Here is a 56,914-nt window from a genome sequence, read left to right as displayed (position 1 = left end):
ATGCCATTCCAATGGCAGACGGTCGCTGAGGCTGGGTATCTCGCCGAAAGGCAAGGTTATTGGGGGTACTTAATGTCAACCCCGATCAATTCACTCATCGAAGGCGGACTCGTTCATCTGTGGTTTATTCCGGCTCTGGTCATTGCCGTAGCGTTAATTGCCTTTCTCGTGCATATCAATATGGTGCAACTGATACTGCCAACTGCAGTATTGCTATACATATACGGGGTCTTTGCTGGCAGTTACGCGACCATTACCGACCTGCCAGCGCCTTTCTTTACTCGTAACGGGCCTTTTTTCAGCACGTTGCTAGTTGTTCTGGGTTATTTCGCACGAGAAGCGCAGTGGCGGTGGTCGCGAAACAATACGGTTCGATGCATTATTCTTGGCATAGCACTGCATTTTGGTGAAGCTTACTGGCTGATGCAACATGACATCGCTTTCAACTCGCACGACTTCCTATTCGGTACCGTTATCTGGGCTGTAGGTGTCTTTATGTGGCTTTTGGCTCACCCTCATTTTGGCGACATGCCTTGGGTCTTCAAACTATCTCCTAGCGTGTTAGGAATATATGTTAGCCATCTGCTTATCATAATTGTCATGATGAATGTCGCTGGATTTATCGGGCTGCAACACCTCGCGAAAGATGTGTTTATTTATCCTGCAACGATTGTTGCAACCATACTGCTTGTGAAAGCAATTGACGCTTCACCGTTGAAAAAATGGCTCCTACGCTAAATGCATTCAGCTCTAGATATAGCTAGCTTTAACTCAAAAGGGTTAGAGCTAGCCAGTTAAAAATGAGATTTCTCTCTCACTGACCAATTTTTGACTTTCTAATCCTTCAGAATTTGCTTTCACTCACAAAAAACATTGTTCATTTCCTTTAAATTGGCTCGACTATTACAACATTGCTCATTAAACGGAGGCTGTATGTGGGCAGGTCAAGGACTCGTTCCTTTTTTAGAGATTAGTCACTGGTTAACTTACGGTTTATATGCCGCTGCGGTTTTATTCGGCGCAGCAAGCATTGCGTCACTCAGAAAATAGTGGCGCACACTATCATTTCCTAACTCCTACTGTTAATTCGAGCTCTCTCACAACTAACTCATTCATTTGTGGCTAATATTTCTCCAACCAGACAAAGGAGAAATGTCTATGCCAATCTATCCAATTGTGGCTTTCTGCTGTTTGTTGTTCTCTAGCGCCACCTTTGCTGCATCAACCAATGAACTGAATCTTGTTAATTCTGGTGTCGGTTACGCGGCTCTGATTATCTTTTCGATCGCTTACATACTGGTTATGTTGGAAGAGTATCTGAAAATGAGAAAATCCAAGCCAGTGCTGCTCGCTGCAGGGTTAATTTGGATTCTGATTGGCTACACCTTTGCTCAGCACAACCAGCCTGAAATCGCCAAATCCGCACTAGAACACAACTTGTTGGAATATGCCGAGTTGCTGCTGTTTTTGCTCGTGGCGATGACTTACATCAACGCAATGGAAGAACGCAAACTCTTCGATGCCTTACAGGCGTGGATGGTTGGTAAAGGTTTTGGATTCAAAAAGTTGTTCTGGCTGACGGGGTTTCTCGCTTTTGTCATTTCACCGATTGCCGATAACTTAACTACAGCCCTTTTGATGTGCGCTGTAGTGATGAAAGTCTCTGGTGATAATCCTAAGTTCGTCAATCTTGCTTGTATCAACATTGTTATCGCAGCCAACGCTGGCGGTGCATTCAGCCCATTTGGAGATATTACAACCCTGATGGTGTGGCAGGCCGGTCATGTCAGCTTTGCTGAGTTCATTCCGTTGTTTGTACCGTCATTGGTGAACTACTTGGTTCCCGCATTTTTGATGTCACTTTTTGTTCCAAACACAAAACCGAATACGATTCACCAACACGTTGAGCTAAAACGCGGGGCAAGGCGTATTGTCGCGTTGTTCATTTTGACGATTGCCACCGCAGTCTCTTTCCATGCTATGCTGCACTTCCCACCCGTTATGGGCATGATGATGGGCTTGGCGTACTTACAGTTTTTCGGATATTTTTTGCGTCAAACTCTTAAACACTCACTCGCAAAAAAAGCAGCTATGGCAATTGCCAATGGCGATGATCAGGCATTGAAGCGCTTAGGCTCAGTGGTTCCGTTTGATGTGTTTCATCGTGTGTCTCGAGCCGAATGGGACACCTTGTTGTTCTTCTACGGTGTTGTGATGTGTGTTGGCGGTTTAAGTTTACTTGGCTACCTCGAACTGGTTTCAAACGTCATGTACACGCAATGGAACCCAGTCTGGGCAAACGTAATGGTTGGTGTCCTATCTGCAATCGTCGATAACATTCCGGTTATGTTTGCTGTACTGACCATGGAACCAAGCATGTCGATGGGCAACTGGCTACTCGTCACATTAACCGCAGGTGTCGGGGGCAGTTTGCTTTCCATTGGCTCCGCGGCAGGCGTCGCTTTAATGGGAGCCGCGCGTGGACAATACACCTTCTTTGGCCACCTAAAGTGGGCTCCCGTCATCGCCTTGGGTTATGCCGCCAGTATTGCGGTACACTTGTGGATGAATAGCGGTTTATTTACTTAAAAACACCTAGAATTAGTCACTTAACTTGCAATGTAACCTAACGGTCGGATGGATGGTTAACGCCATCCATCACTTCAATCGCTCCCAACTCATATGGGTTGACGCCCTCTAAGCAGCCGACATTATAGCCATACTCACTCGGGTCAGAACGACGCTGATGGTGCGTATAAATACCGCACTCGCCACAGAAAAAGTGCTTCGCAGTGTGTGTATTAAATTGATACTGCTTCAAGACGTCTTCGCCTTGCACAATACGAATACCGTTCAAAGGTACAGACGCGACAATCGCGCCACGACGTCGACACATAGAACAGTCACACCGTCTCGGTTTCTCAATACCATTGGGTAACGCCAGTTCCAACTCAACTTTTCCACAGTGACAACTCAGTCGATGTAATGTGTTGATTTGGGTGTTGCCAACTTTCTTAATCATAACTTTTCCTTGTTGTTTTTCTATCTGTGTACATTATGTTAAACAGGTTAATATCATCATAATCTCGTCCAAAAACTCGACATCCATCACTTTTCGCGACATTTTATTGGCCGATTTGTTAGTTGCTATTTTGGCGACTGTCTATCGCGTCCGTGAGACGTGTTATCTCCGGCGCGGTTTTTAAACCAAGGAAATTAATTTATGGACAAAGATCATAGCCTAAGAGAGAACCTCTTGGCTCTGACGCTCGGCAGTGCGTTAGTGTCACTTGGGGTGATATTTTTTAGCAAAGTAGGATTGCTCACTGGCGGTACGGCTGGCTTGGCGATCTTCCTAACCAAAGTGAGTGACTTCAGTTTTGGTCAGATATTTTTCGCTCTTAACCTCCCTTTTTATATTTTATCTGTGATGCGCATGGGTTGGCGCTTCACTATCAATACCTTTATTGCAGTTTCGATTGTCTCTTTTGCGGTCGATCATCTGCATCATGTGATTGAGATTTCACGAATCGAACCTTTCTATGCGGCACTTTTGGGTGGTGGGCTGATTGGAATCGGTATGTTGGTAATTTTCCGTCACAAAATGAGTTTGGGTGGCTTTAACATTCTAGCGTTGTACCTTCAGGAACGTTTTGGAGTTCGAGCGGGTAAAGTTCAAATGGCGTTAGATTGTGCCATCGTGGTGATGTCACTGTTCATTGTAGATGTGCACCTTATCGCTCTATCTGTTCTAGGTGCCATCGCAACGAACTTGATTTTGGCGATGAACCATAAACCAGGACGATACCAAGCAAAAGCGCAAGCAGCATAATCATCGCTGCATAGTCAACAACCCTAAAGCCCCCAGCCAGTCGCTCGGGGCTTTTTCATTCAACGCTAAGATCACGTCAACGAGCTCGTTTTGCAGTGCTGCTGCATCTCTTCATCCAATTTAGCTTTATATTTCTGGCTAAGATGGAAGTGTACTTGCATCAACAAGTCATGTGCGTGGAACAGCTCAAACGCGTCGCTACCATTTTGCTGACAAATAGCCTCACAGCGCTCAGCATGCACTTTGGCTTCTTGCGGTTTATCCGCTTTAAGCAAGCTCATCGCTAAGCGATACTCTGCGCGCTCTTCTTGCATCCAACCCCCTGCCACTTTCCAATAGTCTAGCGCGAGTGTCGCTGCTTCTAACATCTTCGATTTTTCCATGCACGTGCGCTCAGCCAGCGCTTCGTACTGACATGCTAAGTTGTTTGCAGTGATCGCGATAGCGCGCGCTAATGGCCCTTCTGCATCGTTCGGCGTCATTCCTAACGCTGCCTTCACCAACCATTGACTCGCCAGTTCAAGCTGAACAAGTGCAGAAAGTTCATTCGAAATCAAAGCGTAAACTCGGCGTTGTTCTTGCTCTTCCAATAATTCCATATTGTCAGTGCCATCTACGAAATAGCGCACAACGGCAATACTGCGTTGAAATGCCAAACTCTCGGCAACCTTGCGTTCATCAAAGTGCTCTAAACAAGTAAGAAACTGTTCTGGGCACTGGAGATGCCCAATAGCGGTATGCAGCATCAATGCGAATATTCGCTCGATTTGGGTAACGTCTTCCACCTCGCTCAGAGCCGTTTCTAGCTTAGCATAAACTTGTTCGGGATTTTCCTCGTGATGCTGCCAACACTCACTCATGAAGGCATCAAAATCCGTTTTGAAAGGCATGTCCTTATTGTCCTTCTTCTATTCGTATAACGATTATGAAACTCTACACTATCGTTACCCCTGTGTAGCACGCTTAATCCCAATACGAGAATCGCCTCACTTAAAGCAGTGTACCTTGCTCCAACGCGAGCAAACGTTGCTTGCGCTCCACTCCACCTGCATACCCAGTCAGTTTTCCGCTTTTGCCAATAACGCGATGACAAGGCACCACGATAGAAATCGGATTCTTCCCGTTTGCTAACCCAACAGCACGCACAGCTTTAGGGTTACCTATCGCATTCGCGAGATCTTGATAGCTCCACGTTTCCCCATATGGAATGGTCGTTAGTGCCTGCCAAACTTGATTTTGAAAATCAGTGCCTGTCGCTGCAAGGGGCAAATCGAATTCGTTGCGCAGACCAGCAAAGTATTCATCCAGTTGGGTGACAGCTTGGCGCAAGACCGGATGCTGCTCGTCTCGCCCCCCCAGCTCACTCGGCTTAGTGGTGCATGTTTCAAACCAAATGCCAAGTAAGCCCTCAGCGTTCGATTGGATAGTCACCGTTCCTAGTGGACTCGGCATTTCGGTATAAAATGTTTTCATGATTGATTCCATAAGTGAAACGTCGCGTAGCTTCCCCAAGGGGCCGCAGTGTGCGTATTCAGTGATGGGTAACGCTGCATCGCCTTTTTCACCACTAAGTCTTTATCTAGAAAGCAATCGGGTTGAGATTGCCCTCGCAGTTGAGCATAACTGACGGTCCAAGGTCCAATGCCTTTCAAAGCTAGCCACTGCTGGGGGTCAGCTTCTGAGTTGTCCTGCATAAACTGGGCGAAGCGCACTAGCGTCTCTTTACGGCTTTGCGGCATGCGCAAAAAGCTCACGTCGGCGTTCGCAATATCACTGGGAGTCGGGAAAAAACGTTTTTCTGACTCACCACTAAGTGTGGCCACCAATAAGTTAAGTTGACCAATCGCAGCTTTAACCGACACTTGCTGGCCTAAAATCGCTCTAGCCCCTGCTTCCCATGCATTCCATACACCAGGAATACGAATACCTTTACTCGACACGAGCCCAGGCGCGACATACTCCAAATGCTGCTCAACAGTACAAATATCAGCGTCAAGATCGAACATACGACGAATGTCAGACACCAAATTTTGCAGCTTCGTTACGTCTTCAATTTCAAACGCCAGTTCTAAGTATCCTTCACCTTTTGTCGCTTTAAACCAGGCTTTGCTGTCATCCAAAAAAACGTTGCGCTGATAACTCTCATCACTCACCAGCTCAACCCCCTCAACCGCTCGCAAACGATAGAAGTCCAACATGTGCGACCAATTCAACTCACCTCGATAAGGTAAGGCAATTCGATTGCAACCCGCACCATCAAACTCTTTACGGCGTACTTGAGAAGGCGTTAGTTTGAGAAACTTTTGAAAAGCATCGTTAAAGCGGCGCGTACTGTTAAAACCTGACGCAAACCCCACGTCGGTGACCGACATAGAGCTGGAGTGAAGCAACTGTTTGGCGAACATTAGTTGCTGATATTGCGCATACTGCTTGGGTGACATACCTAGATACTGCTCAAACAACATACGTAAGTAACGGTCAGAAATCCCAACACGCTCAGCCAACTCAGACACCGAATGGTGATGCAACTCCCCTCTATCAATTAACGAAATCGCTCGTTGAAAGGTCGTCTCGACACCTTTCCATGCCCAAGATCCAGGCGCGCTGTCAGGTCGACAACGTAAACACGGACGGTACCCTGCTTGAAGGGCTTGCGTCTTATCAGCGAAATACTCAACATTTTCTTCTTTAGGCAAATTTGCCGGGCAAATCGGACGACAAAAGATTCCCGTTGTTTTTACCGCCACATAAAATCGCCCATCAAAACGACTGTCTCGCGCGACTCGCGCCTTGTGACACTGCTCGAAGGTCAGTGAGGTATGGGGGTGAATAAACATAGTGCTTTCCTTGCTCATGCCTTTTGTCATTTATTGTTCATAGGCATCGTTCAATATAGTGTTATTGTAGCTTGCTTAAGCGCCCACAATTAGCCATTTTCGGAACTCAATATTGAGATTTATTGGCATTAGCGTTTTTGTACACTAAAGTTAGATCCAGAACATCACAACAACGTCGGCTAAAGGGAATTGGCATGGACTTACATACTTGCGTAATTGTATTAAGAAACCAAAAGGTTATTACCAGTAAATCCGTAGATCATTCTATTGGAATTATCGAACGAGACTCAGATAACGAGATCTCAGAAATTCAGATTAATGCGACGGATGGACGTAATATTCGAACTTATCACTACAACAATGTAGAGGAGTCATTAGAGAGCTTAATGAACCTCTGACGGTTTTCTTTAACTCACCTTTCTCCCTTGTTAAAAGCGAAAGCAATAGAGCACAGTACATGTGCTCTTTTTTTGTTTAACAGCAAAAATGTTTATCGAAAATAATGACAGACCTTGATTTAAAACAGACAATAATCGGCAAATAAACACCCGAATATAAAAATCAAGACATTGATTTAAATAAATAAAAACCAATCATTCAATTTTTTAGAACGAGTTTATCAAAATCCTCCCGTTATTTTTATGTTCGCCTCTACCTAAACTGTTCTCAACAGCACGGGAGCACACGCTTCCCACTCATTGAAAAGAGTCAGAGGACAGAATCATGAAAGCACTATTACAGAAAATTACCACATCAAACGCAGGTTACAGCGCACTATCACTTCGCGTTCCAATCGGCATTATCTTTATGGCGCACGGCGCACAAAAACTATTTGGCTGGTTTGGTGGCTACGGCCTAGAAGGCACAGGTCAGTGGATGGCATCTATCGGTTTAGGTCCTGGCGTACTCATGGCGTTACTTGCGGGCAGCGCAGAGTTCTTTGGCGGCTTGTTCATTTTACTTGGTCTGCTAACTCGACCAGCAGCGGTTGCTTTGGCGTTCACGATGGTGGTAGCGATATTCTCTGTCCACTTTGAGAATGGCCTGTTCATGGCAAACAACGGTTACGAGTTTGGCTTGGCATTACTGGCAGCGAGCGTTTCTCTGGCGTTCTCTGGCGCAGGTAAAGCAGCGTTAGATAACTTATTAAACAAAAAGCTCTCTTAAGGAGGCCTTATGATTACGGTAAGACATGCAGCAGACCGAGGTCGAGCAAACTTTGGCTGGCTTGATAGCAAACATACGTTTTCTTTTGGTAGCTACTACGATCCTCAACATATGGGCTTTTCTGAGCTGAGAGTCATTAATGACGATGTAGTCAAGCCTGGCGCGGGTTTTGATACACATGGCCACCGTGATATGGAGATCATCAGCTATGTGTTGGAAGGTGTTATCGCACACAAAGACAGTGAAGGTAACGTCAAAACACTACCTGCAGGTGAATTCCAACTCATGTCGGCAGGGAAAGGGATTTACCACAGTGAGTACAATGCATCGAACCAAGATACGCTGCGGTTTCTACAGATTTGGATTCAACCGAACACATTTGGAACCAAACCAGGTTATCAGCAAAAAGATTTTGGTCGCAATCCTGGGTTAACGACTATCGCAACTCCAACTGGAGAAAACGGCACGCTACTTATTAAGCAAGATGCGACTTTGCATCAGTTAATTCTTGAGCCAAGTAGCGAACTAAACTTTGAGATTGAGTCGGGCCGAAATCTATTCATCCATCAAGTGACTGGGAGCCTTAGTGTCGACAATACCACTTTGACGGCTGGCGACGGCGCGAAGGTTGAACACCAGAGTAAGGTTGTTTTGCGCAATACATCAAACGAAAGCACAACAGCCCTGTTGTTTGACTTACCATAACTATCGACTCATCGAGATAAAAACAAAGCCGCCTTGATTTCTCAAGGCGGCTTTTTCGTTTTTCTGACTTTTCATTCAACGCTATTCGTCGGAAGTGCCAGAACCAATTTGCTGAAAACTGTAAGCGGTCAGTGGATCGATCTCTTTGACAATTTCTTCCACTTGCTTAATCGCGTCTACAGACGAGCTAGCTTTACGATAGCTCAAATAGATAGGGCGACACCAATCTTCTACTCCAGACACCTTGTGAAGCTGCCCATTAGCGATAAATGGCTCCACGAGAGAGATTGGTAAGTACGCGGCTCCACCCTTCTCTAAAATAAAGTCCAATGCGATACGCGCTGTTGAAGTGCGTAAATATGGAGCCGGAATCTTAGGGTGACGCTCAGAATGCTCTGAGGAGAAACGCGTCCCCCAGTCAACGTACACATATTTGTTTTCGAAAACGGTATCTAAAGAATCTTTCTCAGTTGATACCAGAACGAGAACAACATCCGCCACTTTTTTACAGTTAAGCTCATCAGCTTTGATCTGATCGAACGCAAATGCCATATCTAACGTGCGCTCTAGCAAGCTACGACTGAGCATCTCACGTCCCATCACTTCTGCCATGAAGCCATAACCACCAAACGAATCTGTGACGACACTTAAACAATTCTGTAAATAAGCGTCCCAAATGTTTGGCGTGCCACCTAACGTTAGTTGCAGCGCTTTGCCATCTTCAAGCGATAATTCTAGCTTCGCTTGTTGCAATGTAGTGACCATTACCTCGGCATAGCTGATTAAGCGCTCACCTGCAGAGGTCAACTTTATGTTATTTCGATCACGAATAAACAATTGCGTATCGAAGTAACTTTCCAATTGTTTGATACGTGCGCTCACAGCGGCTTGGGTAATATAAAGGTTCTCAGCAGCACGTCCGAAGTGACGAACTCTTGCCAGCTCTAAAAATGTTCGAAAGACTTTTACATCCATAAACCATCTCCTGGTTAATATAAAACCAGATTAACAACTAATTAAAATCATGACGACAAAAAAGTTTTGTTTTTCTTTTGTTAGATTTAAGCCTAATTTTCGCCGTAAGTTCACTACATTCATCAATAACGGTTACAGAGGCTGTTGACATGTCTGACACTGAATTCCGTCATGGCAAAAAACGTTTTTACGATAACGTAAAATTCCCACGCGGCTTTGCAAAGTCTGGCGATTTTACTCTTTCAGAAGAGGAAATCCTAACAATTTATGGGGATACAATGCTTGGCTTAGAGTCAGGCGAATTAACACCTGAAAACAGCGAAGAGAAACACTTCATCAAGGTGTTAGAAAACCCGGGCAAAGCAAAAACAAAACTTGAGCGTACGTGGCTAAAGTACACCCAACTTGCTCGTGGTCGCAAGCGCTTCCATACGCTAAATGGTCGTAACAAGCCTGACGCCACAGAAGAATACATTGAAGAGAGTTTGGTTGAAGACGATTAATAACCAATAACCTAGTTCTCGCCTTTTTCTAGCAGTAGGCGAAAGCTCGTTTGACTTTACTGAGCGAGCAAGACAAGCTCATTTCTTCTCCTAAAGCCCAAGGGGGCATTCTCCCAAGGGCTTTTTTAATATTTGGGTGATGACCGTTTACTTGGCGAGCGTCGCAATCTTTTTCAGAAAGCTCTCTTTCAAATGCTCTTGGTCATATTCCAAGTGATAGGTGTTGTGGAAGCCAATTTTTAGCTCAACACCATTCCCTCTCAAGAAAACGTTGTACCCATCGTAGTCAGAAAACGCTTCTACACCTTCATACATTTTACCAAATTCGGTTGGCGTACCGTTGTTCATCACACATTCGTAAGCCTGTAGTACTTTGCTCGGATCTAACTCATTTTTCATACCGAATTCCTCACTGGTTTACACATTTCAATTATGGTTAAAGAATGAGCGCCATGCCATATCTAACCCATAATATTTGAAGTTCGTGTGCGATTTCGCACTCTGTAGGTTGTTAAAAAACAAGGTTAAGTGCGAAGGCAGAACTTAATTTAGATCATAAATTTTATCTATTGATTCGTCAGTTTCATAATGCAATTTCTTTGTAAAAAATCGTCTTATAAAAGCATTTAGATATAAAAATCGTCGACAAAACCAACATTGGTTAAAGAAAAAGCAAAATTTTGACCTAAAACAATAGCAGTTCGCCATTACTTATTTTATAATGCGAATTAATGTTTCAGTACATCGTCAATTCCAATAACTAGGGGCACAAAATGAGACTTATCCCGTTAACTCGAGCAGCACAAGTAGGTAAGTGGGCAGCTGCGCATATCGCTAAGCGTATCAACGACTTTAAACCTACTGCTGAGCGTCCATTCGTTCTGGGTCTACCAACTGGTGGCACTCCTCTAGCAACCTACAAAGCCCTAATCGAGCTTTACCAAGCCGGCGAAGTCAGCTTCAAAAACGTCGTGACTTTTAACATGGATGAGTACATTGGCATCCCTGCGGATCACCCAGAATCTTACCGCTCGTTCATGTACAACAACTTCTTTAATCACATTGATATTCAAGAAGAAAATATCAACCTACTGAACGGTAACACAGACGATCACGACGCAGAATGTAAGCGTTACGAAGACAAAATTAAGTCTTACGGCAAGATCAACCTGTTCATGGGCGGCGTGGGTAACGACGGTCACATCGCGTTCAACGAGCCAGCGTCATCTCTTTCTTCTCGTACTCGCATCAAGACCCTCACTGAAGACACTCGCATTGCGAACTCTCGCTTCTTTGACGGCGACATCAACCAAGTGCCTAAATACGCGCTGACTATCGGTGTTGGTACGCTTCTAGACTCAGAAGAAGTGATGATCTTGGTCACTGGCCATAACAAAGCTCAGGCACTTGAAGCAGCCGTGGAAGGTTGTGTAAACCATCTATGGACAGTTTCTGCACTTCAGCTTCACCCTAAAGCGGTGATCGTATGCGACGAACCAGCTCAACAAGAACTGAAAGTGAAGACAGTGAAGTACTTCTCTGAGCTAGAAGCAGAAAACATCAAAGGCTTTTAACCCATAGGATGGCAGCCTAGAAATACACTAAAAATACAAAACCCGTGTTGAACACGGGTTTTTTCTTATCTGAACAGCGGGCTTAAGTCGTCAATAAGCTTTAATACCAAACTGACGAAGACGCTTAGGAAGCACTTCATCCAACTTGTCTAGTTCACTCGGTTCGACTTCGATAAGATTGAAATGATGCTGCTCATAAACAGTACGAATGGTCTCACGGTCGGCCTGAGCCATCTCCCCATCGTCACTTCCCCAAAATTGCAAATAGACTTTGCCACCTGGCAAGTAAAAATCGCTAGTGACATCTTGGTCAATCGGCAACTGACGCTCATAAGCGTGCACTACACCAGCCAAGTACAGCCAGTTGTCAATGAGCAACTCACCCTTAGAGCGTACGTAATGCCCATCTAATGTTCGGTGCTTGGCTTCAAATTTTTGGCGAAAGCTTGAGTACGATTTATCCGTAGAATGTGACTCCGCGTCTTGCCCTAAAAACTCAATGACAGACTGCTTAAGACGCTTGTTACGCAGCACCACATCGTGCCATACGACAAAGGTATTTTGTGTTTCTTTATCGGTTCTTTGCTGCCCACCAGCGCGCACACCAGCTTCTGTGACACTCCATCCCTCTTCGGATTTGGTCAACCAACCCAGTTCACTCAAAAGCTGGTTCATGCGCTTCGCATTCAATTTCAGCTTTTCACCCAGTTGTGTCGCGCTCAATGTTTTCCCTGAGCTGGGAGTCAGCTCAATATGTAAGTTGGTCGGCCAGACGATGAACTGGCCAAATTTAGGGTGATCCACATACTCACCGCCAAACTTTGCCCCTTCTTCGGTCAAAATCCACTTTTCATCTTGGCGAACGATGTAGCCTGCACGTTTGAGATCGGCAAACAGCAGCTTAGCTTCTACCTTGCGCATTTTCGCTAATGCCGACGTCGATATTTTTTCAGACATGTGGGTACCTCATGCTGCTGCAAAATTGAACACTATGTCGTCATAGTAACGCATTGATTTCACGGCTTGAAGTCAGGCAAACAAGATTTCGTGTTACAAATAGCAAAGCCAGCGTATAGGTGCTGGCTTTGTTATTTCGGTAAAAAAGCGAATGTTATTTAATAAAAGCGATGCATCCTTGCAAAATCACTAAATTCACAATGTCGATGAAGAATGCACCGACAATTGGAACCACCATAAATGCTTGTGGTGATGGACCATATCGACTCACGATGGAGCCCATATTCATGACCGCAGTCGGTGTAGCACCTAACCCAAAACCGCAGTGTCCGCTAGCGATCACCGCCGCATCGTAGTTGCCTCCCATCATGCGGAATGTTACGTAGTAAGTGAACATCGCCAACACTGCCGACTGAATAGCAAGAATAATAAGGAATGGGATCGCAAGATCGAAAATATTCCACAATTTCAAACTCATCAAGGCCATGGCAAGAAATAGAGATAGTGCAACCGTGCCAAGAATATCAACGGTTTCTAAATCAGCCTTGCGCGCCTTCGTCACTTCCATGATGTTAGTGATAACAACACCAATAAACAGCGCATAAACAAAATCGGGAATCATTAACCACTTGATGTCAAAACTGCTTACCCAACTCTCGAGATACTTCGCGCCTGTCACGCAAAGTAGAATGATGGACAAGCTTTCAACGACTCTTTTCGCTGTGACACGATCTTCCTCATGTTCGTTGTACGTCACCAGTTCAGGGAAACTCTGATGACTTTGATTGGTGCGTCCGTATTCCGATTCCAAGTTGTGTTTGTTTAGTAGCTTTTGTGCAACAGGGCTGCCAATAATCCCGCCCATCACCAAGCCAAATGTAGCAGAAGCCATTGCCACCTCTAGAACATTATGCAAACCATACATTTCTTGAAAAGTTTGCGACCACGCAGCTCCAGTTCCATGTCCGCCAGAAAGCGTAATGGATCCGGCGATCAACCCCATGAGTGGATCTAACCCCAACGCTGTTGCTAAGGACACGCCGACCGCATTTTGGATAAGAATGTAGACCGATGCCACAACTAGGAAGATGAAAACCTTCGCACCGCCTTTAATCAGTTGGGTGTAATTTGCCGCTAAGCCAACGGTTGCAAAAAACATCAGCATAAAGACGTTTTGCAGTGGTAAATCAAAGGAGACATCCACACCATTTAAGTGCATCGTCGTGATGACGCAAGCGACCACTAGACCACCAACAATTGGCTCTGGAATATTAAATTTTTTTAAGGTTGGTAACTTGGTATTGATGAACTGCCCTAAAAACAACACGCAAATTGCGACGAGGAACGACTCCTGTGGGCCGATAGATATTACCTGATTCATGAGACCTCTTTACTCTACTCTTTCTCATTCATTGAGCACGAGCTCAACGTGAGATAGGTGCCTAAGCCAGTCAGATTGCCTCTCGAAACTTTTGTTTTCTAGGCCTCTTTGACCATTGATTCTCATCAAGTAAGAAATAGGCAGACCTAAAATTATGCTAATTATCATTCAGTGAGAATATTCATTTAGAACAGGCGATAAGTGTATTGATGGGAAGAGAAAAACAACACTTCTCAACTTATGAGAAGCAATTAATTTCCATATAAAACAAAACCTCAAAACAACGACCACATAGGTGGATATTTAGAGCGAATGAGAGAGGCGGATACACTAGGTTTTAAATTATTACTTTCTCTCTAATGCACTAGGTGTTATACATATATATAACACCATCTCAACCAAGAGATTCACTCATGACTAATTGGCATGATCGCCAACCGATATTTCGACAGTTGGCAGACCAGATCACGCAGCAAATACTGCAAGGTGTCTGGCAAGAAGGCGATGCTCTGCCCTCCGTCCGTAGCATCTCTGCAGATATGAAAATTAACCACCTCACCGTAATGAAAGGCTATCAATTGCTTGTTGATGACGGGCTAGTGGAGAAAAAACGCGGTCAAGGTATGTTTGTCGCTTCAGGAGCAAAGCTCAAATTACTCGCAGACGAGAAGGCACGTTTTCTTCAGCAACAAATTCCGCAGATAGCCGACACAATACAGCGTCTGGATATGTCACTCGACGAATTCATTCAACAACTAAAACCACACTTGAAAGGTGACCAATGAGCGCATTAGTCAGTGTAAACAACGTCTCCAAGCAATATCAGCAACAAGGAGAAGCACTGCATGAAGTGAGTTTCGACCTACATGCAGGACAAGTACTTGGCTTACTCGGCCATAATGGCGCAGGTAAATCAACGCTTATTAATGCCCTACTCGGTGCACATGAATATCAGGGCACTATTCGTATCAACGGATTTGAACCCATTATGCAACGCGACAAGATAATGCAGAGCTTATCCTACATCTCGGATGTCAACGTTCTGCCAGATTGGATGACCGTTGCTCAACTGCTTAACTATACCGAGGGCGTGCATCCAGGGTTCAATCGCGCCCAAGCAGATACGCTACTTCGTCAAACGGACATCAAACCTCGTGCGCGTATCAAATCTTTATCCAAAGGGATGAAGGTGCAATTACACCTCGCGATTGTGATCGCAACCAACACCCAAATCCTCATATTGGATGAACCGACACTCGGGTTAGATCTCGTGTATCGCGAGACGTTTTATCGTCACTTATTGGAATGGTTTCACGACGGCGATCGCGTGTTGATCATCGCCAGTCATGAAGTATCAGAGATTGAGCACTTGCTGACAGATGTTCTGATTCTTAAGCATGGTCGCCCCGTTCTGCAAACCTCGATGGACAGTATCAGTGAAGACTATTTCATTCTTGAAGCCAACGACGAGCACCGCACACAAATTGAAGCGATGAACCCACTCTCGTCACAAAAAGGCCTCGGTTCAACGAAATGGTTACTCAAAGCCCAGTATGCCCAACAAGCAGAAACAATGGGCTCCATCCATGGGGTGAAGTTAGCGGATCTATTTTTAGCATTGCAGAAGGAGGCAGCGTAATGCGTTCAGTTGTCGCGATGTTGCAAAAAGAGTGGTTAGAAAACCCTCTTGTTTTACGTATTCCACTGTTTGTGTTGGCGTGTGGAGTTATTCTCTTTGTGAGTTTAATGAGTAACGACACTCTACAACACAATATGTTTTTCCAAATGAGCTTTGGTGGCGATGTCAGTGACATTCACAAAGAGCTTGGTGATGATGTCAATATGTTGATTACCGGAGGAGCAGGGCTGCTGTCTATCTTGTTAGCCGTTCAGTACTTCCCAAGAACGCTACGCAAAGAACGGGCGGAAGGCAGCATTATGTTTTGGCGCAGTATGCCTGTCAGTGACATAAAAACCCATTTAGTGAAGCTAGGATTTGGCTTATTGGTGATTCCGCTCGTCTGCTCGGTGCTCGTACTCGCTGCAAATTTAATGTTGTGGTTGCTGAACATCTCTACTGATCACCAATTGGCTTTATTGTACCGCCAAGCCTCGTTAGGTTACGTGCTGCTGCATTGGGGAGAGTTTTTAATCAGAATGTTTTTCGCCGGTATTCTGCTGTTACCGCTGGCATTAACTGCGATGGCTATTTCACAAAAAGTGAACTCACCACTGGTCATTTTGTTTATCGCCATTTATGCGCTGCGTTGGATGCCTATCGCACTTTTTGGTTTCTACGGGCTAGATCAGTTTTTCTCCGAAGTGCTTTACCTTCCGCTGCACGCCATTATTACACCAAACCCATTCAATGCCATTCCTCAAGCGGGTTGGTTAAACGTTGGCATTTACGCCTTCATTGGTATTCTTGGTTGGACAGCTAGCCTCAAGTTCAGCCGAACTATCCAATAATTCTTCGTTCAATAAACGACCAAACCAAGTCATAAAAAAACGGTCACAACCAGTGTTGTGACCGTTTTTATTTCGCCTCTAGGAGCTCATCCACTTAACTTTAACCAAGGAATGAAATGTAGCCTTGCAAGATAATTAAGTTGACGATGTCGATAAAGAAAGCGCCCACAATTGGCACCACCATAAATGCTTGTGGCGACGGGCCAAATCGGTTAACGATTGAACCCATGTTCATTACGGCTGTTGGGGTTGCACCCAAGCCAAAACCGCAGTGCCCCCCTGCAATAACCGCAGCATCGTAGTTGCTTCCCATCACTTTGAACGTAACATAGTACGTAAAGATTGCTAAGACGACAGACTGCACAGCTAAAATAACCAAGAATGGAATCGCTAGATCGAAGATATTCCATAACTTCAAGCTCATCAGAGCCATCGCTAAGAACAGAGATAGCGATACCGTACCTAACATATCGACCGTTTCGGCATCTAACTTACGAATCTTGGTCACTTCCAAGAAATTCGTAATGATCACACCAATGAATAGCGCATATACGAAGTCTGGAATCATCAGCCATGAGATTTCATACGTGCTTACCCATTGCTCGACATACTTGGCCCCAGTAACACAGATCAGTAGGAAGAAGAGTTTCTCCACCACTTTTTTCGCCGTTACTTTATCTTCTTCGTATTCATTGTAAGTCACCAACTCCGGGAATTTCTCGTGAGTTTTGGCATCTCGACCACCACGACCATACTCAGACTCTATGCTGTTCTTTTCGACTAGGCGCTGCGCTACAGGGCTACCAATGATACCGCCGATGATCAAACCAAAAGTCGCTGATGCCATTGCAATTTCTAAGACGTTATCCAATCCATACACGTCTTGAAAGGTTTGTGACCACGCAGCACCTGTACCATGACCACCAGACAGAGTAATCGAGCCAGCAATTAACCCCATCAAAGGATCTAAACCGAGCGCCGCCGCAAGTGAAACGCCAACGCCGTTTTGTATGATGATGTAAAACGATGCGACAGCTAAGAAGATAAAAACCTTCGCACCTCCTTTCATCAACTGAGTGTAATTTGCGGCCAAACCAACTGTCGCAAAAAACATTAACATAAACGTATTTTGTAATGGCAAGTCGAACTCTAAATCGATGCCGTTGAAATGAAGAGCAGTAATCATGCAGGCTACAATAAGACCACCTACAATCGGCTCAGGTATGTTGAATTTCTTTAAAATCGGTAGCTTAGCATTAATAAAATGCCCCAGGAAAAGCACACTGATTGCGACCAAGAAGGACTCCAGTGCACCTACAGATATTAAATGATTCATATCGCCTCTTATTATTGTTCTCTTCATTCTCCGTAATGAATGAGTGTTAGTTTAACCTTCGTTCAATAGCAAATTTTCTCGCTTTATTGTTTCGAAAATACTCAAAAAGTTGGTGTAGATGCGCCTTAGGCTAGTTTAAGGGGCGCTCCTTAAGCGATGTGTCAGTTTTTACGCTGTTAGCAAGCCCTTAAATGTGAAAGGAGCTGATACAGCTCCTTCAAATGGCCCCTCGCAATACCTGTGCGTTATCGCTTGGGCTGTCGTGTTGTGAGTAAATTCTGGGTGACACTTTCTGAACCACTTCGGGCTCCCTTACTTAAACAGAATGTGTCAATTACTATCAAACAAAGTTCCTTCCCGTTGTAACCGCTAAACGCCGAGAGCGCGTTCAAAACAATTGGGTTTGCCTGTTCCTGTCGTAGCTTTTCAACTCTGGCTCATGGTGTATAAACGAGCCGAATCCAAGGAAACTCTCAGGCTGCAACAAACGTTTTCGTCACAACGGAGCAGGATTATAACATATCGCTGATAATTTTCTTCAATTCAGTGACATTCACCAACCCCATGGTTAAACCTTGCAATGATTAACTGCCTATTATCATTTTCACAGATAAAGATCGAAGCACAGTTACTCAGTAAGCTTCTTAGAAAACGATGCATAGCTAATAACTTCACCGCCGTTCTTATCCAAGAGGTCTTGATAAACGCCCTAGAGAACCAAGCAGCCGAAATATGCGATGTTATCATGATTGCTTTTCGAGACCGACGTCCCGACTTTGGCTAATGAGTACAACCCCAACTATGCATCAGACAAAAACATGTATAATTTTTTATACAAGTTATTCAATAACAAGAGTCCCACATGAACATTCATTCGCTTTGCGCTGCGCTATTACTCAGCATCGTCTCATCAGCTACAGCAGCTGAAAACATTCGTATTCAATATTCTCCCATAGAGACAACTCATGAAAAAATCGCCCAACAATCGATTAAAAGCAGCGATGTAAACACCATCTTTGTTGAGCTGTCTCAGGCCTACTTTCCATTTGATAAAGCTCTCACGCTGGTTTACGGCGGAGAAGATGGTCCAATGTATGATCCTGATACACACACAATATACGTTCCTTACACTTTTTATTTGGAGTCGCTCAATTACTTCTCCAATAATCAGTATGGAGAACGCTTCGGAAAATCCCCAAAAACAGGGGCGCTAGATACGTTATTGCACACTTTACTTCATGAAGCTGGACATGCTTACATCGAAGATCAAAGCATCCCTGTTCTCGGAAAAGAAGAAGATGCGGTCGATAATTTTGCCACTATTTTAATGATTGACTTCCTAAAAGATGGCGCAGATATGGCCATTAGCGCCGCCGACATGTTCGCATTCGAATCCGACGACAGACCGGACTACTACGATTTTGGCGAGTACATTGACGAACACAGCTTTGATTTGCAGCGTTACTTTTCAACGTTATGTTTGGTGTACGGTAGTGATCCTGAGCAATACAAAGCCTTACTCGATGAAGTAGAAAAAGACTACCTGCGTGATCGCAAAGAGTTCTGCCAATTCAATTACGGCAACATTCGCGACAATTGGCTGCATTACTTGCAAAACAATGAACCAAAAGAAAATTCGCCACGTAAAAGCGATTAGAAAATCTCAAATAAGAAGACCGCAATGACAAACCTCACCATATTTTATGACGGAACCTGCCCGCTTTGTGCCAAAGAGATGAAGGCGCTAAAACAACGCGATTCCAAGCAGCACATCAAAACCGTCGATATCTATAGTGATACATTCGCAGATTATCCGCAGATCGATCCTGAACAAGCCAACACCATTTTGCACGCCCTCAACGAAAAGGGGGAGCTTCTGCTTGGGTTGGACGTGACTCATCGTGCGTGGCAATTAGTTGGTCGCGGTTGGCTCTACGCTCCACTGCGTTGGCGCCTCGTTAAACCTGTTACTGACTGGCTTTACCTCAAATTCGCAAAGAATAGGTATCGCGTCTCATATTGGTTAACAGGGACTTCTCGTTGCAATAGTGGGTCGTGTTCACGTTAATTGTGATCCCGCTTAAAAATGCTACGACCTTCGTCTAGATTTACAAATTTCCAGTACTTCTGATTGATTAACTCGGTTAATCTCTAAGCATTACAACAATAAGTATTAACACTTTTATCAGGCAAGCTTATTCAGCTTGTCACTTGTAACGCTGCGCCGAGAGAAGGACGTCTCTATGAATCTGACGATCAGAAAACGACTATATATCCTTTCAATAATTCCAATTCTAACTATGGCAATAGGCATGATGTGGTTCACCTACGTACAAACCACGGCCTACAACGAGCACGAGATTGAGCAAACTCGAAGTCGAATGATGGAGATGAAAAAAGCCGAACTCAAAAGTTACGTACAAATGGCGCGTTCCGCTGTCGAACCGCTACTCGCACAAAATGCCCCACTGGAAGAGGCTCTGCCTATCTTGAAACAACTAGAGTTTGGTCAATCCGGCTACATCTTTGGTTATGATTCAAAAGGCGTTCGTGTCGTGGTGGGTAAAAACACCAAAGGCATCGGGGAAAACTTCTATAACTTGCAGGACAAGAAAGGCAATTACCTGATTCAGGATTTGCTAAAAAATGCCAAAACTGGTGAGTTCACGACTTATTACTTCCCGAAACTCGGTCAGAGTGAAGCACTACCGAAACTCAGCTACTCAGTCTTTATTCCTGAATGGGACTTGATGTTGGGTACGGGTTTCTACACGGACGATATCGACGCCATTGTGGCAGACATGGAAAAAGCAGCACACGAAGATCTCAACACCACACTAACTGCGATAGCCCTGTTTTGTGCCTCGATAACAGCAATAGTTGCAGTCTTTGCCGTATTTGTTAACCGCAGCATCATGAAGCCTATTGAGCAGTTTGATGCTTCAATTCACTCTTTCGCGCAAGGCGATGCAGATTTAACCGCGCGCATGGAAGAATCGAGCGTGCCGGAGTTCACCCAACTTAGCCGTAACTTCAATATCTTCGTTGAAAGCCTGCAAGGCATCATCAAGAGTGTTAGCCATGTCGGACAAGAAGTGGTTTCAGAGACCAACGAGATGTCACAGCGTGCATCGCAAGTGGACGAGTTAGCTTCAGGTCAACGTGAAGAAACCGAACAGGTCGCTGCGGCAATGACTGAGATGACAGCAACGGCGCACGAGATTTCAAACAACGCTAACCAAGCCGCGCAATCAGCCAGAGACGCCGATGAAAACTCACAACAAGCAAAACACATTGTTGATTCGGCAGCGAACTCTGTCGAAGCGCTCGCGCTAGAGGTGTCGGAAGCCAGCACGGTAATTTCTCGTTTAGAGAGCGACGTACAAAACATTTCTTCTTCGCTAGAAGTGATTCAAGACATTGCCGAGCAAACCAACCTATTGGCACTAAACGCAGCCATTGAAGCAGCCCGTGCAGGCGAACAAGGTCGAGGCTTCGCAGTCGTTGCCGATGAGGTTCGTAAACTGGCAAGTCGCACTCAAGACAGCACAGGCGAAATTCACCAAATGATTGAGCAGTTGAAGTCTGGCTCGGATGCAGCAGTGAAAGCCATGGGCTCAAGCCAAGCGCGTGGTGAAGCAACGGTTGAGGAAGCACGAGCTGCCTCTGCCGCACTGCAAGAAATCCAAGCCGCAATTGCTAACATCATGGACATGAACACCCTGATCGCAACAGCAACCGAAGAGCAAAGCCAAGTTGGCCAAGAGATTTCACAACGCATCGAAGTCATCTCTCAACAAAGCAGCCAATCGGCACACCTTGCGAATCAAAACCGCGCAGGTAGTGGCAACCTAAACCACAAAGCTAACGAGCTGTACGACTTGGTCGGTCGCTTTACGGTTTAACGCTTTCCTCACCCATTCTCCATGCAAACAGCGACGCCAAAACGTCGCTGTTTTTATTTCTGCTATCCTCATACGACTTAGCTATAATGCCGCCAACTTAGCACCCATAAGGGCAAACCAGATGATTATTATGACCACCAATTTCGGTGATATCGAGATTGAACTGAACCTAGAACGAGCGCCAGTTAGCTCAAAGAACTTCAAAAAATACTGTGAAGATGGCTTCTACAACGGCACCATTTTCCACCGCGTTATCGATGGCTTTATGATTCAAGGTGGCGGTCACACCGAAGACATGGCAGAAAAGCCAACACGCGCACCGATCGCGAACGAAGCAAACCGTGGTCTAAAGAACCTTGTTGGTACTATCGCAATGGCGCGTACCGATGCACCGCACTCTGCAACGGCACAGTTCTTCATTAACTTGGAAGACAATGATTTCCTAGACCACACCGCTACTACCAACCTAGGCTGGGGCTACGCCGTGTTTGGTAAAGTGACCGCGGGTATGGATGTCGTAAACCGCATCGCGAAAGTGAAAACGACCTCTAAACTTGGTCATGATGATGTGCCATGCGATCCAATCATTATCGAGAAAGTGACGGTCAGCGAATAAGCCCATTCATCTCTTCGGAGAAATCGTCGCTATAAAACAATAAAAGCGCCTAACGTTATATGACTTAGGCGCTTTTTGTTTTCGTTGCTGAAACAAATGAGCAGCGAGTTTACAGTGTAAAGAGTGAGCAGTTCTAGCGATTACATTCCTTTGAATAAACTTTGAGATGCACGGCTCACAGGGAGCTTGTTTTCTCCAACGTGCACAAACATTCTGCCAGCAAAGTCTTTGTTTACTTTGCTAATTTTGCACACTTGCACCACGCTTGAACGGTGCACTTGCCAGAACTGTTCTGGGTTAAGCTGCCCTATCAACTCTTTCAACGATGTACGAATCAAATACTCCTGCACTTTGCCTTGTCCTTGTTGGGCATACACAGAAACGTATTTTTCTTCCGCTTTGAAATACAACACATCAGACGTGGCGATCAGATGAATATCTTCCCCTTGCGTCGCTTTGATCCACTGAAGATATTGCGGCGCTTGTGGAGCGGATAATTGCTGCAACTGTTCTAACAGGCTGCTCATCTGCACATTACTGCTTTCTTGCTCTCGCTTAGCAAGGCGTGCTTTCACTCTTTCACACGTCGTCAGAAGGCGCTCATCAGAGATAGGCTTGAGCAAATAATCGGCGGCATTTTGCTCAAAAGCTTTGATGGCGTAATCATCGTACGCAGTGACAAACACAATCAAAGGTGGATTGGCGAGTTGATTGAGTTTTTGCGCTAATGTCATGCCATCCAAAACTGGCATACGAATATCGAGAAACGCAATATCAGGTTGGTTTTGCTCAATGGCTTGCAACGCTTGTTCACCATCGGCGACTTTGGCTATCACCTCTAGCTCTGGCCACACTTCAGCTAGGCTTTTATCAAGATGACGCCTCAATAGCGGTTCATCATCAGCAATAATGACAGTAAACCCTGTATTCATTCCTTTCTTCCTTGATTACGATTCCATTGGCCAGCTCAGGCGAACACAAACGCCACCCTGAACAGACTCACTGATAGAAACCTCTCCTTGCCCTGCGAACAAAGCTTCAACTCGCTGCTTGAGATTACTTAGACCCACGCCAGAGCCCATGTGACCACTCACGTGATTCAAGCCAACACCCGTGTCTCTGACTTCAATCTTCAAGTTCTGTTGTTCGCGCTTGATGAGCAAGCTGACTTCACCACCCTCTCGCTTCGGCTCAATACCATGGATGATGGCGTTTTCGATTAAAGGTTGGAGCATCATCGGCGGTAATTCGGTTCTGCCTAACCCCTCTTCCACTTCAATCTTGTAACTGAGTCGGTCACCCAAACGAGTTTGTTGGATGCCTAAGTAAGCCTCAAGTAACGCCGTTTCATTGTCTATGGTGGTGTGTTCTTCGCGTGAGCTTTTTAGCGTTGCACGCAGTAGCGCGGTTAACTGTTCTAGCATCAGCTTGGCTTTATCGACATCTTGCGACATGAGCGCGCTGATATTTGCCAAAGTATTGAATAAGAAATGCGGTTCAATCTGGCTTTGCATCTGCTTAAGCTGACTTAGCAACAGCGCACGATCTTGCTCTGCTTTCTCGCGCTTGATGGCTTCCAACTCTCGTTGAGCAACCGCCTCTTTCTCACGCGAGTAAAAATAGAAATAACACATACCGCTAAACAGTAATCCCATTAAGCCAACAGGGATCATATCGGAGATACCAAAATACTCTCCGAGCCAAAATTGCGCATTAATCACCCCAAACAATAAACAGGCAACAAGCGAACACACCACTTCTATCATACGTGGGATGGTTGGAAATAAACGGTCAATCAACCATGAGAAGAAGATAGCCGAATAGCCAAATCCAAAGCTAACCGCCACATGAATGTAAAATGGACCGCCCCAAACCGAGAGCGTCATTGCTGCGATAAAGAGACAAAATGCCGTGGTCACTAATAAGCTACGCGGCCATCCACTTTTCACCACTGATTTTGCTGAACACATTTAGAATTTCCCTTTGATGTTAAATACAATCATATGCTTATCATTGATTTGTGCGTAAGCAGATTGGTCGTCTCCGGTTAAAAAGCGTGCGGCAACTTCCACTTCTACACTTTGATCGCCGGTATCAATCCATTGGTAGTTAAGCCACTGCGTGACAATCACACCGCCATCTTGGGGCGACAGCATCACATCCAACGTAGGGGTTACATCACTTAGCCAGCCCATATTCGCTTTGCCGTTCCATGCAGCCCATGCTTCCACATCCCAACTCCAGTGCAGCATTAGGCTATGCTGAACGATATTGGCATGCTGAAACCCTTGGGCGTAGCTTGTCGCAAGTAGAGCGCTGCTAGCCAATAGAGAGTTGTTAGGATCAGGGATCTGAGAGAGTAATTCGCCGCGCTCTATTGCTTGTTGCCATTCGCTTTTCGACCATGCACGGCTGTCGTACCAATATTCGGCAATCACGTTGTGTCCAGCTTGGTTTGCCCAGTTCAATCCAATTAAGGCTTGGAATGCGCTGCCCTGCTCCTCAACCGAAACGGGTTGGTAAAGATCACCCTGCTGAAACTGATAGCCAACACTTTGCTTTTGCCACAGCATGGAACCGTGCATGGCGATGGATTCATCCCACACCGCAATGGCACTGGCTCCGAGTAAACCTCGGCGCACATCATCGTAATAACCAATAAGTTGATACTCGGTATCACCCACCAGCGCATAACGACGAATACCAACACCTTGCTGCTCTGCGGCTTGATCAAGTGCACTCTGGTCTTGTTGCCCCCAGCTTGAATCCGTCGCAATGACTGTCCACTCGCCGGCCATATCGTAGTGTGAAAGTGAAAACACGCCCGCCCCCTCTTCTGCGACTAAGCCAACCGGGTTTTGTCGATAAGGCTTAAACAGGTCCAAAGGTCGGTAGCCATAACCCACTCCCCAATCCACGCGCAACTTACCCAAACTCACATCAAGTGTAGTGTCACCGACTTGCCACTCCCCTAGCCAAGCCAACTCTCGAATCAACAGTTGGTTATCAGCTTCACTCCACCAATCACTCTCTCCTTGTTGGTTGAGGTACAACCCTTGGCTGTACAGAGCAAACAAGCCACTAAAGTTCTGATAATTCACCTGCACATCCAACAGTGCATTAAGTGAATCACGAGAACTGCCCTGCGCCTGCATAAGCGCACTGTCACGCTGCTTAGCGGTTTCGTAACTGACAGCCCAATCCCACTCAAAACTCAGCTCATCATTGGCAAAAACTGGGGCTGCTGCGCCCACACACAACGACGCAGCAATCAACAAACTGGTGCTTTTGTTAAGGTTAGGCTGGTGCGATTTCATGTGACTTCCTTGCTCGTTTTCATGGTTCTATTTACGAAGCTCAGACTAAAGCTGAGTCGTGTTGGCTTTCGGCAAATAACTTGGGTTGTAGAACTTGTTATCTAGCTGCCAAGGCACGATTTCTTGGTACTCGATAACGGTCTTTTTGCTCGGCTGAATGCTATCAAGCAAGGTCATCTCACTGACGTAGTCTTCACCGTTGTCAGTTGCACGTCCGTATTGCGCTTGCTTGGCGAGTTTGCCAGAGCGCAGGTAAAGATCAGCTTTAATTGGAAACGCATCTTGCTCAGACAACTACAAGTCGATCTTCTGATAGCTCGCCCCTTTGGTTTTCGCGGTTAAAGCAAGGTGATAAGCCGCGACACTTTCCCCGTTTACCGAAACGGTTTCTGTCGCTTTCCATTCACCTTGATAATCTTGGCTCCACGTCAGAGTTGAGATGTCGCCGATAGACGCTTCACCAAGCAGCTTCTGCATTGGCGTAATGCGAATCGGACGGCGACTCTTCGGCATTTGTAGCCAGTAGTTGTCGCCCATCATCAACATCTTTTGCCCTGCTTCAACCGCCGATTTGAATACCACCAGCGATTCTCGATTTGGGCGTGTGTACACGTGGTAAAGGCGGGTTTTATCTAACTCTTGGTCTTGATATAAGCGCACCAGAGACACCACTTTGGAGGAATCATCTTGCAAGCGGTAGCTATCCGCTTTTTCAATCAATTGCGCGACTTGCTGTGCATCTAGCGCTGTTTCATTCGCACTGGCATTCATGCTTGCCATGCCGCTTACCGTCAGCAGTGCAATTGGTAATAGTGATTTGAAATTAAACATAAATCAGTGCCTCCGTAATTGGCTTGTTCACCCCTTTGCGCGCCGAGAAAAACGCCGTAACCAAACAAATCATCAATACTGCGAATCCTGCGACAGCGACCAGCTCCCAAGAGAAGTAAATCGTCAATGGATAACCTTCTGTGCGTCCTGGCGGTGGCGGCATTTGCACATCCACGACCATCAGTAAGACGGTGACTAACGCAGTAAACAAAGCGCCGATTAAGCTGCCAATCACGGCAAGTAACCCTGCTTCGCGCAAGAACCCAGCAATGATTTCGCGAGGGTAGCTACCAAGTGCTGACAGGGTGCCAATTTCACGGGTGCGTTCCGTTACCGACATGGTCATGGTGTTGAACAGGGCGACAAAGACCACCAGCGCCATTACTGCTCCCATGATGCCGAAGATACGGTCGTACAAATCTTTCACTTTGAGATAAAAGAACGCACGTTCTTGCCAAGGCGTAATTTCAATATCTTGATCACCAAAGTTCTGTTTTTGCTTACTCAGAACCGAAGCCACTTGTTGCTCGACTTGGTTAGTTAAACTGGTATCGAACAGAAAGACAGATAACGCACTGACTTTGTCTGAACCGAGCAGCGATTGCGCGCTGTTGATATGCACGTACAGTTGGCGTTTATCAAGCTCAGGCACGCCGGTTGAATAGATACCACGAACTTTGAAGTCATACGCGTTCAATGCGCCGTCGGTAGTGGTCGCCAGCAAGGTAATCCAATCGCCAACGTGCACACTTAGATTGTTCGCCAAATCAACGCCGAGCATCACTTCTGGCTCTGCTGGGTCATAACGCGATGCATGAATGTTGGACAGCGTTTGCCCTTCACGCACGTCTAAAAACGGTCCTTTCATATCGAATTCGCGTTCGTTAACGCCAATGCCGATAAAGATCGATGATTTGTTACCGTTGGAAATCAACCCACTGAACTCAACTCGTGGCTGCACGCCTCGCACTTCGTTTAAGCCAATCAATTGCTTGGTAATGTCGTCTGCATGAGTTAAACCGTTACTCAGCGGCATCTCTTCTTCTTTAGCGAAGTAACCTGGCGTGGTTAACGTCAGATGCCCCGTGTCACGTGCTGTCGACTCTTTCAAACTGTCGTAGGTGTAAAGACCAAAACCACCCGCACTGGTTAACGCAAACACGGCAATGGCGATGATCAGCATCGACAACAAACTGCGGCGGCGATTGCGTTGCAGGTTCAACCAAGCAAGGCGAACGGAAACTGGAATTAGCTTGCCCATGAAACCTCCTCCACACTCGCGTGCGTTTGGGTAATTTTGCCATCCACCAATTCAATGGTGCGATCACAGCGGGATGCCATACGAGGGTCGTGTGTGGCGACGATAAAAGTGGTGCCAAGCTCATGTCCAAGCCCTTTCATAATGTCGATGACCTTGTTGGCAGTTTGGCTATCAAGACTTGCGGTTGGCTCATCAGCAATCACCAACGCTGGTTTGTGCACTAACGCACGAGCAATTGCCACGCGTTGCTGCTGACCGCCAGATAGGTTATCGGGCATGTGATGAATAAACTCACCCAAGCCAACGTGTTCTAGCATTTGTGTGGCGAGCTCGGTTTGTTCTGCTTTTGAAAAGCCATTGAGATGCAGCGGATACGCCACGTTCTCCAACGCTGTCATCACAGGGACAAGATTGAATTTTTGAAATACAAAGCCAAGCTTTTCACGGCGCATTTTCGCCGCCTGCATTTGTCCAGTTGGGTATGGGTTGCCTGCAAACGTCACCTGACCTTGGTATTGAGTATCCAGCATGCCAAGCACGTTAAGTAGGGTGCTTTTGCCTGAACCAGACGGTCCGCATAATGCCACCATTTCGCCAGCAAATACTTCCCCAGACACCTCTCGCAATGCACGCACCGTTTGGCTGCCAAGGGCGTAATCGCGGCTAAGTTGATTAAAAACGATCATGACGCCTCCCTAATACTTGGCTAACAACGCTTTCGCGGTTTGCGTTTCTAGATTGCTGTCGCCCAATTGCTCCATTTGCGCTAACCATATTTTGGCTTGTTGAACATCTTCAGCGCGCAGTGCCGCTTCAATGGCATAACGGTAAATCCACGAAGTAGCCGCGAAAGGTTGTTGGCTAAAACTCGGTTCATCGAGCAGAGAAAGGTACAGCTCGTAGCCACGCTCAAAGTGATTGAACATGTCTGGCAGAGAGGTAAACGTAGTAGCTGCCATGGCGGTAGCTAGCTGGTATTCCGGCAAGCCTTGTAAGCGTTGTTGCTCTTGCAGTGGTACTGGCTGATTCGCCATTAAATCCAAACCTTTTTGGATTGTGGCAAGACCACGCTCGGTAAACTTCATCTTGTTCCAAGGCATAAACGCCTCACGACCTTGCAACGTCTCCGCACTGCCTAAGTAAACCAAGGTCACTGGCGTTGCGCCATGCTCTTCGAGTTGTTTGGATAATTCGCCGTAAACGGTATCAACTAAGCCAGAGTCACCTTGCGCTGCTTGGTTGAATTGACTGAGTGTGCGCTCGCTTGGATTAGCCAGAGCCAAATTGCTGCTGAGTGCAAATGCGGCGATAAACGTACTTGCCAGTTTAAGAGCTTTGATTGAGCGAGATTGAGAAACCATCATGTACTGTCCTTAGTTGAACGTGATTTGATGGTTTCAGGTTAAGGGAGAAGATCGCACGCTGCTTTTGCATGCGACCAATGGCAGTTATGCGGAGTGAATGGTATTGAGAGAGGATGAATGACATTCACTTAAACAGAAAATACAATTCCGTTCATTCGTAACGCTACATTTTTACGGCAGTCACAATAAAAACACTGGCTTAAAATCTGAGGCTAGTGTATTTATCCATCCCACAACTACCCATAACAGACAGTGCGCACTCTCCTTTCTTACACACCTTTACATGGTGTCTGTTGTTTCCAAATCGAGATTCTTAGCATCGGAATAGTTTGAACTCTTCGAGTTTTAGTTGTTTTCGCACTCAAAATAGGTGCGTTATTAGGTCGTTGACAATGAATAAGCGTTATTTCCCAAGAGTTGATTTGCCACTACTCATGGCGATCATTCCGATCATGCTGTTAAGTTCGCTCACTCTCTGGAGTGCCAGTAGCTTTAATGAGGCGATGCTCTTCAAACATTTGGCGCGCTGCGGACTGACATTAGTTTGCATCTTGGTCATGTCCTCGATTCCAGCGTCCAGCTATCAGCGCTCAGCTCCATATCTCTACATTATTGCGGTTGCGCTACTACTTGCTGTTGCTTTATTTGGTGATAGCACCAATGGCTCTCAACTTTGGCTCGATATCGGCTTCTTCCGCTTTCAACCGTCTGAACTAATCAAACTTTCCATTCCAATCATGATCGCCTGGATGCTTCATATTGAAGGAGGTCGACCAAACAGTCGGAAAATTGCGTTTTGCTTACTTATTACAATGATTCCTGCCGGGTTAATCGCGCTACAACCGGATTTAGACGGTGCAGTTTTTACCATCATTTATGCATTGTTCGTTTTGTTTTTGGCTGGCATGAGCTGGAAAATAATCTGCGGGTTTATTGCAAGCATTTTAACGTTAGCACCTATTTTATGGTTCTTCGTTATGGAAACCTATCAAAAGAGCCGTGTAACACAGTTCTTGCACCCTGAGTCCGATCCACTGGATTCGGGCTACCAAATCATCCAATCTTTGATTGCGATTGGCTCAGGCGGTATGAAAGGCAAAGGTTGGATGAATGCAACGCAGGGAACACTTGGCTTTATTCCAGAAAGTCATACGGACTTTATTTTTTCGACCTATGCGGAAGAATGGGGCTTTGTTGGCAGTTTAGTCTTACTCGCATTGTACTTGTTTATTACTGCACGCGTTATGTTGCTTGCATGTCAGTCTGACCACTTTTTTAGTCGGCTGGTAAGTGGCGCATTAGCGATGAGCTTTTTTCTGTATGCTTTTATCAATACGGGCATGGTGAGTGGCTTGTTGCCAGTAATGGGTAGCCCACTTCCCTTCTTTAGCTATGGCGGCACGGCGATGCTAACTCAAGGTATCTGTTTTGGTGTAATCATGTCGCTGTGTTATTCCAAATATCGTAACGCATAGCTCTGCTTGAGAAAAAGCGATCAAAAAAAGGCTTCCCTGAGGAAGCCTTTTTACAACGATATGAGCGAGTTAATTACAGCTCTGCGTTGTGGTAGACCTGCTGAACATCATCACAGTCATCTAGAAGATCTAGGAATTTCTGGAACTTCTCAGCATCTTCACCCGATACAGGCGTATGAGTTTGCGGAACGAATGTGATTTCTTCAACATCGATCGTTAGATCTGGGAATGCACCGTTAAGCGCAGTTTTTGTTTTGAAGAATTCTGTGTGAGGTGCGAATACAGTGATAACACCGTCTTCTAGCTCAACGTCAGTAACGTCTACGTCTTCCATCATTAGCGTTTCTAGGATGATTTCATCATCGTCGCCTTTGAACTGGAATACCGCTTGGTGGTCGAACATGTGAGAAACCGAGCCCTCAACACCAATTTTCGCACCGACTTTCACAAAGCATTGGCGTACATCTTGGAAAGTACGGTTACCGTTGTCTGTTAGACAGTCAACGATAACGCTAGTACCGCCAGGGCCGAAGCCTTCGTAACGTGCTGGAGTGTAGTCTTCACCACCGCCACCGTTCGCTTTGTCGATCGCTTTATCGATAACGTGCGCAGGAACTTGGTCTTTTTTCGCTTTTGCGATCAGGTGTTTCAAAGACAAGTTCATGTCTGGATCACCACCACCGTTTTTCGCGCACATGTAAATTTCTTTACCGTATTTGGAATAAACTTTAATTTTCGCGCCTGCAGTTTTCGCCATAGAGGCTTTGCGCACTTCAAAACTTCTTCCCATCGGGATGTCTCTCTAAATTCAAATTTAATGCGAAGGATTTTAGCAAAAAGCGAAACCTTTTCAATTTCGCTTAGCAAAGGAATAGGGAGGTTACCTCATTCGTCGCATTGGATTGAACCATTGCCACGGTTCGCGTTAAGCGACACCCATTACTCGTTTGTACTTTTCGACCGATTGCTGGAAAAACGCCTTTTCATCAGCATCGTTAATCTTGGACAACTGTTCTTCTATTGCTTCAGGACCAGATTTGGCCTCTCTGAGCTTCCAAACCAAAAACGACGCCTGCTTATCCAGTTCGATTTTGTTTTTTTCGTCAGGCGGCAATAGGGATAGATTAAACGACATTCACAGCCTCAAGGTACTTTAAATACTAGCCGGGCACTATATCACACAGAGTTACAATTACAGAATAGAAACGCACTTAACTTGATCGATTTCAAGTTAACTATTTAGGCACAGCGCTGATTTTCAGTGCTTTTGGTAAATGCTGTTCGAATATTTGTTGTAATCGAGTCTTGGTAACGGGTTTAGCCACGAACTCGTTCATCCCAACATCGAAGCAATGTTGCTGCTCCTCTTTAATGACATTGGCACTTAGCGCAATAATTGGAACGTGTTTCCCCCACTCTCCCATTTTTCGAATTCGCTCCGTAGCAATAAACCCATCCATCACAGGCATTTGGCAGTCCATAAAAATCAAATCGAAAGGCTGCTGGTCACACAGCTGCAATGCTTCTTCGCCATGGTTGGCGACACTCACTCGCACACCCAGTTTTTCTAACATGATGCGAACTACCTTCTGATTGACGATGGTATCTTCAACAACCAATACCCAAGGTTTATCATTATCTTGAGGGCTGATTTCGTTGTCTTCCGCTTTCCGGAAATCTAATACATTAAGTTGGTCGGTATAGGTCGATTGCGCATTTATTACAGCAACAGGAATCGAAAATTCAAAACAGCTTCCCAGCCCAAGCTCACTTGTTAGTTGTATTTCCCCTCCCATCAAGTTAACCAACTGTGCAGCTATCGCCAAACCAAGCCCTGTCCCACCATACTTTCTGGTGGTACTACCATCAGCTTGTTGGAAGCGTTCGAAGATTGCTTGTTGGTGCTCTTTCGCAATACCAATACCAGAATCCACAACTCGAAACCGGATATGAGCGGTCTCTCCATCAAGTCGAGATAACGCTACAAGAAGCTTCACATGGCCGCGCTCGGTAAATTTAATCGCGTTGCTCAACAAATTGTTCAGAACTTGTTTCAATCGTGTGGCATCACCTTGCACTTCCGTTGGCAAGTGAGGATCAATATCGCTGAGCAGCTGTAAGTTTTTCTGCTTGGCTTTGACACTATGTAAACTGATGACATAGTCAAGTAGCTCGCGAAGCTCATAGCTCGTGTATTCCAGCTCTACTTTGCCAGCTTCAACTTTAGAGAAGTCCAAAATGTCGTCGATGATCGTCATTAGTGAGTGAGAAGAACTGTCAATGATCTCTACAAACTCTTTTTGCTGGGGATCGAGGTCGGTGTCATTGAGCAACGACGACACACCAATAATGCCATTCATCGGTGTGCGGATCTCATGACTCATAGTGGCAAGAAACTCACTTTTCTTACGATTAGCGACTTCTGCCCTATCGCGTTCAGCCTCTAACTCAGTCTGGTGCTCTTTCACTTTCTCAACACTTCGGTTGTATTTCTCTGCCAAAACACTCACTTCATCAAAGCACCATCGTTTAGGGAGAGTCACTTTACTCGGCACTGTACCGCCACGAAAATCGCTCACCGCACCAGACAGCAATTGTAACGGATTGACCAACAAGCGAAACGCCACCCAAAGAACACCAATGATGAGGACAAGAATTTTGATCGCTTCTGTCGTAAGTAGAAAAAAGAACTGCTGCCAAAGATCTTCATATATCGCGCTAAGATCCGATTGAACCGTTAATATCGCGAGATCATACGTTTTATCGCCGACCCGATACTGCATCGGCCAGCTTCTCTCGACAACATCCTCAGAAAGCGCCGAACCTAATTCAATGATAACTTCGTCTTCACTAGCAATACGTAAGTAGTCCACCGAGGGCATACGCATTGCACCTTGAGCTTGTGTCAGCAACAGCTCCCTATCCTCTACCCACAAACTCGCAGAAAAACTCGATAAATAGCTAGACTCAACCTGCTTTAATTCAACATCTAAATGGGCTAAATCTTCGTGAAAAACTCGATATAAGCTCACTGTAGAAATGATGACCGTAAAGATTAAACTCAACGTTAATACCGCCAACATAAGTTGGTTGCCGATACTAAAACGACGTTGAGATCGCTCTTTTTCATCCATATGAAACCGCTCCGATAAACTTGCGCTACTCTAAATATAGCTACGCACAAATAATAATCGAGGATACGATGAAAAGACTTCTACTTAGATTGGCTTTTAGCTTAATTGTTGTAAGTTCTCATGTGACCGCAAATCAAGTGAACTATTACGTCATTGCTGAACAAGCTCGACCATTTCAAATTGAACAACAGGGACAAATGCACTCAGGGATTGTGACCGATATCGTCAGCGCTATCTTCGCGGAGTCGGATTACCAAGTGAATTATCATACTTATCCATTTAAACGTATGATTTCCATATTGGAAGAAGGCGCTGAGCCAAACTGGTTAACTTATGGCAGCCCGAACTGGGGCAAGGTGCAATCGGAAAATTTATCTGAGGAGCCCATTTACACTGTAAAACATGTACTGGTGTCGAGTAGCGAGAAGCCTTTAGAATTCAAAAATATGGATACGATGCATGGTCGTTCTATTGTATTACTGCTGGGGTTTGATTATCCAAATTTAACACCGTTCTTTGAAAATGGCAGTGTCAATGAAATGCGCGTGAAAGACTACAACGCCGCATACCGAGTGATAAGCCGAACCCCTGGAGATACAGCTTTTGTCGAGATGGAATCCCGAGTCCTTTACAACTTAAAGCGACTCAATTTGCCGTTAGAGAATTTTCAGATACAGCCTTTCAGCTCGGTTATTCCTGACTACTCAATCTACCTGGCTTTTTCACCTCAAATGCAACCAGAAACTCAAAATTACATCAATACACGACTCGTTGAATTAAAAGCCTCAGGGGAAATTGATGAAATCATTCAAAAGTATCAATGAATCAACTCATTAACAAAAACGCCAACGATGATACGTTGGCGTTTTTGTTTCTGTAAAATCTGTAGCACTTACTTAGTGTGGTTAACAAACTTAGGATCAAACATGTGCCCCAATTTACTCGCCTTGGTTTGCAGGTAATGTTGATTACTTGGGTTATTCCCTTCTTGTAATGGCACTCGTTCAATGACGTTAATATCAACCGCTTTTAAGGCGGCGAGCTTGCGTGGGTTATTCGTCATTAGACGCACAGCGTCAATCCCCAAATGCTCTAGCATTCCTTTACAGAACGCGTAATCACGCATATCAGCGGCAAAACCTAAACGTTCATTTGCTTCCACGGTATCTGCGCCATCATCTTGTAAGTGATAGGCACGAATTTTATTAATCAAGCCGATTCCACGTCCTTCTTGACGTAAATAAAGCAGCACGCCACATCCCTCTTTGACGATGTTTTGTAGCGCTCTATTAAGCTGAAAACCACAGTCACAACGCGTGCTAAATAGAGCATCTCCGGTAAGACACTCCGAATGCAACCGAATAAGTGGTGCTGCACTTTTTGTTGGCTCGCCATAGACCAGAGCAAGATGCTCTTTATTTGTCGCGGCTTCAATAAAGCCGTACATCATAAATGTGCCCCACTGGGTGGGCAATTTGGCTTTATCGATAAACTTCACGAGATTGTAAGGCTCAACATGTCTCAGCTCTGCCCGCACATTCATCAGAATCTCTCCTAGATGATTTTCTCCTTTACCATCTCCCCCGTCTCCCCAAAAGGCATCTTTATGAGAATGCTCTGTTAGGCAAGCGTTACCCGTTCTCATTAATTGCTGCGCTAATGGTGGATTTTGTAGAAACTTTTCCCTAACGATGAAAGCCATAACAGCCAACTTTATATCGTCCCAATCGCTTCTGACAAAGTGTTCGTATTTACGGCTTAAAGCAAACGCTTCATCAGGGGTGCTTGCGTGCTGAATTTTACTTTGCAACTGAGCATCGAGAAACTTTTGGGCTTGGTAATAATGTTCGCTGGTGGGCCAAGTTTGGGAGGAGATATTGACTGGGGCATGGCAAAAGTTTGAGAGAAAACCGTGGGGCTCATCGGGTTCATAAAAAAGGATTTGATCAACCATACTTGCGCTCCTTGCTTTGTGGTTGCGATAATCAACAAAAAGCATATCGCTACTGATATATCTAGTAACACAAGGTCAGATTGTCAAACTTCTTCGGGACGTGAGTGTGAAACTCGTGCTTTTGAGGCGCAAGACAGATAAATGGAGGTTTTGAATAAGAGAGTAATAGAGTGAAAAAATAAAAAGGGCAGTCCGTCGACTACCCTATGGGTTGCTAAACCAACCTGAGGCGATCAGTGTATCAAGCCAAGCTCCCTTGCTTCTTCAATGGTCAACCCACTTTCACGGATCTCACGTAACGCTTCAATGCGTCTTCTGGCTTCTGCTGATTTCACTGTTTTCTCTGGCTTCACAACGGTTTCCTCATCAGGTAATTCCCATTTGTGAGCGATGTTGGTCATCTCGTCATGGTCGATAGAATTAATGGACATATTTCCTCCGAACACACCATGTTTTCGATGCGTAATCTATAGCAAAACCGGAACAAGGTGGTAAGAAAAACTGTAGGGAAATGTGACCCCTCCCGCCCTTTCGTTAACTCCTTAATAGATTCATCATTTAAGTTTTGCCAAGGGACAAATTTACGATTAAATTTGAGTAATTACCCCTACGAAAAGTGTGCTGATCTAGCTCTCAATTCTGCTCTTCTTTAGTTTTATCAACGACGCATTACACCACTTCCTGTTTCACCTAACTTTCGAGTCACTTCACTGATTCATAGCTTGATACTTTCTAAAAACCGCCACACCTGATAATGATAATAATTATCTTTTAGATTGATAAGGTGTTTATATGGATGGTATTAACTTAAGTCATGCATACCACAATGACCCGGTCATCCAGATCCGAGATTTGTGCGTCGATTACATCACTGATAATGGTGATTTTAATGCGGTAAAGTCCGTCAGCTTTGATATCGGCAAAGGCGAAGTATTTGGTCTTGCCGGTGAATCTGGATGTGGTAAAAGCACAATCGCATTCTCAATAAATCGTCTTCATAAGCCGCCAGCGTTCATTTCTGGCGGTAAAATATGGTTTGATGGCAAAGATATCCTTAGTATCTCAGACTCTGAACTGACCGCTCTAAGGTGGAGTGAAATCGCCATGGTGTTCCAGAGCGCGATGAACTCACTCAACCCTGTCTTAACGATACAAGAGCAATTTGCAGATGTGTTACGACACCATCAAGGCCTCACTAACGCTCAAGCAAAAGATAGAGCAGAAAAGTTGTTGGACTTGGTCAATATTCCTCGAGAACGCTTAGCAGAATATCCTCATCAATTTTCAGGAGGAATGCGTCAGCGCTTGGTGATAGCCATTGCTTTGTCTCTAAATCCAAAACTGATCATTATGGATGAACCCACAACAGCATTAGATGTAGTGGTACAGAGAGAAATTTTACAGCAAATTTATCAGCTTAGAGATGAGTTCGGTTTTTCAGTCCTCTTTATCACTCATGACCTGGCACTCATGAGCCAACTATGTGATCGAATTGCAATCATGCGTCACGGAGAAATCGTCGAAGTCAATCGAGCATACGATATACGCAATCATCCTCAACACCCCTACACGCAAAAGCTATGGGCTTCTTTCCCAAACATCCATGACGTCCACAAACAACCAGAGTTACAAGGAGCGTAACCATGAGCCAGCCTATCATCCAAATGAAAAATGTGATTAAAGAATTCAAAGTGGGCGGTGGTTTAGCGAAAGAGGAAACCTTTCGTGCGCTTCAAGGAGTGACTTTTGATCTGTACGCAGGAAAAACCTTGGCTTTGGTTGGAGAGTCAGGCTGCGGTAAGAGTACTTGCGCTCGTTTAATAACCAAAGTCTATCCTGCAACGGAAGGCGAGATCCTTTTCAATGGCACTGACATAAATGAGATCACGTCACGATCGGCTCTACAAGAATATCGCAGTAAAGTACAAATGGTGTTTCAAGATCCGTTTGGCTCTCTCAATCCAACTCATACCATTCGCCATCACCTAACACGTCCTTTAAAAATTCATAAACAAGTCAAAAACGAGCGCGACATCCCAGCCCGCTTGGAAGAGCTTCTAAAGCTGGTGGAACTACCTGAAGAGACATTGAATAAGTTCCCTCACGAACTCAGTGGTGGGCAACGTCAGCGAGTAAACTTAGCAAGGGCTTTAGCGGTAGGTTCGCAAATCATTCTTGCGGATGAGCCTACGTCTATGCTGGATGTTTCTATTCGCTTGGGAGTGTTGAATTTAATGCAACGAATGAAGCAAGAACTGGGAATTGGTTTTTTATACATCACACATGATCTGGCGACTGCGCACTACATCGCGGAAGAAACCGCAGTAATGTACAAAGGGCAAATCGTTGAATGGGGCGACACTCATTCAATACTTAAGAATCCGCAGCATCCTTATACTAAGCTGTTGATTTCTGCCGTTCCTGATCCTGACTTACCTTTTGGTAACTTAGTGAAAAATGAGCCAAACTATTCGATAGATGCCGATGAAATTCGTCAACGTAGCAGCATAATTGTCGACGAATTTGATCAAATAGGGCCAAATCACTATGTAAAACAATGGACTGAGGCAGCGTAATGGATTTGAGTACTTGGCAAGATCAAATCGCCATGTGGTACGAACAGCGGAAACATGATCAAGTAGAAAAATTGGAAACGATCTTATATCAGGTGCCTGATGACGTGTTTGGACCCGAATTGAGTGATCTTCAAAGTAAAGCGATTGCTTGCTGGTTGGATGGATGTTTACGCGTGTTTCAACATGCAAGCTACCAAGACCCTCAGAAAGCATATCAAACCTTGCTTTATACGAGTGCAAAGCTTGAACAAGCAGCATGCCAAGTCTCGACTGATATTCTGATCAAAGATTGGTGTTTGAGACGACTTCAGCATCTCACCGTTGTGGCGTTAGAGTTTTGTAATCAGCAGTGTGATCAAAACAAGTGGCAGCAACAAGCCCATAGCTTAATCGAATCACATGTTGCGTTGATGCGTTCATTACATTGGAATGAACCCAAGAAGCATGATCAAGGTTTACCTCATTAGTCCGGAAAAATGATCAAGGCTTAATTAGCGGAATTTTAGGCAAAAAAAAGCGAGTTTCCTGAGGAGAAACTCGCGAAGTCTATTCAGAATGAATGTAACAATATGAGCCAATCTATTAATCATCAGAAAGGACAAAAGGTTGTCTATTCGGGATAAATAGTAGTATTAGGCTTGGCTTCTAATGTCAGTGGTTTGTAAGAGTTAAGTCTGTTTTTTATCATCGAAAGACATTGTTACATTTCAAACCGATACATCACACCTATAGCTTGATACACATCAAGCGACACTTTTAAATCGCCATTTCATCCAAGGCACGAAATACCATTTCATCCATGTGACCATCGAAGATTTGACGACAAACTTTCCGACGCACCGCTAACCCCGCAATCAAGCGCTCGATGGTAAGATGCTTAACATCGTTCTGGGTGTTAAACAGCTCGACGGTTTTACTTAATGTCTCATAAGGAATCGGCTCATCCCCTACCCTTAGCCAATCGAGCTTCTCTATGTAATCTGAGCACTCTTCTTTGATTGAGGCATAGGAGTGCCCTGTCATCGCAGACAAAGCCGTTATACTGCGTTCTAGAGCCTCTGGTGAGGTATATTTAGATAGAGTAATGGTGATCTCATCAGCATTGATCTCTACCAAATGTTTTCTTTGCTTCACGCGTCGCCCTAAATTTCCTCTTGGAGACGGTGCTTTGCGTTGAATGGGCTCAAATTCGCCGTCTATGATGCCTGAGAGCTCCTCAAGCTGTTGTCGGGTTACCATCTCATTACGAAGTGGATTTGGCAGCGTAGGCGCCATGTTACGCTTTCCTGCGTTGGTCGTTCGCGCTCGCGAGTAACGTAAGACCTCTTCGACATCACATTTGATGTCGATCTGGTAGTCCATCACTTTGTCATTTTCGATCATGGTTTCGATCGTCAGGTGATAACCCCACAAATTAACGACGAATAGATCATCATTCCCTTTTCCATCAGACAACCGCTTTAGTTCTCGGATCAGATCCATGGAGAAACGTCGCCATTCAATGTTACGTGCAAGTTTCTGGTTTAACTCACTCAGTAGCATGCAATCCGTGTGACGACGAACCATGCGACTACGGAAGAAAGAGTACAGTTGAAACACCAAAGTATGTTGTTTCAAGATCTCTGGTGGGAACAAGAAGAAATAATCGCGTGTTAGTAGTTCTTCGTAGAACGACGGTTCCCACACCAAGATGTATAAGTTGGGTTTAATACGAATTTCGCCATCACTGCCCTCAACGGGCGCTTCTTCTGAAGCCGTGATGGTACGGGCTAAGAAGCGGAAGCGGTCACTCTTAAAGCCTTCGGGCATGTTTTCACTTAGCCAACGTCCAGTAAGTTCATGGAGCTGAAAATCAGTGAATTCAATGCGATCAATGCTATCGCGAATGGAATCACGAGCTGGGCCACTGTCTTTTTTGCCTCTGAGCGACAAAATATCAGTGATGTATAGCGGCGTTTTGTTTGGTACGTGAGCCGCATCAAGTTGATACTGATCTTTGTGATGATCATGGTACTGAACTGTTAACGTGAAGAGAGCGAACAGGGTCATGAGATCATCCACAGTCATGATATTTTTGGATGATCGCGTCTCAATAACGGCTTTTGTGCCAGAGATCGACACCATGGATTTCTGATAACTTTTTCGAGTTCTTGGTGGCGCAAGTGCTTGGTCAATTATCCCAGCCCAATTTGTTGGAGATACAACAAATTGATCGGCTTCATCTTTCATCGTGGGAGGTGTGTTTAACCCGTGCTCATTCAACAAACGTTTGTTTACTTGAGTCTGAGCCAATGCTTTCGAACGTTTTTGTTTCTCGTTCTGGCGAACTTTGTCGGTAACAAGACTTGTTGCTCCCAACACAGATATAAGCTGATTGGGATTCACAAATTTGTGTAGCATCGTTTTACCAGCAAGTCCCTCTTCAAAACGCACTGGAGTTTGAGTAAATAAACCAATATTTACTGCCGCGCGCAAACGTTGTTGCAGGGCTGCACGTGTGAGTTGCCCATCTGTTGCTTCCACAATCTCTGTGGTTGAAACCAAACCATCCTTGCTGCTGAAGCCTCGTAATGAGATCAGATTAAGCAACTCTAAGATGCTTTTGGTCACCCCTTTGAAATGTTGGTACTGCTCTACCCAATCCGCAGAGGATTCATGTACCTCAAAAAGATGGCCATCTTTGTGGCTTCTCGGTGCTTTAATCAGAATTTTTTCATCAGCCGTCATTTTAGATCCAGATCACACTAGCCGTAGTTGTGCTATGGTTCCGAAGAATAAAGAAAAACAGATCATAAATAAAGAAAAAAGATTGTTTTTTAAATAACTGATCTTTTTGATTAATCTGATCTTAATTGATTATATGATCTAATGATCTGGCTTGAAATCTCTCGCTAAGCTTTTGTTCTATAAGACTATTATTTCCATGTGTTTCGGAACTATGATCATAAGAAGTCTGAAAGTATGATCAACAATAACCTGAAAGCATGATCATATTTATTCGTAAGCATGATCATTAAGGTTATGAAAAGATGATCAAAAGAGTCTTGAAACGATGATCATGATGTTTTTACAGGTTATCCACAGATGCAGTATTTAATAATGATCTTCACGATGATTATATTGTGCATTGGTGATGTTATTTATACTCGGATCGATGATCAAGAGCCAATATATCTATCGTTCTGGCGCCCATATTGATGAGATATCACTCATCTGATTAAAATACATTCAAGTCGCTCATATTTAGAAGTAAATCCTAGTCTCTGCTTATTTACAGGAAGCATGATCATGAGAGCGTGATTTATCATAGCAACTTGAGCAATTTCATTGTTCCGGCTTCTATAACGTCAATTTCTGCTCAACCCCCCATTCTGTCTGCACTCAACCGTAAATCAGAGAAGAAAACTCATGCTTCCGAGAGATTCTAAGGTTTGATCATATTTCCGATTAATGGATCTTATTTTATTTGCGTGTTTACACCGTACTCTGCTCTATTTTTCCATGATCATGCTTTCGAATTTGCTTATTAACACGGAAGCATGATCATAAGCATACCTTGATCATACTTCCATAGATGTTTCGCTGGAACTGCCCTATTTTGCTCGGAGACATGATCAAGGTGTTCAGGTCTTTATTGTTCCGATATTACTTACTATTTTTCGTTTAAATTAGGTTGGTCTAACATAATCCGTAATTTAGCTTAAGATTATAATCGTTCCGGTAGAAAATTGATTTACATTGTAAATAAGTGACGCTGTAACACTTTTTATTTTTGAGTTTAGGTGTCCACTTATGAGAAGATTATTTGATTAAAAATAGTTATCTTTTTGACCATAAATCATAAAAGCGTCGATTTGGGTGTTTTTTTATGTGATGGTAATTCAAAATGTTCGTGCACCTTTTTGTTGTTTTTGGTCTTTACTGCTGTACAATTGCAATTATAAATCCTTCCAACGGAATTTGGCATGAAAAGAGAAAAAACGATTGAAAACCTTCTTGAGTTAGCGGAGCTGACTCAGCAGGTTCAAGCTGACCGTATTGAAATTGTTTTAGAAGAGCGAAGCGATAACTATTTCCCACCAATGTCGAAAGCGATGATGGAAACCCGTTCTGGTCTAACTCGCCGTAAGCTCGACGACGCGATTGGTAAAATGGAAGCCGCTGGGCATCAATTTACTAAAAACAACGCGAATCATTATTCAATTACGTTAGAAGAAGCACACATGCTCATGGATGCGGCTGAAGTGCCTAAATTTCATGAGCGTAAAAAGAATTCAGGTAACAAACCTTGGATTATTAATGTGCAGAACCAAAAGGGCGGTACAGGTAAATCAATGACCGCGGTTCATTTAGCGGCATGTTTAGCGCTAAATTTGGATAAACGATACCGTATTTGTTTAATCGACTTAGACCCACAAGGCTCGCTACGTTTATTCCTCAACCCGCAAATCAGCATGGCAGAGCATGATAATATCTATTCTGCGGTAGACATTATGTTGGGTAACGTGCCTGATGGTGTGGAAATTGACAGTGAATTTTTACGTAAAAACGTATTGCTGCCAACGCAATATCCGAACTTAAAGTCGATTTCAGCATTTCCAGAAGACGCGATGTTTAATGCGGAAGCATGGCAAACGCTATCTGAAGACCCATCACTCGATATCGTCCGTCTGCTGAAAGAGCAACTGATTGATAAAATTGCTGATGACTTCGATATCATTATGATTGATACCGGTCCACACGTTGACCCATTAGTATGGAATGCGATGTATGCATCAAATGCCTTGCTAATTCCTTGTGCGGCTAAGCGTCTGGACTGGGCTTCAACAGTAAACTTCTTCCAGCATTTGCCTACGGTATATGAAATGTTCCCGGAGGACTGGAATGGTCTTGAGTTTGTTCGCTTGATGCCAACCATGTTTGAGGACGACAATAAGAAGCAAGTTTCTGTTTTAACTGAAATGAACTATCTTCTAGGTGACCAAGTTATGATGGCTACTATTCCTCGTAGCCGTGCGTTTGAAACCTGTGCCGATACCTACAGCACAGTATTTGATCTGACAGTAAGCGATTTTGAAGGCGGTAAGAAGACACTAGCTACCGCGCAAGACGCTGTTCATAAAAGCGCACTGGAATTAGAGCGTGTGCTGCACTCTAATTGGCCGTCATTGAATCAGGGGTAATAAGTAAATGGCTTTGAAAACGTCTGAATTAAACGCGAAATTATTTGGCAAAACGAATAAGCGTCGTGTTGTGACTCCGCAAGAGGCGCAAACTGCGGCAAAAGAGAAAGCTCAAACGATTGAACTAGCAGTTGCAGGTGAAAATATTGTTCAGTTTGAACTTGTGCGTATTCCTGCAAATAAAGTTGCGACAGAAACAACAGTATTTGTTGATAACGCTCGTGAGCAATCGTTCTTAAACGAACATGCTTTATCTGATGTTTTAGTCACACTCAAAGAGCGTGGCCAACAATATCCAGCTGTGGGTCGTAGAACTGAAGATGGCAAGATCGAAGTTTTAGATGGTAGCCGTCGTCGCATGTCTTGTATCCTCGCTGAACAAGATTTTTTGGTTTATGTTGCTGACAACATCAATACTGACCATGCTAAGTTTTTGTCTGATGTGGCAAATGCTCACAAGCCGCTCTCTTTATACGAAAAAGGGAAAGAGATGCAAGCTAAGCTTGATAGTGGTGAAGCTGAGGATCAGAAAGCATTGGCAAAAATGTTCCAGTGCAGTGAAGCGTTGGTAAGTGGCGCTTTAAAAGCCGCAGCATTACCGTTAGAACTGCTTCAAGCGTATCCGAATGTTGGCGATCTCGGTCGCCCAACAATCGTGAAACTGCACAAACAGTTTTCAACGCTAACGCCAGAGCAACAGCAAGAGCTGTTAGATAAATGTCGCTCTAGCGAAGGATTCTTATGGCAGCGAAGCACAGCTCAAGGCGTTGCTCGTCTGACAAAAGAAGTCACGGAAAGCATCGAAAATTGGATTACTGAACTTGCACCAGCAAAACCTGGTAAGAAGACGGAAAAAGTCGACTTAGTTAAAGGTCGAGCAAGCTACAGCCGAAAAGGTAGCAGTCTGGCGTTGAACTTGAAGAAAGTTGACGACAGCTTGATGGAAGAGATTCTTGCCTTTGTGCAAAACAAGCTGCAATAACAAAAGATGATTGAATCAACCGCCTCCGGGCGGTTTTTTTATATCTGAGAAGCGTCAAATTAAAGATGTGATACCATTGCGTCAGTTCAACGTTGGATAGACAAAATGCAGACACAATCTGATTTCCTTTCATCACTTCAACAACAAGCTCACCAATCTTTCCAAAGATTCGGCATCGTCATTCAAGGCGAGTCTTCTTGGCAAGATGCATTGGTGTCAGAGTTCCATAAAACACAGATGTATCAACGTTGGTTTTGTGTCGGCGATTTTGGTTTGGAAAACGCATACAGTGTTTCGCCTAAACAAGGGCACATGTTGTTAGGCAGAGAGTGTGACGTTCTATTGTTTGATGCTCGAGATGGCTTTGACGCAAATAGTTTTACCGCCGCGCTTGGCTCATTGGTTGGCGGTGGCCTTCTTATTATCATTACTGAGCCGCGACAACCTACGAATTTTGCTCAGCAATGGATGCACAAACAATGGGAGAAGCTCGTTGTTATCGAGCAAGACAGAGCATTGCCAACGGCTCCAGACATCAAGCGAGCAGAAAAAGAAAGCCACTACACGGAACAAGAACATGCCATTTCTCTAATTGAAAAGGTGGTGACAGGACATCGAAAGCGACCGTTAGTTTTGACCGCTGATCGTGGGCGCGGAAAAACAAGTGCCCTCGGCATTGCGTGTGCGAGCTTATTACAGCAGAAGCCACTTAGAATCTTAATTACGGCACCATCTATAAAAGCCGTTGAGCCTGTTTACCTGCATGCTTTGCGGCTACTTCCTAATGCGCAGCGTATTAGGAAGGACAGATTAGAATCAGGGCAGGGATCCATTCAATTCATTGCTCCAGATGAACTATTATTGAGTCGACCTGAATGTGATTTGTTACTTGTCGATGAAGCGGCTGCAATTCCAGTTCCTATGCTCAAAAGCATTACCGAACATTATCATCGACTCGTTTTTTCTACGACTATTCACGGTTATGAAGGTTGTGGCCGGGGCTTTACGATTAAATTTGTTGATTGGCTTCAGAAACAGCGTTCGGGAATGAAAACATGGCACATGACACAGCCCATCCGCTGGAGCATGAATGATGCGCTTGAATCATGGCTCTATGACGCGTTTTTGTTGGATGCGGAGTTAACGCACCATCAACTTAAACAGGTCGACTCAATTTCCCTTTCTAAAGCCGATAAGAACTATTTGATATCGCAGCCTAGTTTGCTGCGTGAGTGCTTCGCTCTTTTGGTGAATGCTCATTATCAGACCTCGCCGAATGATTTGATTCACCTTTTGCAAGACGACAACATTCAGCTCTATTTTGCTAAGCAAGATAATGCGGTTGTGGGGGTGATATTAGCGGTCGAAGAGGGGGGCCTTGACGATGAATTGATTGAAGAAATCCAGCTTGGTAAGCGTCGTCCTAAAGGACACTTAGCCCCCATTACGATTGCAAACCACCTAGGATTTCCGAATGTCGCGAATCTATCGACGCTACGAGTCATGAGAATTGCGGTTCATCCAGCATTGCAAGGAAAAGGCATTGGTCAAAAAATTCTGCAGCAACTTGAGCAAATGGCTGCTAAACACATTGCCTACTTATCCACGAGTTTTGGTGCGACGGAAGAGTTGCTCTATTTCTGGCGACAATCGAACTTCCGTACAATTCGCTTAGGGTCAATGCGCGATGCTGCTAGCGGTTGTTATTCAGTCTTGATGGTCAAACCTTGTGATTCCCAACAGACGGTTTGGGTCGACCAATCTCAGGCGCTATTTGAAGAAATGTTGTCTAACAATGTGGCTGACGTCTATCCAAAATTAGAAGCCCCTATTTTTCGAGCTCTATTGCCGCAACCTTTGGGAATGAGTCCACTTCATCCCGCTAAGTTATTACTAATTGAATGTTATGCTGATGGTGGTAACAGTTATGAGTCTGTGTCTGTGTGGCTTCAGCAGTGGTTACTTAACTTAGGTTTGAACTCCGCTTCCGACTTGATGATCAGTAAGCTTTTTCTTAACCGTAGTTGGACTGAATGTGCTCAGCAATTTGGTTTACCTGGAAGAAGGCAAGTTGAGCAGCAGTTAAGGGGCGAAGTAAGGCACATTTGGAGCGATTTACACTGTAAACAATAAAGGGAAATTTACACTGTAAATGAAATTACTGGGAGCTGATTTTACACTGTAAATCCAGCTCCTTTTTGTTTCAGCGTTTATTTTGATTGAGCTTTAGGCTAAATCGAGTTTTCTCTTAATATCCTGTTTAACCGTTATTGATGGATTACTTTCTTTAGTGACGTGAGCCCTATAATAAGAAATGCGAGGTTTGTTCAGAAAACGGATTTGGTTAGACTGAGAGTGTTGATGGGAAGCAAAGTGGTAAGGGTATGTGGAAGCTGTGTCTTGAGTTATCTGAAGATAAGACCAAGGTGATAGCCCGTCTTCCGGGTGAAGTGGATCTCGGTGGTGAGCTAAATCAAAATGAATTAAACGAGCAGCTCGTCGTAATGAACGCCGAAAAGATGTTTGTTGTAGAGGGGGAAGTCGTTAGGTTCATTAACTGCGCCAAAGAACGTAAAGCTGAAGCTTACGAAGGCATCGTCATTGCAGAAAAACGCAACGCACAAGTTGAGGTCGAATTGTCGAATAATGACATGCTCGCCAGCATGAACGTTGTCGGCGCGTACGGAGGCCGAGGTTTACGTGGCCCCGAGATTGTTCAAGCCCTTGCTCAAGCGCGAGTTTCGAAAGGCATCAACAAACTGGCTTTGAAGAAAGTGTTGGTTGTCAGCACTCAGCTCAAACCCGGCGAAACTTTTTCTCAACCTGTAGCGGTTGGTAAGCAACCTATCAAAGGCAAAGACGCTCTTTTTACTCCTCTTGTTAAAGACATCACCAAACGCATCCTCAAACCCAAAGACGGCCAATCTGCTAGCGACAAAATTGATTTACGTAACCTCGGTGAAACTATCGCGGTTGACGTAGGCGATGAGGTGATGCGCCGCACGCCTGCGACCAAAGGCACGCCTGGCTTTACTGTTCAAGGGCGAGTGATTCCTCCGCAAGCCGGAAAAGACAGCCCAATGAAGCCGGGCAAAGGCACTGAGATTAGCAAGCAAGACCCAAACCTATTGATTGCATCGGTATCCGGTACGCCTCTGATTAAAGACAAAACCATCGAAGTTGATAACGCACTCTGCCTCAATAGCGTTGGCGTGAATACAGGCCACGTGAAATTCAAAGGGAATGTGATTATCGGTGGCAACATCGAATCCGGAATGATTGTTAAAGCGACGGGCTCTATTACTGTAGGCGGCTTCATTGAATCGGCTGAAGTACAAGCGCAAGACGACATTCAAGTTGGTAAAGGGATCATTGGCCACACCGTGAGTGATGGCCAGCCAAAGAGTTGTCACGTCAAAGCCAAAGGTTCGATTCGTGCCAGCTACGCCCAATATTGTGATTTGCAAGCCGGCGAAGATATTGAGTTGGCGGTGCACAGCATGAATAACGATATTGTTTGTGGGCGCAATCTGACGGTGCTAGACGCGAACGGTAGGAACGGCACGCTCAGCGGCGGAGATGCAAAAGTCGGTGGCAAAGTGGTGTGCTTACAATTGGGCGTAGAAGGCGACACCGCCACTAAGGTAGAAGCGTTCGCACGCTATTCTGCATTTAAGGAACGATTAGCAGAGCTTAAAGAACAATACAAACGCGCTCAAGAAGGCACGATGGATGTGATTCGTAAAGAGCTCGAATTTAAGAAACGTGCTAAAGCCGAACGTACCGACGAAGAACAAGCTCAGATTGACGTGATGAAAACACAAAACAACGAGCAGCTTGAAGCGATAAAGCAAAAGCTAGAACAAACGGAACACGACTTTGAAGTCGCGTTAGAAGAAAATATTGTCGAAGCCAAAGAGCGTGTCTTCACTCGCGTGACGGTGCAGTTTGGCGACGAACAAGTAACGACAAAGCGCACTCATGGCGGTTGTTCGTTCCGTTTCAATCAATACGAAATTAAAGTCTCGGCGAACTTGGAAGAAGAGGACGTCGCTGCGGTTTAAGCTTTCTTACTCACTGAGCCCACACGTCGCAACAAGATGTGTGGGCTTTCTTATCTACAAATCGACAATGTGCTCTTGATAGTAGTCCGCAAGCGCACCCACTTGGCTGCTACACATTACTTTCATTGCTTGTTTAATGTGTTCTATTGGCCAGTTCCACCATTGGATATTGAGTAGAGTTTCAATCTCTTTATCGCTGAATCGTTGACGTACGACTTGGTTGTTTCCAACCACCACAGAATAAGGTTGCACGTCTTTCGTCACTAAGGCGCGTGCTCCGATGACGGCTCCATCGCCGATGTTTACTCCGGGCATGATCATCGCCTCACTGCCAATCCAAACATCATTTCCCACCACTGTGTCTCCGGCACGCTCGAAACCGTCTTGTACGCCTTCTCCAAATTCTTCAGGAGAGAAGGGGAAGGTCGAAATCCAGTCAATGCGATGACCTTGGTTTCCTGCCATCATGAAGGTGGCTCCAGAAGCGATGGAACAAAACTTGCCAATGATTAATTTGTCGATGCTATCGGGTTCTCTACTTTGCCATTCTTGAAGTGTGACGGGGTCACCCAACAAGTAGCGTACCGCTTGCTCTTCGAAGCTTTTTTGATGATAGAAGCCCGAGTAATAGCTGTAATCGCCAACGATGATATTGGTATTAGTGATGTGATCTTTAATGACTTGACCTTTTAACCACGTGTCGAAAACACTCATAACTCATCCTTTCAAATTTAGGTTGTACAGAGTTTAGAGGCTTTCTATTATTTCCAGTAGTTTGATTTTAGAGATTCAGAATTACTGTATGGAAATAAAATGGCTCAGCTACGTACCACTTTACGTCGCTTTGTGCGAGGAGCGAAGTATTGCTGGCGCAGCAAAGCGCCTGAATTGTTCGAATGCGCATGTAAGTCGGCAACTTAAACAGCTTGAAGACATATTGTCGGTGCAGCTTATTCAGCGAACTACGCGCCAGTTTAATTTGACCTACGATGGTTTGCGGTTTTATCAGCAGGTAAAGCAACTGCTCGAAGGCGCTGAGCAGATCAATGAGCAAGTCATGGCAAACGAGATCGTATCGGGAAAATTGAGAATAGCGGCGTCTGCTTCTTTCGGAGCCGCGTTACTCAGCCAAACATTGATCGAGTTTCGATTGCAACATCCACAAGTGAGCGTCGAAGTGATCTTCACAGAGACACCTCTCGACTTGATAGAGGCTGGGTTTGATATCGCATTCTACTTTACCGATACTCCTCCAGAGGGATACGTCGGCCATCAGCTACGCACTTTACACTGTAAACCGATCGCTCATCGCTCGTATTTAGCTGATAAACCAAATGTAAGTACGCCAGAGGAGCTTGGTGACTTAGAGCACATCCTTTATAAAAGTCGCGACTTGGTGTTAGATAAGTGGACGTTTACGCATAAGCAAACTCAACAGCAGTGCAGCATTGAGTTAGAAAGTACGCTGAGTTTTAATCTTGTCCAGTCCATGTTGGATGCTACTTTGGCTGGCTGTGGTGTAGCCATGTTAGATGAATTTGCACTGGCTAAACTCGACCCTGCACAAAAAGAAAAACTCGTGAGTTTGCTGCCAGAATGGCAAACGGATGCGATTTTGCCGCTTTATCTGCTTTACCCAAAACGTGAGCACTTACCAAGAAGAACGCGAGCGTTCATTGATCACTTTAGGAACATATATTCTGTCGGCGAATAGCGACAACAAACTTAGCAACAATTGAGGAAGCAAAGGAATGCGAAAACACTGTATTGCGATTGGCGGTGGGGGCTGGATGATGGGAGAGAATCCGAGCCCACTCGATCAATACATTTTGTCTTTGTCTGGTAAGGAGAATCCAAACATTTGTTTTCTACCGACAGCCACGGGAGACGCCGATGAAGTGATTGAACGTTTTTACGATGCGAAGCTTAGTGAAAACGTGACCCATTTTCCGCTGTTTAAGTTTGAAGCTGGTTGGAAAGAAACGCTATTTGAACAAGACATCATTTACGTCGGTGGCGGTAATACGCGTTCGATGTTGGCCATTTGGCGCGAATGGGGTATCGATAGAATACTCAAGCAGTGTTATGAACAAGGCATCATCATTTGTGGCATGAGCGCAGGTGCAATTTGTTGGTTTGAGTTTGCGGTGACAGACAGTGATCCCGAAGCATACCAAGTTATGCGTTGTCTTGGATTTATTGACGGTTTGGCTGCGGCGCATTTTTCTCATGTAGGTGAGAAGTTCGAGGTTTTCCAAGCCTTTGCTCGTTCTCAACCGAGCATCACTTGTTATGGCATTCACGATTATGCGGCATTGCACTTTGTCGATGGAAAATTGTTAGCTACTGTCACCAGCTTTCCTGATGCCGGTGTGTTGGTTAAAACAGGTAACGAAGAAAACATATTGCGAGGATGAGCTTCTTCAAATCAGCATTAAAGGCAATAACTACTGACCGGACATAGAAGAAGCTCATGGATTCAGCTAACTTACATTAAGTATCGTGCTTACAGCTCGTAACGCAGACCTAAGTGGTAGTAGCTTTCGTCTGCGTGTGCACCGCCAAACGAGACTTCTTGTCCATTGCTGTAGCCACGCGAGCCGTTACGATCAACGTAGTTTGTGTAGATAGAAGAACGAGGCGTCAGTTTGTATTGCACTTCTAGCGTTGTATCTTTCAGCTCTAGCTCGTCACCATCACTGTTTTCTAAAGAACGATAACCAGCACGCAGTACCCATTTGTCATTTACACTGTAAACCGCCGTTAGTTCCATCACTTTGTCGGTACTGGTTTGTGAGTAATAGCCCTCTAGTTCATCTTCCGAGTACAACGCACCCAACATCAAATCACCTAGGTAGTAACGCGTACCTGCGCCCCAGAATGTGTAATCGGTGTCGTTGCTTTCACGTGCATCACCTTTATTCTTCTGCATCGCTATCACTGGTGCCAAGGTACCCAAATTCCCCATGTCTAGCGTATAACGCAGTGCAGCGTTGTAACCGTAGTCGAGCTCAGAAGTGTTGTTTCCTAAAATGTACGCGACAGAAAAATCGACATTACCTAGGCTGTTTTGGTATTGCAGCGTGCCATCTTGACGGAAAACTTGCGTTGCGGTTTTGTCGACTTTATTCGCTTGGCGCGCCATAGAAACATCGGAAGAGGCGAACACATCACCAATGTCGGTAAACATAATCAACCCAGATGCCACGCGACCACCAGTAATGCGACCATAATCTTTCGCATCAATACCCGCCCATACATAACGTGCGGTCAGAGACGGTTTGTCGTTTACTTGGTTTGCGTATTCAGCGGCACCCACTTGGTATTGCGCTTGGCCGATGATCGACGCGTACTCGTTGATGGTTTGTGAACCGTTTAAACCAATACGGCCATCAAACTCGCCATTTGCATCGCCGTGCTCATCATTTTTACTGGTGACATTGAAACCAAGACGAGAGTAAATATTTAAAACTGACCCATCTTCCGCTTGATACAGCTGCGCTGCCATTGCGTTTGATGCCATCAATGTTGGGAGAAGTAGAGTCAAAATGTGCTTTTTCATGATTAACGACCTTTCATTTCTATTGTTTTAGGTACGACAAAGCCCCTTCCGAGTAACGGAATAAGAAAAATTGTCGTGAAGTAGAGAGAGGGTGCGCCCTTGTTTGCCAAGGGCGCGAGCTAGTCCATTCCTATAGGGGAAGAATGATTTAGCTTAAATCGACGTCTTTGCAGCCAAAGAAGTAAGTCGCGAGGAAGCCGACGATGTAAGAGATAAGCAGGCCAGCAACAAACACCATCATGCCCGGGAAGATGCCATTTTCAGATGTCATGAGAGGAATCGCCACGATACCGGATGGGCCAAACACCGTATTAAGACCAACTGGTAAGCCAAGGTAAGAAACTAAACCGATAAAGAAGCCGCCCGCAGCACCACCAATACAAGCGGTAACGAATGGTTTTACACGTGGTAATGTCACGCCGTAAATCAATGGTTCGCCAATGCCTAGAAGACCCGGAATAATAGCGCCTTTAACTTGAGTGCGCAGTAGAGCGTCTTTTTTGGCTTTGAAATACAGCGCCATTGACGCGCCAACCTGACCGCCACCTGCCATCGCCAGGATAGGGAATAGTGAGTTAAAGCCCTGTGCTTCCATCAATGCGAAGTACACAGGAACAAAACCCTGGTGGATGCCAAATACCACAGAAATTAAGAACAAACCTGCCAAGATTGCAGCGCCTAATGGGTTATCGTTCAAGTTGAGGAACAACCAAGACATCCCTTTAAACAGCTCGCCGCCGATTGGCATGATGATCAAGAAGGTTACCGCACCCATGATCAACAGAGTGATAACGGACGTTAAGATCATGTCCAGATCATCTGGCATGTATTGACGAACCTTACGCTCGACTTGTGCACCGATGATCGCTGCTAAAAGTACGCCGATAATGTTGCCGCGCGGATCAATCGCAAAGCCGAAAAACTCGTTCATGCCAGAGTAAATGCCGGATGTCGCCTCTGGGTTGTAACCCAGCACAAACAAAGAGGCGAGAATGGCACCATTAACACCAGAGCCGCCAAATGCTTGCTGCGCGTTGTAACCAATCAGAATACTTAGGAAAGCAAACAGACCCTTACCAAAGACTTTCATGTAGGCGATCAAATCCAACATAAACTGGCTTGGTGTCTGGTCGAGAACAAACATCTGTTCCAATAACGTCGCAAAACCTAGCAACAAACCAGCGGCAATAAAACCTGGGATCAACGGCGTAAAGATGGTAGCAAACTTGCTTAAAAAACGCTGAACCGCACTGGTTTGTTTGCTCTTCATCTGTTTTTTCTGCTCGGCTGCGACGGCAGAAAGATCTTGTTGCGGCATATCTGGTTCTTCACTGTCACCAGAGGTTAAGCTGTCGATCAGTTGATTCATCATCTCAGCCGCTTGTTGAGCTTTTCCAGGACCGAGAATGATCTGAAACTGCTCATCGCTTTCCACCACACCCATTACGCCGGGAATTTGCTTGATAACTGATTGATCAGCCAAGCCATTGTTGGCGAGCGATAAACGCAAACGCGTCATACAGTTACCACATTTGCTTACGTTGCTACTGCCACCCACTGCGGACAGCAACTGCGATACTGTGTTTGAAGTTATTTTTGCCATAGGGTCTATCCTTCAGAACTCGGATTATTTAATTATTATTTAGTGCTGCGCGAATAAAGCCGTTGTGCGCGGCGAGGCGTGATTTGGCTTGTTCGGCATCCAAATCGGCCAAAATCATTAAGATGGCGGTTTTGCAGTGGCGACCACAGGCATTTAATGCTCGCTCTGCTTCTTCTTTTGATGCGTCGGTTGCTTCCACAACAATGTTGGTTTGGCGTAGGATGAGCTTGGCGTTAGTGGCTTCTACATCCACCATTAAGTTGCCAAATACCTTACCGCTACGAATCATTGCGCCTGTCGTGAGCATGTTTAGCACCAGTTTTTGTGCGGTGCCGGCTTTCATGCGAGAAGATCCAGTGACAACCTCTGCGCCAACAATCGGCAGAATCGCGATGTCGGCCGCTTCTGCCATGGTACATTCTGGATTACAAGCGATAGATGCGGTCGTGGCTCCGATGGATTTAGCGTACTCCAAACCACCTAGCACATAAGGTGTACGGCCACTTGCAGCGATGCCTACAACCACGTCATTCTTGGAGAGGTGAAGTGCTTTTAAGTCGTCTTGGCCCATTTTCGCGTTGTCTTCTGCGTTTTCTACCGCTTTCAAAATCGCCTGATGTCCACCAGCAATTAAGCCAATCACCATATCTGGGTGCGTGCCGTAGGTAGGAGGACACTCGCTCGCATCAAGAATGCCTAAGCGACCTGACGTACCAGCTCCCATGTAAATTAAACGGCCACCATTTGCAAAAGCTTGGGTAATTGCGTCAACTGTCTCTGCAATTTGTGGTAGCACCGCTTTTACCGCGAGCGGGACTTTTTGATCCTCTTCATTAATGACTTGCAGCATCTCGATGGTCGAAAGCGTATCGATCTCGGCACTGGCTGGGTTACGGCTTTCTGTCACCAATCTGCTTAAATCAATTTTCATGTTTTGCACTCTTTGTAATGTTCAATCTGAGGGCGATTTTATGGAATAAAATATTCAGGTTTGGTGATAAAAATCACACTTGAGGTTATTCTTTATGCAGGAGAAATTTGGAATAATGAGAGAAAATATACGTCTATTACATCCGGGATTAACTGTCTTGGTTAGAATAATCAGGGGGTTAAATCAAACGCCTATTATTTCTGTTTTGGAATAATTTATTTAAAATTTTTGAGGTTTTTGTTGTGTCAGTTATCAATAGGATAGTCGCGAGGCGTACTCAGCTTTCGCAAAGCGGTCGTTTGGTTGGCGATTGGATTGTTGAAAACGCAGAAAAGGCGGCGCTGCTCACCAGCCAAGAACTTGCGGCGCAAGTAAAAGTGAGTCAATCGAGCATTGTGAAATTTACTCAGCGTATCGGCTTTAAAGGTTACAGCGAGTTTAAGTTAGCTTTGAATGAAGAGATTGGCCGTAAGCATGCGATGCAGTCGACACCGCTGCACAGTGATATTTTGGCTGACGACCCCATTGCGGTAATTTCACAGAAACTGGTGAAAGCGAAAACCGACGCTATGTTTCAAACTACCAATACGCTGTCTTACGAAGCGTGTCACCAAGCGGTGAAATGGTTGAGTGAAGCGCGTCGAGTGCAAGTGGTCGGGATTGGGGGCTCTGCACTGACCGCGAAGGATTTAAGCTTTAAACTGCTTAAACTTGGTATTACGGCGCTTTCTGAACAAGACAGCCACGTGCAGATTGCTGTTGCCCGCACGCTCTCTCCAGAAGATGTTCAGATCGCAATCTCGTTTTCGGGTGAGCGCAAAGAAATTCTCGTCGCGGCAGAAGCGGCAAAAGAGCAGGGCGCGAAGGTGATTGCGTTATCTGCGCCTGGAAGAAGTCGCTTGCGCGGTATTGCCGATATTACGTTTGATACGATTGCCAATGAAACGGAACATCGCAGCTCATCCATTGCTTCGCGTACCGCGCAAAACGTGATCACCGATTTGCTGTTTATCATCTTGGTTCAACAAAGAGACGACAGTGCCCGTCAGTTGATCAGCGATATCAGTACCGACATCAAACAGATCCTCACATGATCGCTTAACCAACAGCGGACTAAAGATCCGGATCGTGCCTCAGCAAAGCAATAAAAGCAGAGAGATGTTTTTCAATGGTGAGATCGGCAGAAATCGCGGGCAATTCCAACGTGATGCAAGGTAAATCACGTTCACTACACCAAGTGCCGAATGAGCCGGGTGTTTCGTAGTCGATATCGTCCACGATTGGCAGTTGGAACTGCTCGCCGAGCCATTTGGCAAGGTCGGAATGTTTGGGATCATCCACAAAAGCAAGCGGTTCATGAAGCGACACCACAAACTTTGGCTTGCGCAGTTCAATCAAGTTAATTAATGCGCTAACTTCAGGCTCTAGTTGGTTTTTAGTGCCAGTTTTCACCTGTACGTCTCGAACGGGTGTGTGAGAGCTCCATCGATACACTGTGCCATGCTCAGTCCAATTTTGGGTTGGAAACGCGCGATTGAGATCCACTTGGTTTGCATTTGCGCGTGTGCCTAGTTGGTTGCCGTCAGGATTCATTGACAGAATCACATCATGTCGTAAGTTTTCTGCAGGCAAGCTTCTTAGCGCGCAGGACAAACCTGCAATCGAGGCCGTCTCGTCCCCGTGAGTGCCTGCCAAAATCAAACCTCGCGAAGCACTTTCGACTTGAGCCGGAAAATACAATAATGGCGCACCAAGCACGGATTGACCGTATGATGTTGGCCGAATTAAAAATGCCGCTCTTTCCGTTCTTGGAATTAGACTCACCGTAATCTCCTGTTTGATGAAGTAGTATCAATATCTAAGCTAATTACACCTAGCTAAACTGAACCGTTTAAACTCGTCAACGGTTGAAATGTTAATTGTGGCACTTGCTTCACAAGACGCGTTAGGAGAACGAAAAACGATATGGATTTTAAAAAACATTCAACGGCGTTGCTGATTTCCTCTTTATTCACCCCTTTTCTTGCTACATCAGTTGCTGCGGAGACCTTACCTAAAGGCATTCAACTTGCCGCAGAACAGCATTTAGTACGTGCGAATGACGCAGAGGCGGCGACGCTTGACCCAGCGAAAGCCGAAGGTCTGCCAGAAATGCATGTGATTCGTGACTTATTTGAAGGGCTTGTGATTCAAGATCGTGACGGAAACATTATTCCCGGTGTGGCAGAATCATGGGAAACCAACGACAACCAAACCTTTACTTTTCACTTGCGCAAAGACGCGAAATGGTCGAATGGCGAGCCTGTGACGGCGGATGATTTTGTCTATTCACTGCGCCGAGCGGTGGACCCGAAGACCGCTTCTCCAAATGTTTGGTATCTCAAACTCACCAAGATCAAAAACATCGCCGATGTAGCAGA

General features: G+C 45.1%; 54 protein-coding genes and 1 pseudogene (2 of these 55 only partly in view). 28 read left to right on the top strand and 27 right to left on the bottom strand.

Features of this window, described 5'->3' with window-relative positions; genetic code table 11:
* Together R7Z77_RS06240 and nhaD are read left to right on the top strand one after the other, a co-directional pair.
* A protein-coding gene (locus R7Z77_RS06240) for an acyltransferase (RefSeq protein ID WP_213967956.1) crosses the window boundary here: on the top strand, nucleotides 1-738 show its 3' portion. It extends 288 nt beyond the left edge of the window; only the last 738 of its 1,026 coding nucleotides appear in the window; the start codon falls outside the window, past its left edge; the stop codon is at nucleotides 736-738.
* A 420-nt stretch (nucleotides 739-1,158) separates the two neighbouring features.
* Entirely contained in the window at nucleotides 1,159-2,589 is a 1,431-nt protein-coding gene (gene nhaD / locus R7Z77_RS06235) for a sodium:proton antiporter NhaD (RefSeq protein ID WP_005383238.1), read from the top strand.
* Nucleotides 2,590-2,626: 37 nt separating this feature from the next.
* On the opposite strand, the gene R7Z77_RS06230 is transcribed toward nhaD, so the two are convergent.
* Nucleotides 2,627-3,022, bottom strand: coding sequence for a GFA family protein (locus R7Z77_RS06230; RefSeq protein ID WP_017821038.1), 396 nt, complete (start codon nucleotides 3,020-3,022; stop codon nucleotides 2,627-2,629).
* A 201-nt stretch (nucleotides 3,023-3,223) separates the two neighbouring features.
* On the opposite strand from R7Z77_RS06230, the gene R7Z77_RS06225 reads away from it, so the two are divergent.
* Nucleotides 3,224-3,832 carry a YitT family protein gene (locus R7Z77_RS06225; RefSeq protein WP_005374427.1) on the top strand — a complete coding sequence of 203 codons (609 nt, stop codon included), beginning with the start codon at nucleotides 3,224-3,226 and terminating at the stop codon, nucleotides 3,830-3,832.
* A 71-nt stretch (nucleotides 3,833-3,903) separates the two neighbouring features.
* Here R7Z77_RS06225 and R7Z77_RS06220 read toward each other — a convergent pair whose 3' ends face one another.
* The 3 genes from R7Z77_RS06220 to R7Z77_RS06210 all read right to left on the bottom strand — a co-directional run bounded on the left by R7Z77_RS06220 (nucleotide 3,904) and on the right by R7Z77_RS06210 (nucleotide 6,669).
* Complete coding sequence (locus R7Z77_RS06220; protein ID WP_017633819.1) at nucleotides 3,904-4,722, bottom strand: hypothetical protein; 819 nt, start codon at nucleotides 4,720-4,722, stop codon at nucleotides 3,904-3,906.
* Between the two features lie 100 nt (nucleotides 4,723-4,822).
* On the bottom strand, nucleotides 4,823-5,305 hold the full coding sequence (locus R7Z77_RS06215) for a methylated-DNA--[protein]-cysteine S-methyltransferase (protein WP_064354446.1): 483 nt from the start codon (nucleotides 5,303-5,305) through the stop codon (nucleotides 4,823-4,825).
* Nucleotides 5,302-6,669, bottom strand: a complete 1,368-nt coding sequence (locus R7Z77_RS06210; protein ID WP_031780807.1) for an AlkA N-terminal domain-containing protein — start codon at nucleotides 6,667-6,669, stop codon at nucleotides 5,302-5,304. The genes R7Z77_RS06215 and R7Z77_RS06210 overlap by 4 nt, the downstream gene beginning before the upstream one ends.
* A 194-nt stretch (nucleotides 6,670-6,863) precedes the next feature.
* Here R7Z77_RS06210 and R7Z77_RS06205 point away from each other — a divergent pair, with 194 nt between their 5' ends.
* From R7Z77_RS06205 to R7Z77_RS06195, 3 genes are all read left to right on the top strand, one after another.
* Complete coding sequence (locus R7Z77_RS06205; protein WP_017633816.1) at nucleotides 6,864-7,067, top strand: hypothetical protein; 204 nt, start codon at nucleotides 6,864-6,866, stop codon at nucleotides 7,065-7,067.
* 325 nt (nucleotides 7,068-7,392) lie between these two features.
* On the top strand, nucleotides 7,393-7,836 hold the full coding sequence (locus R7Z77_RS06200; RefSeq protein ID WP_017821042.1) for a DoxX family protein: 444 nt from the start codon (nucleotides 7,393-7,395) through the stop codon (nucleotides 7,834-7,836).
* 9 nt (nucleotides 7,837-7,845) lie between these two features.
* Nucleotides 7,846-8,541, top strand: coding sequence for a pirin family protein (locus R7Z77_RS06195; RefSeq protein ID WP_017821043.1), 696 nt, complete (start codon nucleotides 7,846-7,848; stop codon nucleotides 8,539-8,541).
* Between the two features lie 81 nt (nucleotides 8,542-8,622).
* On the opposite strand, the gene R7Z77_RS06190 is transcribed toward R7Z77_RS06195, so the two are convergent.
* Nucleotides 8,623-9,516: a LysR family transcriptional regulator gene (locus R7Z77_RS06190; RefSeq protein ID WP_005374436.1), complete on the bottom strand. Its 894-nt coding sequence runs from the start codon at nucleotides 9,514-9,516 to the stop codon at nucleotides 8,623-8,625.
* Between the two features lie 149 nt (nucleotides 9,517-9,665).
* On the opposite strand from R7Z77_RS06190, the gene R7Z77_RS06185 reads away from it, so the two are divergent.
* The gene (locus tag R7Z77_RS06185) at nucleotides 9,666-10,019 is read left to right on the top strand and encodes a DUF413 domain-containing protein (RefSeq protein ID WP_005374439.1); all 354 of its coding nucleotides are present in this window, start codon (nucleotides 9,666-9,668) and stop codon (nucleotides 10,017-10,019) included.
* A 147-nt stretch (nucleotides 10,020-10,166) separates the two neighbouring features.
* Here the strand turns inward: R7Z77_RS06185 and R7Z77_RS06180 are convergent, their stop codons facing one another.
* Entirely contained in the window at nucleotides 10,167-10,418 is a 252-nt protein-coding gene (locus R7Z77_RS06180; protein ID WP_005374440.1) for a DUF3081 domain-containing protein, read from the bottom strand.
* A gap of 374 nt (nucleotides 10,419-10,792) precedes the next feature.
* Between R7Z77_RS06180 and nagB the strand changes: the two genes are divergently transcribed.
* Nucleotides 10,793-11,593, top strand: coding sequence for a glucosamine-6-phosphate deaminase (gene nagB / locus R7Z77_RS06175; protein ID WP_005374441.1), 801 nt, complete (start codon nucleotides 10,793-10,795; stop codon nucleotides 11,591-11,593).
* 90 nt (nucleotides 11,594-11,683) lie between these two features.
* Here nagB and R7Z77_RS06170 read toward each other — a convergent pair whose 3' ends face one another.
* Nucleotides 11,684-12,550 (bottom strand): hypothetical protein, encoded by an 867-nt coding sequence (locus R7Z77_RS06170; protein ID WP_005374442.1) that lies wholly within the window; start codon nucleotides 12,548-12,550, stop codon nucleotides 11,684-11,686.
* 154 nt (nucleotides 12,551-12,704) lie between these two features.
* Nucleotides 12,705-13,931, bottom strand: coding sequence for a sodium/glutamate symporter (gltS, locus tag R7Z77_RS06165; protein ID WP_017821044.1), 1,227 nt, complete (start codon nucleotides 13,929-13,931; stop codon nucleotides 12,705-12,707).
* 413 nt (nucleotides 13,932-14,344) lie between these two features.
* On the opposite strand from gltS (R7Z77_RS06165), the gene R7Z77_RS06160 reads away from it, so the two are divergent.
* From R7Z77_RS06160 to R7Z77_RS06150, 3 genes are read left to right on the top strand one after another with little or no spacing between them, the layout of a single operon-like run.
* Nucleotides 14,345-14,716 (top strand): GntR family transcriptional regulator, encoded by a 372-nt coding sequence (locus R7Z77_RS06160; RefSeq protein ID WP_005374444.1) that lies wholly within the window; start codon nucleotides 14,345-14,347, stop codon nucleotides 14,714-14,716.
* Nucleotides 14,713-15,570 carry an ABC transporter ATP-binding protein gene (locus R7Z77_RS06155; RefSeq protein WP_213967955.1) on the top strand — a complete coding sequence of 286 codons (858 nt, stop codon included), beginning with the start codon at nucleotides 14,713-14,715 and terminating at the stop codon, nucleotides 15,568-15,570. Before R7Z77_RS06160 ends, R7Z77_RS06155 begins: the two co-directional genes overlap by 4 nt.
* Nucleotides 15,570-16,400, top strand: a complete 831-nt coding sequence (locus R7Z77_RS06150) for a membrane protein (RefSeq protein ID WP_017821047.1) — start codon at nucleotides 15,570-15,572, stop codon at nucleotides 16,398-16,400. Before R7Z77_RS06155 ends, R7Z77_RS06150 begins: the two co-directional genes overlap by 1 nt.
* 100 nt (nucleotides 16,401-16,500) lie before the next feature.
* Here R7Z77_RS06150 and gltS (R7Z77_RS06145) read toward each other — a convergent pair whose 3' ends face one another.
* Complete coding sequence (gene gltS / locus R7Z77_RS06145) at nucleotides 16,501-17,736, bottom strand: sodium/glutamate symporter (protein WP_005374448.1); 1,236 nt, start codon at nucleotides 17,734-17,736, stop codon at nucleotides 16,501-16,503.
* An 862-nt stretch (nucleotides 17,737-18,598) separates the two neighbouring features.
* On the opposite strand from gltS (R7Z77_RS06145), the gene R7Z77_RS06140 reads away from it, so the two are divergent.
* The 4 genes from R7Z77_RS06140 (at nucleotide 18,599) to R7Z77_RS06125 (ending at nucleotide 22,257) form a co-directional block, all read left to right on the top strand.
* On the top strand, nucleotides 18,599-19,393 hold the full coding sequence (locus R7Z77_RS06140) for a DUF4344 domain-containing metallopeptidase (RefSeq protein WP_017821048.1): 795 nt from the start codon (nucleotides 18,599-18,601) through the stop codon (nucleotides 19,391-19,393).
* A gap of 24 nt (nucleotides 19,394-19,417) precedes the next feature.
* Nucleotides 19,418-19,804: a thiol-disulfide oxidoreductase DCC family protein gene (locus tag R7Z77_RS06135; protein ID WP_017821049.1), complete on the top strand. Its 387-nt coding sequence runs from the start codon at nucleotides 19,418-19,420 to the stop codon at nucleotides 19,802-19,804.
* 175 nt (nucleotides 19,805-19,979) lie between these two features.
* Nucleotides 19,980-21,641: a methyl-accepting chemotaxis protein gene (locus R7Z77_RS06130; protein ID WP_021707578.1), complete on the top strand. Its 1,662-nt coding sequence runs from the start codon at nucleotides 19,980-19,982 to the stop codon at nucleotides 21,639-21,641.
* A gap of 121 nt (nucleotides 21,642-21,762) precedes the next feature.
* Nucleotides 21,763-22,257: a peptidylprolyl isomerase gene (locus R7Z77_RS06125; RefSeq protein WP_005448882.1), complete on the top strand. Its 495-nt coding sequence runs from the start codon at nucleotides 21,763-21,765 to the stop codon at nucleotides 22,255-22,257.
* A gap of 140 nt (nucleotides 22,258-22,397) precedes the next feature.
* On the opposite strand, the gene R7Z77_RS06120 is transcribed toward R7Z77_RS06125, so the two are convergent.
* The 7 genes and pseudogenes from R7Z77_RS06120 to R7Z77_RS06090 all read right to left on the bottom strand — a co-directional run bounded on the left by R7Z77_RS06120 (nucleotide 22,398) and on the right by R7Z77_RS06090 (nucleotide 29,030).
* Complete coding sequence (locus R7Z77_RS06120; RefSeq protein WP_170889909.1) at nucleotides 22,398-23,189, bottom strand: LytR/AlgR family response regulator transcription factor; 792 nt, start codon at nucleotides 23,187-23,189, stop codon at nucleotides 22,398-22,400.
* 15 nt (nucleotides 23,190-23,204) lie between these two features.
* Nucleotides 23,205-24,227, bottom strand: coding sequence for a sensor histidine kinase (locus R7Z77_RS06115; protein WP_170889910.1), 1,023 nt, complete (start codon nucleotides 24,225-24,227; stop codon nucleotides 23,205-23,207).
* Nucleotides 24,228-25,574 carry a hypothetical protein gene (locus R7Z77_RS06110; RefSeq protein ID WP_213967954.1) on the bottom strand — a complete coding sequence of 449 codons (1,347 nt, stop codon included), beginning with the start codon at nucleotides 25,572-25,574 and terminating at the stop codon, nucleotides 24,228-24,230. It abuts the gene before it with no gap.
* A gap of 45 nt (nucleotides 25,575-25,619) precedes the next feature.
* Nucleotides 25,620-26,405, bottom strand: a pseudogene (locus R7Z77_RS06105) (outer membrane lipoprotein-sorting protein).
* On the bottom strand, nucleotides 26,398-27,666 hold the full coding sequence (locus R7Z77_RS06100) for an ABC transporter permease (RefSeq protein WP_258650713.1): 1,269 nt from the start codon (nucleotides 27,664-27,666) through the stop codon (nucleotides 26,398-26,400). Before R7Z77_RS06100 ends, R7Z77_RS06105 begins: the two are co-directional and overlap by 8 nt.
* Nucleotides 27,654-28,352 (bottom strand): ABC transporter ATP-binding protein, encoded by a 699-nt coding sequence (locus R7Z77_RS06095; protein WP_213967533.1) that lies wholly within the window; start codon nucleotides 28,350-28,352, stop codon nucleotides 27,654-27,656. The genes R7Z77_RS06100 and R7Z77_RS06095 overlap by 13 nt, the downstream gene beginning before the upstream one ends.
* Nucleotides 28,353-28,361: 9 nt before the next feature.
* Nucleotides 28,362-29,030 (bottom strand): hypothetical protein, encoded by a 669-nt coding sequence (locus R7Z77_RS06090; protein WP_318136618.1) that lies wholly within the window; start codon nucleotides 29,028-29,030, stop codon nucleotides 28,362-28,364.
* Between the two features lie 392 nt (nucleotides 29,031-29,422).
* Here R7Z77_RS06090 and rodA point away from each other — a divergent pair, with 392 nt between their 5' ends.
* The gene (gene rodA, locus R7Z77_RS06085) at nucleotides 29,423-30,505 is read left to right on the top strand and encodes a rod shape-determining protein RodA (RefSeq protein WP_213904671.1); all 1,083 of its coding nucleotides are present in this window, start codon (nucleotides 29,423-29,425) and stop codon (nucleotides 30,503-30,505) included.
* 73 nt (nucleotides 30,506-30,578) lie between these two features.
* On the opposite strand, the gene R7Z77_RS06080 is transcribed toward rodA, so the two are convergent.
* From R7Z77_RS06080 to R7Z77_RS06070, 3 genes are all read right to left on the bottom strand, one after another.
* A complete protein-coding gene (locus R7Z77_RS06080) occupies nucleotides 30,579-31,295 on the bottom strand; it encodes a YebC/PmpR family DNA-binding transcriptional regulator (RefSeq protein WP_005374482.1) in 717 nt (238 codons plus the stop codon).
* 135 nt (nucleotides 31,296-31,430) lie between these two features.
* The gene (locus R7Z77_RS06075) at nucleotides 31,431-31,640 is read right to left on the bottom strand and encodes a DUF3283 family protein (RefSeq protein ID WP_005374484.1); all 210 of its coding nucleotides are present in this window, start codon (nucleotides 31,638-31,640) and stop codon (nucleotides 31,431-31,433) included.
* A gap of 100 nt (nucleotides 31,641-31,740) precedes the next feature.
* Nucleotides 31,741-33,639, bottom strand: coding sequence for an ATP-binding protein (locus tag R7Z77_RS06070; RefSeq protein ID WP_213967532.1), 1,899 nt, complete (start codon nucleotides 33,637-33,639; stop codon nucleotides 31,741-31,743).
* A gap of 68 nt (nucleotides 33,640-33,707) precedes the next feature.
* Here R7Z77_RS06070 and R7Z77_RS06065 point away from each other — a divergent pair, with 68 nt between their 5' ends.
* On the top strand, nucleotides 33,708-34,463 hold the full coding sequence (locus R7Z77_RS06065; RefSeq protein WP_005374490.1) for a substrate-binding periplasmic protein: 756 nt from the start codon (nucleotides 33,708-33,710) through the stop codon (nucleotides 34,461-34,463).
* 68 nt (nucleotides 34,464-34,531) lie between these two features.
* Here the strand turns inward: R7Z77_RS06065 and ribA are convergent, their stop codons facing one another.
* Both ribA and R7Z77_RS06055 read right to left on the bottom strand, forming a co-directional pair.
* Nucleotides 34,532-35,593: a GTP cyclohydrolase II gene (gene ribA, locus R7Z77_RS06060; RefSeq protein WP_017635221.1), complete on the bottom strand. Its 1,062-nt coding sequence runs from the start codon at nucleotides 35,591-35,593 to the stop codon at nucleotides 34,532-34,534.
* Nucleotides 35,594-35,826: 233 nt separating this feature from the next.
* Nucleotides 35,827-36,024, bottom strand: coding sequence for a PA3496 family putative envelope integrity protein (locus R7Z77_RS06055; RefSeq protein WP_005374493.1), 198 nt, complete (start codon nucleotides 36,022-36,024; stop codon nucleotides 35,827-35,829).
* Nucleotides 36,025-36,385: 361 nt separating this feature from the next.
* Here R7Z77_RS06055 and R7Z77_RS06050 point away from each other — a divergent pair, with 361 nt between their 5' ends.
* From R7Z77_RS06050 to R7Z77_RS06040, 3 genes are read left to right on the top strand one after another with little or no spacing between them, the layout of a single operon-like run.
* Nucleotides 36,386-37,234 carry an ABC transporter ATP-binding protein gene (locus R7Z77_RS06050; RefSeq protein WP_005374497.1) on the top strand — a complete coding sequence of 283 codons (849 nt, stop codon included), beginning with the start codon at nucleotides 36,386-36,388 and terminating at the stop codon, nucleotides 37,232-37,234.
* A 2-nt stretch (nucleotides 37,235-37,236) separates the two neighbouring features.
* The gene (locus R7Z77_RS06045) at nucleotides 37,237-38,169 is read left to right on the top strand and encodes an ATP-binding cassette domain-containing protein (RefSeq protein ID WP_017821873.1); all 933 of its coding nucleotides are present in this window, start codon (nucleotides 37,237-37,239) and stop codon (nucleotides 38,167-38,169) included.
* The gene (locus tag R7Z77_RS06040) at nucleotides 38,169-38,636 is read left to right on the top strand and encodes a transcriptional regulator (RefSeq protein WP_213967531.1); all 468 of its coding nucleotides are present in this window, start codon (nucleotides 38,169-38,171) and stop codon (nucleotides 38,634-38,636) included. Before R7Z77_RS06045 ends, R7Z77_RS06040 begins: the two co-directional genes overlap by 1 nt.
* A gap of 289 nt (nucleotides 38,637-38,925) precedes the next feature.
* Here R7Z77_RS06040 and R7Z77_RS06035 read toward each other — a convergent pair whose 3' ends face one another.
* Nucleotides 38,926-40,896 carry a replication initiator protein RctB domain-containing protein gene (locus R7Z77_RS06035; RefSeq protein ID WP_017635223.1) on the bottom strand — a complete coding sequence of 657 codons (1,971 nt, stop codon included), beginning with the start codon at nucleotides 40,894-40,896 and terminating at the stop codon, nucleotides 38,926-38,928.
* 1,238 nt (nucleotides 40,897-42,134) lie between these two features.
* On the opposite strand from R7Z77_RS06035, the gene R7Z77_RS06030 reads away from it, so the two are divergent.
* The 4 genes from R7Z77_RS06030 (at nucleotide 42,135) to R7Z77_RS06015 (ending at nucleotide 48,398) form a co-directional block, all read left to right on the top strand.
* Nucleotides 42,135-43,352: an AAA family ATPase gene (locus tag R7Z77_RS06030; protein ID WP_005374503.1), complete on the top strand. Its 1,218-nt coding sequence runs from the start codon at nucleotides 42,135-42,137 to the stop codon at nucleotides 43,350-43,352.
* Between the two features lie 7 nt (nucleotides 43,353-43,359).
* Nucleotides 43,360-44,334 (top strand): ParB/RepB/Spo0J family partition protein, encoded by a 975-nt coding sequence (locus tag R7Z77_RS06025; protein WP_042522297.1) that lies wholly within the window; start codon nucleotides 43,360-43,362, stop codon nucleotides 44,332-44,334.
* 105 nt (nucleotides 44,335-44,439) lie between these two features.
* Nucleotides 44,440-46,467 carry a tRNA(Met) cytidine acetyltransferase TmcA gene (locus R7Z77_RS06020; protein WP_213967529.1) on the top strand — a complete coding sequence of 676 codons (2,028 nt, stop codon included), beginning with the start codon at nucleotides 44,440-44,442 and terminating at the stop codon, nucleotides 46,465-46,467.
* Nucleotides 46,468-46,718: 251 nt separating this feature from the next.
* Nucleotides 46,719-48,398: a DUF342 domain-containing protein gene (locus R7Z77_RS06015; RefSeq protein ID WP_033907245.1), complete on the top strand. Its 1,680-nt coding sequence runs from the start codon at nucleotides 46,719-46,721 to the stop codon at nucleotides 48,396-48,398.
* A 54-nt stretch (nucleotides 48,399-48,452) separates the two neighbouring features.
* Here R7Z77_RS06015 and catC read toward each other — a convergent pair whose 3' ends face one another.
* Entirely contained in the window at nucleotides 48,453-49,112 is a 660-nt protein-coding gene (gene catC, locus R7Z77_RS06010; RefSeq protein ID WP_213967527.1) for a type C chloramphenicol O-acetyltransferase, read from the bottom strand.
* A gap of 88 nt (nucleotides 49,113-49,200) precedes the next feature.
* Here catC and R7Z77_RS06005 point away from each other — a divergent pair, with 88 nt between their 5' ends.
* Nucleotides 49,201-50,112, top strand: a complete 912-nt coding sequence (locus R7Z77_RS06005; RefSeq protein WP_017635661.1) for a LysR family transcriptional regulator — start codon at nucleotides 49,201-49,203, stop codon at nucleotides 50,110-50,112.
* A 37-nt stretch (nucleotides 50,113-50,149) separates the two neighbouring features.
* Nucleotides 50,150-50,815, top strand: coding sequence for a peptidase E (locus R7Z77_RS06000; RefSeq protein ID WP_054575283.1), 666 nt, complete (start codon nucleotides 50,150-50,152; stop codon nucleotides 50,813-50,815).
* A gap of 89 nt (nucleotides 50,816-50,904) precedes the next feature.
* On the opposite strand, the gene R7Z77_RS05995 is transcribed toward R7Z77_RS06000, so the two are convergent.
* From R7Z77_RS05995 to murQ, 3 genes are all read right to left on the bottom strand, one after another.
* Nucleotides 50,905-51,960 (bottom strand): porin, encoded by a 1,056-nt coding sequence (locus R7Z77_RS05995; RefSeq protein WP_025768709.1) that lies wholly within the window; start codon nucleotides 51,958-51,960, stop codon nucleotides 50,905-50,907.
* Between the two features lie 148 nt (nucleotides 51,961-52,108).
* On the bottom strand, nucleotides 52,109-53,563 hold the full coding sequence (murP, locus tag R7Z77_RS05990; RefSeq protein ID WP_005500182.1) for a PTS N-acetylmuramic acid transporter subunit IIBC: 1,455 nt from the start codon (nucleotides 53,561-53,563) through the stop codon (nucleotides 52,109-52,111).
* 28 nt (nucleotides 53,564-53,591) lie between these two features.
* Nucleotides 53,592-54,494 (bottom strand): N-acetylmuramic acid 6-phosphate etherase, encoded by a 903-nt coding sequence (gene murQ, locus R7Z77_RS05985; protein ID WP_005374524.1) that lies wholly within the window; start codon nucleotides 54,492-54,494, stop codon nucleotides 53,592-53,594.
* 242 nt (nucleotides 54,495-54,736) lie between these two features.
* Here murQ and R7Z77_RS05980 point away from each other — a divergent pair, with 242 nt between their 5' ends.
* Nucleotides 54,737-55,588, top strand: a complete 852-nt coding sequence (locus tag R7Z77_RS05980; protein ID WP_005383578.1) for an SIS domain-containing protein — start codon at nucleotides 54,737-54,739, stop codon at nucleotides 55,586-55,588.
* A 19-nt stretch (nucleotides 55,589-55,607) separates the two neighbouring features.
* Here R7Z77_RS05980 and mpaA read toward each other — a convergent pair whose 3' ends face one another.
* Nucleotides 55,608-56,318: a murein tripeptide amidase MpaA gene (gene mpaA, locus R7Z77_RS05975; protein ID WP_213967525.1), complete on the bottom strand. Its 711-nt coding sequence runs from the start codon at nucleotides 56,316-56,318 to the stop codon at nucleotides 55,608-55,610.
* Nucleotides 56,319-56,459: 141 nt separating this feature from the next.
* Here mpaA and R7Z77_RS05970 point away from each other — a divergent pair, with 141 nt between their 5' ends.
* Nucleotides 56,460-56,914 carry the beginning of an ABC transporter substrate-binding protein gene (locus R7Z77_RS05970; protein WP_213967524.1) on the top strand. The gene runs 1,171 nt beyond the window's last position, so 455 of the gene's 1,626 nt are visible here — the first part of the coding sequence; its start codon is at nucleotides 56,460-56,462; the stop codon falls past the right edge of the window.

The organism is Vibrio sp. 1401 (genome assembly GCF_033340295.1).
The sequence above is the reverse complement of the archived record's forward strand: the minus strand, read 5'-3'. Positions and strand labels throughout refer to the sequence as shown.

Bases quoted from the DNA above. Each gene is read 5' to 3' on its own strand.
- nhaD (WP_005383238.1), top strand. From the start codon at position 1,159: ATGCCAATCTATCCAATTGTGGCTTTCTGCTGTTTGTTGTTCTCTAGC.
- R7Z77_RS06230 (WP_017821038.1), bottom strand. From the start codon at position 3,022: ATGATTAAGAAAGTTGGCAACACCCAAATCAACACATTACATCGACTG.
- R7Z77_RS06225 (WP_005374427.1), top strand. From the start codon at position 3,224: ATGGACAAAGATCATAGCCTAAGAGAGAACCTCTTGGCTCTGACGCTC.
- R7Z77_RS06220 (WP_017633819.1), bottom strand. From the start codon at position 4,722: ATGCCTTTCAAAACGGATTTTGATGCCTTCATGAGTGAGTGTTGGCAG.
- R7Z77_RS06215 (WP_064354446.1), bottom strand. From the start codon at position 5,305: ATGAAAACATTTTATACCGAAATGCCGAGTCCACTAGGAACGGTGACT.
- R7Z77_RS06210 (WP_031780807.1), bottom strand. From the start codon at position 6,669: ATGTTTATTCACCCCCATACCTCACTGACCTTCGAGCAGTGTCACAAG.
- R7Z77_RS06205 (WP_017633816.1), top strand. From the start codon at position 6,864: ATGGACTTACATACTTGCGTAATTGTATTAAGAAACCAAAAGGTTATT.
- R7Z77_RS06200 (WP_017821042.1), top strand. From the start codon at position 7,393: ATGAAAGCACTATTACAGAAAATTACCACATCAAACGCAGGTTACAGC.
- R7Z77_RS06195 (WP_017821043.1), top strand. From the start codon at position 7,846: ATGATTACGGTAAGACATGCAGCAGACCGAGGTCGAGCAAACTTTGGC.
- R7Z77_RS06190 (WP_005374436.1), bottom strand. From the start codon at position 9,516: ATGGATGTAAAAGTCTTTCGAACATTTTTAGAGCTGGCAAGAGTTCGT.
- R7Z77_RS06185 (WP_005374439.1), top strand. From the start codon at position 9,666: ATGTCTGACACTGAATTCCGTCATGGCAAAAAACGTTTTTACGATAAC.
- R7Z77_RS06180 (WP_005374440.1), bottom strand. From the start codon at position 10,418: ATGAAAAATGAGTTAGATCCGAGCAAAGTACTACAGGCTTACGAATGT.
- nagB (WP_005374441.1), top strand. From the start codon at position 10,793: ATGAGACTTATCCCGTTAACTCGAGCAGCACAAGTAGGTAAGTGGGCA.
- R7Z77_RS06170 (WP_005374442.1), bottom strand. From the start codon at position 12,550: ATGTCTGAAAAAATATCGACGTCGGCATTAGCGAAAATGCGCAAGGTA.
- gltS (WP_017821044.1), bottom strand. From the start codon at position 13,931: ATGAATCAGGTAATATCTATCGGCCCACAGGAGTCGTTCCTCGTCGCA.
- R7Z77_RS06160 (WP_005374444.1), top strand. From the start codon at position 14,345: ATGACTAATTGGCATGATCGCCAACCGATATTTCGACAGTTGGCAGAC.
- R7Z77_RS06155 (WP_213967955.1), top strand. From the start codon at position 14,713: ATGAGCGCATTAGTCAGTGTAAACAACGTCTCCAAGCAATATCAGCAA.
- R7Z77_RS06150 (WP_017821047.1), top strand. From the start codon at position 15,570: ATGCGTTCAGTTGTCGCGATGTTGCAAAAAGAGTGGTTAGAAAACCCT.
- gltS (WP_005374448.1), bottom strand. From the start codon at position 17,736: ATGAATCATTTAATATCTGTAGGTGCACTGGAGTCCTTCTTGGTCGCA.
- R7Z77_RS06140 (WP_017821048.1), top strand. From the start codon at position 18,599: ATGAACATTCATTCGCTTTGCGCTGCGCTATTACTCAGCATCGTCTCA.
- R7Z77_RS06135 (WP_017821049.1), top strand. From the start codon at position 19,418: ATGACAAACCTCACCATATTTTATGACGGAACCTGCCCGCTTTGTGCC.
- R7Z77_RS06130 (WP_021707578.1), top strand. From the start codon at position 19,980: ATGAATCTGACGATCAGAAAACGACTATATATCCTTTCAATAATTCCA.
- R7Z77_RS06125 (WP_005448882.1), top strand. From the start codon at position 21,763: ATGATTATTATGACCACCAATTTCGGTGATATCGAGATTGAACTGAAC.
- R7Z77_RS06120 (WP_170889909.1), bottom strand. From the start codon at position 23,189: ATGAATACAGGGTTTACTGTCATTATTGCTGATGATGAACCGCTATTG.
- R7Z77_RS06115 (WP_170889910.1), bottom strand. From the start codon at position 24,227: ATGTGTTCAGCAAAATCAGTGGTGAAAAGTGGATGGCCGCGTAGCTTA.
- R7Z77_RS06110 (WP_213967954.1), bottom strand. From the start codon at position 25,574: ATGAAATCGCACCAGCCTAACCTTAACAAAAGCACCAGTTTGTTGATT.
- R7Z77_RS06100 (WP_258650713.1), bottom strand. From the start codon at position 27,666: ATGGGCAAGCTAATTCCAGTTTCCGTTCGCCTTGCTTGGTTGAACCTG.
- R7Z77_RS06095 (WP_213967533.1), bottom strand. From the start codon at position 28,352: ATGATCGTTTTTAATCAACTTAGCCGCGATTACGCCCTTGGCAGCCAA.
- R7Z77_RS06090 (WP_318136618.1), bottom strand. From the start codon at position 29,030: ATGATGGTTTCTCAATCTCGCTCAATCAAAGCTCTTAAACTGGCAAGT.
- rodA (WP_213904671.1), top strand. From the start codon at position 29,423: ATGAATAAGCGTTATTTCCCAAGAGTTGATTTGCCACTACTCATGGCG.
- R7Z77_RS06080 (WP_005374482.1), bottom strand. From the start codon at position 31,295: ATGGGAAGAAGTTTTGAAGTGCGCAAAGCCTCTATGGCGAAAACTGCA.
- R7Z77_RS06075 (WP_005374484.1), bottom strand. From the start codon at position 31,640: ATGTCGTTTAATCTATCCCTATTGCCGCCTGACGAAAAAAACAAAATC.
- R7Z77_RS06070 (WP_213967532.1), bottom strand. From the start codon at position 33,639: ATGGATGAAAAAGAGCGATCTCAACGTCGTTTTAGTATCGGCAACCAA.
- R7Z77_RS06065 (WP_005374490.1), top strand. From the start codon at position 33,708: ATGAAAAGACTTCTACTTAGATTGGCTTTTAGCTTAATTGTTGTAAGT.
- ribA (WP_017635221.1), bottom strand. From the start codon at position 35,593: ATGGTTGATCAAATCCTTTTTTATGAACCCGATGAGCCCCACGGTTTT.
- R7Z77_RS06055 (WP_005374493.1), bottom strand. From the start codon at position 36,024: ATGTCCATTAATTCTATCGACCATGACGAGATGACCAACATCGCTCAC.
- R7Z77_RS06050 (WP_005374497.1), top strand. From the start codon at position 36,386: ATGGATGGTATTAACTTAAGTCATGCATACCACAATGACCCGGTCATC.
- R7Z77_RS06045 (WP_017821873.1), top strand. From the start codon at position 37,237: ATGAGCCAGCCTATCATCCAAATGAAAAATGTGATTAAAGAATTCAAA.
- R7Z77_RS06040 (WP_213967531.1), top strand. From the start codon at position 38,169: ATGGATTTGAGTACTTGGCAAGATCAAATCGCCATGTGGTACGAACAG.
- R7Z77_RS06035 (WP_017635223.1), bottom strand. From the start codon at position 40,896: ATGACGGCTGATGAAAAAATTCTGATTAAAGCACCGAGAAGCCACAAA.
- R7Z77_RS06030 (WP_005374503.1), top strand. From the start codon at position 42,135: ATGAAAAGAGAAAAAACGATTGAAAACCTTCTTGAGTTAGCGGAGCTG.
- R7Z77_RS06025 (WP_042522297.1), top strand. From the start codon at position 43,360: ATGGCTTTGAAAACGTCTGAATTAAACGCGAAATTATTTGGCAAAACG.
- R7Z77_RS06020 (WP_213967529.1), top strand. From the start codon at position 44,440: ATGCAGACACAATCTGATTTCCTTTCATCACTTCAACAACAAGCTCAC.
- R7Z77_RS06015 (WP_033907245.1), top strand. From the start codon at position 46,719: ATGTGGAAGCTGTGTCTTGAGTTATCTGAAGATAAGACCAAGGTGATA.
- catC (WP_213967527.1), bottom strand. From the start codon at position 49,112: ATGAGTGTTTTCGACACGTGGTTAAAAGGTCAAGTCATTAAAGATCAC.
- R7Z77_RS06005 (WP_017635661.1), top strand. From the start codon at position 49,201: ATGGAAATAAAATGGCTCAGCTACGTACCACTTTACGTCGCTTTGTGC.
- R7Z77_RS06000 (WP_054575283.1), top strand. From the start codon at position 50,150: ATGCGAAAACACTGTATTGCGATTGGCGGTGGGGGCTGGATGATGGGA.
- R7Z77_RS05995 (WP_025768709.1), bottom strand. From the start codon at position 51,960: ATGAAAAAGCACATTTTGACTCTACTTCTCCCAACATTGATGGCATCA.
- murP (WP_005500182.1), bottom strand. From the start codon at position 53,563: ATGGCAAAAATAACTTCAAACACAGTATCGCAGTTGCTGTCCGCAGTG.
- murQ (WP_005374524.1), bottom strand. From the start codon at position 54,494: ATGAAAATTGATTTAAGCAGATTGGTGACAGAAAGCCGTAACCCAGCC.